The organism is Streptomyces sp. NPDC088707 (assembly GCF_044752725.1).
Taxonomy (GTDB): Bacteria; Actinomycetota; Actinomycetes; order Streptomycetales; family Streptomycetaceae; genus Streptomyces.
Genome location: NZ_JBIVLV010000006.1, coordinates 226411 through 283584, shown reverse-complemented (window position 1 = coordinate 283584; position 57174 = coordinate 226411). Strand labels below are relative to the sequence as shown.

At 71.5% G+C, this 57174-nt stretch carries 49 protein-coding genes and 1 tRNA gene (2 of these 50 cut by a window edge); 32 read left to right on the top strand and 18 right to left on the bottom strand.

The window, feature by feature from the left end; translation table 11 throughout:
* The 4 genes in view from iolC to mmsA are tightly spaced (at most 14 nt apart) and all read left to right on the top strand, a layout consistent with a single transcriptional unit that may run on beyond the window.
* On the top strand, positions 1-878 hold the 3' portion of the coding sequence (iolC, locus tag ACIP84_RS20275; RefSeq protein WP_401799397.1) for a 5-dehydro-2-deoxygluconokinase. Its footprint begins 79 nt before the window's first position; the window shows 878 of its 957 coding nt (coding positions 80-957); its start codon lies off the left edge, out of view; its stop codon occupies positions 876-878.
* A gap of 9 nt (positions 879-887) precedes the next feature.
* A complete protein-coding gene (gene iolB / locus ACIP84_RS20270) occupies positions 888-1712 on the top strand; it encodes a 5-deoxy-glucuronate isomerase (RefSeq protein WP_401799124.1) in 825 nt (274 codons plus the stop codon).
* Positions 1709-3568 (top strand): 3D-(3,5/4)-trihydroxycyclohexane-1,2-dione acylhydrolase (decyclizing), encoded by a 1860-nt coding sequence (gene iolD, locus ACIP84_RS20265; protein ID WP_401799122.1) that lies wholly within the window; start codon positions 1709-1711, stop codon positions 3566-3568. The genes iolB and iolD overlap by 4 nt, the downstream gene beginning before the upstream one ends.
* Positions 3569-3582: 14 nt before the next feature.
* Positions 3583-5094, top strand: coding sequence for a CoA-acylating methylmalonate-semialdehyde dehydrogenase (gene mmsA, locus ACIP84_RS20260; RefSeq protein ID WP_401799121.1), 1512 nt, complete (start codon positions 3583-3585; stop codon positions 5092-5094).
* 97 nt (positions 5095-5191) lie between these two features.
* On the opposite strand, the gene ACIP84_RS20255 is transcribed toward mmsA, so the two are convergent.
* Positions 5192-5608, bottom strand: a complete 417-nt coding sequence (locus tag ACIP84_RS20255; protein ID WP_401799119.1) for a GNAT family N-acetyltransferase — start codon at positions 5606-5608, stop codon at positions 5192-5194.
* Between the two features lie 126 nt (positions 5609-5734).
* On the opposite strand from ACIP84_RS20255, the gene ACIP84_RS20250 reads away from it, so the two are divergent.
* Positions 5735-8497: a CocE/NonD family hydrolase gene (locus ACIP84_RS20250; RefSeq protein ID WP_401799117.1), complete on the top strand. Its 2763-nt coding sequence runs from the start codon at positions 5735-5737 to the stop codon at positions 8495-8497.
* The gene (locus ACIP84_RS20245; protein ID WP_355957886.1) at positions 8494-9393 is read left to right on the top strand and encodes an ABC transporter permease; all 900 of its coding nucleotides are present in this window, start codon (positions 8494-8496) and stop codon (positions 9391-9393) included. The genes ACIP84_RS20250 and ACIP84_RS20245 overlap by 4 nt, the downstream gene beginning before the upstream one ends.
* A gap of 151 nt (positions 9394-9544) precedes the next feature.
* Here the strand turns inward: ACIP84_RS20245 and ACIP84_RS20240 are convergent, their stop codons facing one another.
* Positions 9545-10264: a DNA-binding response regulator gene (locus tag ACIP84_RS20240; protein WP_401799115.1), complete on the bottom strand. Its 720-nt coding sequence runs from the start codon at positions 10262-10264 to the stop codon at positions 9545-9547.
* Between the two features lie 215 nt (positions 10265-10479).
* Here ACIP84_RS20240 and ACIP84_RS20235 point away from each other — a divergent pair, with 215 nt between their 5' ends.
* The 4 genes from ACIP84_RS20235 (at position 10480) to ACIP84_RS20220 (ending at position 16150) form a co-directional block, all read left to right on the top strand.
* Positions 10480-12123 (top strand): von Willebrand factor type A domain-containing protein, encoded by a 1644-nt coding sequence (locus tag ACIP84_RS20235; RefSeq protein ID WP_401799113.1) that lies wholly within the window; start codon positions 10480-10482, stop codon positions 12121-12123.
* Positions 12124-12156: 33 nt separating this feature from the next.
* Positions 12157-12624, top strand: coding sequence for a DUF1772 domain-containing protein (locus ACIP84_RS20230; RefSeq protein ID WP_401799111.1), 468 nt, complete (start codon positions 12157-12159; stop codon positions 12622-12624).
* A gap of 399 nt (positions 12625-13023) precedes the next feature.
* Positions 13024-13905, top strand: a complete 882-nt coding sequence (locus ACIP84_RS20225) for an AfsR/SARP family transcriptional regulator (protein WP_355967198.1) — start codon at positions 13024-13026, stop codon at positions 13903-13905.
* Between the two features lie 214 nt (positions 13906-14119).
* Entirely contained in the window at positions 14120-16150 is a 2031-nt protein-coding gene (locus ACIP84_RS20220) for a helix-turn-helix domain-containing protein (RefSeq protein WP_355967195.1), read from the top strand.
* A 35-nt stretch (positions 16151-16185) separates the two neighbouring features.
* On the opposite strand, the gene ACIP84_RS20215 is transcribed toward ACIP84_RS20220, so the two are convergent.
* Positions 16186-17457, bottom strand: a complete 1272-nt coding sequence (locus tag ACIP84_RS20215; RefSeq protein ID WP_355967192.1) for a transposase — start codon at positions 17455-17457, stop codon at positions 16186-16188.
* 385 nt (positions 17458-17842) lie between these two features.
* On the opposite strand from ACIP84_RS20215, the gene crcB (ACIP84_RS20210) reads away from it, so the two are divergent.
* Together crcB (ACIP84_RS20210) and crcB (ACIP84_RS20205) are read left to right on the top strand one after the other, a co-directional pair.
* Complete coding sequence (gene crcB, locus ACIP84_RS20210) at positions 17843-18286, top strand: fluoride efflux transporter CrcB (protein WP_401799110.1); 444 nt, start codon at positions 17843-17845, stop codon at positions 18284-18286.
* Entirely contained in the window at positions 18283-18636 is a 354-nt protein-coding gene (gene crcB, locus ACIP84_RS20205) for a fluoride efflux transporter CrcB (RefSeq protein WP_401799108.1), read from the top strand. The genes crcB (ACIP84_RS20210) and crcB (ACIP84_RS20205) overlap by 4 nt, the downstream gene beginning before the upstream one ends.
* A gap of 9 nt (positions 18637-18645) precedes the next feature.
* Here the strand turns inward: crcB (ACIP84_RS20205) and pucL are convergent, their stop codons facing one another.
* Positions 18646-19563 carry a factor-independent urate hydroxylase gene (gene pucL, locus ACIP84_RS20200; protein WP_401799106.1) on the bottom strand — a complete coding sequence of 306 codons (918 nt, stop codon included), beginning with the start codon at positions 19561-19563 and terminating at the stop codon, positions 18646-18648.
* Positions 19564-20017: 454 nt separating this feature from the next.
* Here pucL and kdpF point away from each other — a divergent pair, with 454 nt between their 5' ends.
* The 4 genes from kdpF to ACIP84_RS20180 are packed head-to-tail and all read left to right on the top strand — an operon-like array spanning position 20018 to position 24598.
* On the top strand, positions 20018-20107 hold the full coding sequence (gene kdpF / locus ACIP84_RS20195; RefSeq protein WP_150264922.1) for a K(+)-transporting ATPase subunit F: 90 nt from the start codon (positions 20018-20020) through the stop codon (positions 20105-20107).
* An 8-nt stretch (positions 20108-20115) separates the two neighbouring features.
* On the top strand, positions 20116-21819 hold the full coding sequence (kdpA, locus tag ACIP84_RS20190) for a potassium-transporting ATPase subunit KdpA (protein ID WP_401799104.1): 1704 nt from the start codon (positions 20116-20118) through the stop codon (positions 21817-21819).
* Positions 21816-23918, top strand: coding sequence for a potassium-transporting ATPase subunit KdpB (kdpB, locus tag ACIP84_RS20185; protein ID WP_401799103.1), 2103 nt, complete (start codon positions 21816-21818; stop codon positions 23916-23918). Before kdpA ends, kdpB begins: the two co-directional genes overlap by 4 nt.
* Before the next feature lie 5 nt (positions 23919-23923).
* Positions 23924-24598: a potassium-transporting ATPase subunit C gene (locus ACIP84_RS20180; protein WP_355967174.1), complete on the top strand. Its 675-nt coding sequence runs from the start codon at positions 23924-23926 to the stop codon at positions 24596-24598.
* Here ACIP84_RS20180 and ACIP84_RS20175 read toward each other — a convergent pair.
* A complete protein-coding gene (locus ACIP84_RS20175; RefSeq protein ID WP_401799101.1) occupies positions 24570-25745 on the bottom strand; it encodes a winged helix DNA-binding domain-containing protein in 1176 nt (391 codons plus the stop codon). The genes ACIP84_RS20180 and ACIP84_RS20175 overlap by 29 nt on opposite strands.
* A gap of 208 nt (positions 25746-25953) precedes the next feature.
* Between ACIP84_RS20175 and ACIP84_RS20170 the strand changes: the two genes are divergently transcribed.
* Complete coding sequence (locus ACIP84_RS20170) at positions 25954-27291, top strand: esterase-like activity of phytase family protein (RefSeq protein WP_401799099.1); 1338 nt, start codon at positions 25954-25956, stop codon at positions 27289-27291.
* Between the two features lie 33 nt (positions 27292-27324).
* Here ACIP84_RS20170 and ACIP84_RS20165 read toward each other — a convergent pair whose 3' ends face one another.
* The 3 genes from ACIP84_RS20165 to ACIP84_RS20155 form a co-directional block, all read right to left on the bottom strand.
* A complete protein-coding gene (locus ACIP84_RS20165; RefSeq protein ID WP_401799395.1) occupies positions 27325-28119 on the bottom strand; it encodes a class E sortase in 795 nt (264 codons plus the stop codon).
* Positions 28120-28199: 80 nt separating this feature from the next.
* Complete coding sequence (locus tag ACIP84_RS20160; protein ID WP_401799097.1) at positions 28200-29450, bottom strand: MFS transporter; 1251 nt, start codon at positions 29448-29450, stop codon at positions 28200-28202.
* 133 nt (positions 29451-29583) lie between these two features.
* Entirely contained in the window at positions 29584-30195 is a 612-nt protein-coding gene (locus ACIP84_RS20155; protein WP_401799095.1) for a hypothetical protein, read from the bottom strand.
* Positions 30196-30386: 191 nt separating this feature from the next.
* Here ACIP84_RS20155 and ACIP84_RS20150 point away from each other — a divergent pair, with 191 nt between their 5' ends.
* Positions 30387-30518, top strand: a complete 132-nt coding sequence (locus ACIP84_RS20150) for a hypothetical protein (RefSeq protein ID WP_401799093.1) — start codon at positions 30387-30389, stop codon at positions 30516-30518.
* A gap of 72 nt (positions 30519-30590) precedes the next feature.
* Here the strand turns inward: ACIP84_RS20150 and ACIP84_RS20145 are convergent, their stop codons facing one another.
* The 3 genes from ACIP84_RS20145 to ACIP84_RS20135 are packed head-to-tail and all read right to left on the bottom strand — an operon-like array spanning position 30591 to position 32970.
* Positions 30591-31373 carry a VOC family protein gene (locus tag ACIP84_RS20145; protein WP_401799092.1) on the bottom strand — a complete coding sequence of 261 codons (783 nt, stop codon included), beginning with the start codon at positions 31371-31373 and terminating at the stop codon, positions 30591-30593.
* The gene (locus tag ACIP84_RS20140; protein ID WP_355967157.1) at positions 31370-31942 is read right to left on the bottom strand and encodes a dihydrofolate reductase family protein; all 573 of its coding nucleotides are present in this window, start codon (positions 31940-31942) and stop codon (positions 31370-31372) included. The genes ACIP84_RS20145 and ACIP84_RS20140 overlap by 4 nt, the downstream gene beginning before the upstream one ends.
* Positions 31943-31980: 38 nt before the next feature.
* A complete protein-coding gene (locus tag ACIP84_RS20135; protein WP_401799090.1) occupies positions 31981-32970 on the bottom strand; it encodes a GNAT family N-acetyltransferase in 990 nt (329 codons plus the stop codon).
* 186 nt (positions 32971-33156) lie between these two features.
* Here ACIP84_RS20135 and ACIP84_RS20130 point away from each other — a divergent pair, with 186 nt between their 5' ends.
* Positions 33157-36093, top strand: a complete 2937-nt coding sequence (locus ACIP84_RS20130) for a BTAD domain-containing putative transcriptional regulator (protein ID WP_401799088.1) — start codon at positions 33157-33159, stop codon at positions 36091-36093.
* A gap of 410 nt (positions 36094-36503) precedes the next feature.
* Here ACIP84_RS20130 and ACIP84_RS20125 read toward each other — a convergent pair whose 3' ends face one another.
* The 3 genes from ACIP84_RS20125 to ACIP84_RS20115 form a co-directional block, all read right to left on the bottom strand.
* Positions 36504-37343, bottom strand: coding sequence for a hypothetical protein (locus ACIP84_RS20125; RefSeq protein WP_401799086.1), 840 nt, complete (start codon positions 37341-37343; stop codon positions 36504-36506).
* Between the two features lie 294 nt (positions 37344-37637).
* Entirely contained in the window at positions 37638-37889 is a 252-nt protein-coding gene (locus tag ACIP84_RS20120) for a hypothetical protein (RefSeq protein ID WP_401799084.1), read from the bottom strand.
* A 368-nt stretch (positions 37890-38257) separates the two neighbouring features.
* Positions 38258-40105 (bottom strand): TerD family protein, encoded by a 1848-nt coding sequence (locus ACIP84_RS20115; RefSeq protein WP_401799082.1) that lies wholly within the window; start codon positions 40103-40105, stop codon positions 38258-38260.
* A gap of 794 nt (positions 40106-40899) precedes the next feature.
* On the opposite strand from ACIP84_RS20115, the gene ACIP84_RS20110 reads away from it, so the two are divergent.
* The 4 genes from ACIP84_RS20110 to ACIP84_RS20095 all read left to right on the top strand — a co-directional run bounded on the left by ACIP84_RS20110 (position 40900) and on the right by ACIP84_RS20095 (position 44574).
* Positions 40900-41334, top strand: a complete 435-nt coding sequence (locus ACIP84_RS20110; protein WP_401799080.1) for a hypothetical protein — start codon at positions 40900-40902, stop codon at positions 41332-41334.
* 683 nt (positions 41335-42017) lie between these two features.
* Positions 42018-43673, top strand: coding sequence for a tetratricopeptide repeat protein (locus ACIP84_RS20105; RefSeq protein WP_401799078.1), 1656 nt, complete (start codon positions 42018-42020; stop codon positions 43671-43673).
* 329 nt (positions 43674-44002) lie between these two features.
* The gene (locus ACIP84_RS20100; protein WP_401799076.1) at positions 44003-44401 is read left to right on the top strand and encodes a helix-turn-helix domain-containing protein; all 399 of its coding nucleotides are present in this window, start codon (positions 44003-44005) and stop codon (positions 44399-44401) included.
* A complete protein-coding gene (locus ACIP84_RS20095) occupies positions 44332-44574 on the top strand; it encodes a hypothetical protein (RefSeq protein WP_401799415.1) in 243 nt (80 codons plus the stop codon). Before ACIP84_RS20100 ends, ACIP84_RS20095 begins: the two co-directional genes overlap by 70 nt.
* 167 nt (positions 44575-44741) lie before the next feature.
* On the opposite strand, the gene ACIP84_RS20090 is transcribed toward ACIP84_RS20095, so the two are convergent.
* Positions 44742-44814: transfer RNA gene (locus ACIP84_RS20090), tRNA-Arg, on the bottom strand.
* A 302-nt stretch (positions 44815-45116) separates the two neighbouring features.
* On the opposite strand from ACIP84_RS20090, the gene ACIP84_RS20085 reads away from it, so the two are divergent.
* The 9 genes from ACIP84_RS20085 (at position 45117) to ACIP84_RS20045 (ending at position 54706) form a co-directional block, all read left to right on the top strand.
* Positions 45117-46727 (top strand): dynamin family protein, encoded by a 1611-nt coding sequence (locus ACIP84_RS20085; protein WP_355967144.1) that lies wholly within the window; start codon positions 45117-45119, stop codon positions 46725-46727.
* Positions 46728-46737: 10 nt separating this feature from the next.
* Complete coding sequence (locus ACIP84_RS20080) at positions 46738-48765, top strand: GTPase (RefSeq protein ID WP_401799391.1); 2028 nt, start codon at positions 46738-46740, stop codon at positions 48763-48765.
* 222 nt (positions 48766-48987) lie between these two features.
* Entirely contained in the window at positions 48988-49548 is a 561-nt protein-coding gene (locus ACIP84_RS20075) for a single-stranded DNA-binding protein (RefSeq protein WP_401799074.1), read from the top strand.
* A gap of 227 nt (positions 49549-49775) precedes the next feature.
* On the top strand, positions 49776-51230 hold the full coding sequence (locus ACIP84_RS20070; RefSeq protein WP_401799072.1) for a Cys-Gln thioester bond-forming surface protein: 1455 nt from the start codon (positions 49776-49778) through the stop codon (positions 51228-51230).
* A gap of 297 nt (positions 51231-51527) precedes the next feature.
* Complete coding sequence (ettA, locus tag ACIP84_RS20065) at positions 51528-53192, top strand: energy-dependent translational throttle protein EttA (protein WP_355967136.1); 1665 nt, start codon at positions 51528-51530, stop codon at positions 53190-53192.
* Positions 53193-53194: 2 nt separating this feature from the next.
* A complete protein-coding gene (locus ACIP84_RS20060) occupies positions 53195-53617 on the top strand; it encodes a thioesterase family protein (RefSeq protein ID WP_266965987.1) in 423 nt (140 codons plus the stop codon).
* Positions 53614-54288, top strand: a complete 675-nt coding sequence (locus tag ACIP84_RS20055; protein WP_401799070.1) for a hypothetical protein — start codon at positions 53614-53616, stop codon at positions 54286-54288. The genes ACIP84_RS20060 and ACIP84_RS20055 overlap by 4 nt, the downstream gene beginning before the upstream one ends.
* Positions 54285-54452, top strand: a complete 168-nt coding sequence (locus ACIP84_RS20050) for a hypothetical protein (RefSeq protein ID WP_401799068.1) — start codon at positions 54285-54287, stop codon at positions 54450-54452. The genes ACIP84_RS20055 and ACIP84_RS20050 overlap by 4 nt, the downstream gene beginning before the upstream one ends.
* On the top strand, positions 54449-54706 hold the full coding sequence (locus ACIP84_RS20045) for a GNAT family N-acetyltransferase (RefSeq protein ID WP_401799067.1): 258 nt from the start codon (positions 54449-54451) through the stop codon (positions 54704-54706). The genes ACIP84_RS20050 and ACIP84_RS20045 overlap by 4 nt, the downstream gene beginning before the upstream one ends.
* Here the strand turns inward: ACIP84_RS20045 and ACIP84_RS20040 are convergent.
* The 3 genes from ACIP84_RS20040 to ACIP84_RS20030 form a co-directional block, all read right to left on the bottom strand.
* Positions 54669-55235, bottom strand: a complete 567-nt coding sequence (locus ACIP84_RS20040; RefSeq protein WP_401799065.1) for a hypothetical protein — start codon at positions 55233-55235, stop codon at positions 54669-54671. The genes ACIP84_RS20045 and ACIP84_RS20040 overlap by 38 nt on opposite strands.
* 201 nt (positions 55236-55436) lie before the next feature.
* Entirely contained in the window at positions 55437-56423 is a 987-nt protein-coding gene (locus ACIP84_RS20035) for an ABC transporter ATP-binding protein (RefSeq protein ID WP_355967125.1), read from the bottom strand.
* Positions 56420-57174: the 3' end of an FtsX-like permease family protein gene (locus tag ACIP84_RS20030; protein ID WP_401799390.1), read on the bottom strand. It continues 2068 nt past the right edge of the window; 755 of the gene's 2823 nt are visible here — the last part of the coding sequence; its start codon lies off the right edge, out of view — the gene reads right to left on this strand; its stop codon occupies positions 56420-56422. The genes ACIP84_RS20035 and ACIP84_RS20030 overlap by 4 nt, the downstream gene beginning before the upstream one ends.

Sequence of the window (57174 nt, the reverse complement as noted above, 5' to 3'; positions counted from 1 at the left end):
TCGGCGGCTCCCCGGCGAACGTCGCCGTCGCCGCCGCCCGGCTCGGCCTGCGCACCGCACTCGTCTCCCGCACCGGCGCCGACCCCTTCGGGACCTATCTGCGCCGCGAGCTGAAGGACTTCGGGGTCGACGACCGCTGGGTGACCGAGGTCGACGCGTACCCCACCCCCGTCACCTTCTGCGCCCTCTTCCCGCCCGACGACTTCCCGCTCACCTTCTACCGCCGCCCCAAGGCCCCCGACCTGGAGATCCACCCGCACGAGCTGGACCTCGGCGCGATCCGCGCCGCCCGGGTCCTCTGGGCGACCGGCACGGGCCTCTGCGCCGAGCCGAGCCGCACCGCGACCCTGCAGGCGCTCCGGGCCAGGTCCGGGCGGGAGGTGACGGTCCTCGACCTGGACTGGCGGCCGATGTTCTGGACGGACCCGGCGGCTGCCCGCCCGTACTACGCCGAGGCGCTGCGGCACGCGACCGTGGTCGTCGGCAACACCGACGAGTGCGAGGTGGCGACGGGGGAGCGCGAGCCGTACGCGGCCGCCCGCGCGCTGCTCGCCGCCGGAGCGGACACCGGCCTCCGGCTCGCCGTCGTCAAGCGGGGCCCCGAGGGCGTCCTCGCGCTCGCCGCCGACGGGACGAGCGCCGAGGTGCCGCCCCTGCCGGTCGAGGTGGTCAACGGCCTCGGCGCGGGCGACGCGTTCGGCGGGGCGCTCGTCCACGGACTGCTCGCCGGCCGGGACCTGGACACCGTCCTGCGCCACGCCAACGCCGCCGGCGCGATCGTCGCGGGCCGCCTCCCCTGCTCGTCCGCCATGCCGTACGCCGCCGAGATCGCCGAGGCACTCGCGACCGGCTCCGGAACCCTGGCGGAAAACGGGTAGGGGTGAGTCATGAGCACCCGTCACCCCCCGTCCCTCCACCTCCCCGCCGGAACCGCCGCCCACGGCCCGTACGGGCTCGACATCGACCCCGGGCGGGCCGGCTGGACGTACTCCGCCCTCCGGGTCCTCACCCTCGGACCCGGCGGGATCCACTCCTTCGAGAGCGGGGATTCCGAATGGGTCGTGCTTCCCCTCTCCGGTGCCTGTAGCGTGCGCGTCGACGGAGAGAACCTCGAACTCCAGGGCCGCGCGAGCGTGTTCGACGGAGTGACCGACTTCGCCTATGTACCGCGCGACGCCCACGCCCAGATCGCCTCCGGTGCGGGAGGCCGCTTCGCTTTGGCAGGAGCGAAGTGCGAGCGACGACTCCCCGCCCGCTACGGCCCCGCGCCGGAGGTTCCCGTCGAGACCCGGGGCACCGGCAACCGCGCCCGAGAGGTGCGGAACTTCGCCTCGGCCGACGCCTTCGCCTGCGACCGGCTCATCGCCGTCGAGGTCGTCACGCCCGGCGGCAACTGGTCCTCGTACCCGCCGCACAAGCACGACGAGCACCGACCCGGCGCCGAGTCCGTCCTCGAAGAGATCTACTACTACGAGATCGAGGGCCCGGGCGCCCTCGCCTACCAGCGGATCTCCCCCTCCCGGCCCGGCGGCGCCGACCTCCTCACCGAGGTCCGGGACGGTGACGCCGTCCTCGTCCCCGACGGCTGGCACGGCCCGTCCATCGCCCAGCCGGGACACCCGCTGTACTACCTGAACGTCATGGCGGGGCCCGGCCCCGAACGGGAGTGGCGGATCTGCTTCCACCCCGACCACACGGAGGGATACGCATGAGCGTCCGGCTCACCGTCGCCCAGGCCCTGGTGCGTTTCCTCGCCGCGCAGCACACCGAACGCGACGGCGTACGACAACGGCTGATCACCGCGACCTGGGGCATCTTCGGCCACGGCAACGTCGCCGGCATCGGTCAGGCGCTCGTCGAGTACCCCGACCTCATGCCGTACCACCAGGGACGCAACGAACAGGCCATGGTCCACGCGGCCGTCGGCTACGCCCGCCAGTCCAACCGGCTGCGCGCCCACGCCGTCACCACCTCCATCGGCCCCGGCGCCACCAACCTCGTCACCGGCGCCGCCCTCGCCACCGTCAACCGGCTGCCCGTCCTCCTGCTGCCCGGCGACACCTTCGCCACCCGCCCCGCCGACCCGGTCCTGCAACAGCTCGAAGTCCCGTACGCGGGCGAGATGTCCGTCAACGACTGCCTGCGCCCCGTGTCGCGCTACTTCGACCGCGTCACCCGCCCCGAGGCACTGGTCCCGGCCGCCCTCGCCGCCGTACGCGTCCTCACCGACCCCGCCGACACCGGGGCGGTCACGCTCGCCCTGCCGCAGGACGTACAGGCCGAGGCGTACGACTGGCCCGAGGAGTTCCTCGCCGAACGGACCTGGACCGTGCGCCGACCGCGGCCCGACGAGGCCGAACTCGACGCGGCCGTCCAGGCGATCAGGACGGCCCGCCGGCCGATGATCATCGCCGGCGGCGGCGTCAGGTACAGCGCGGCCCAGGACGCCCTGAACGCGCTCGCCCGGTCGGCCGGCCTCCCCGTCGCCACCACCCAGGCCGGCAAGGGCGTCCTGCCCTGGGACCACCCCTGCGACGTCGGCGGCATCGGCCACACCGGCACGCAGACCGCCGACGCCCTCGCCCGCACCAGCGACCTGATCATCGGCGTCGGCACCCGCCTCACCGACTTCACCACCGCCTCCGGCACCCTCTTCCGCCCCGACACGCGGCTCGTCAACCTCAACATCACCGCGTTCGACGCCCACAAGCAGGCCGCGCTGCCACTCGTCGCCGACGCCCGCGCCGGACTGGAGGCCCTCACCGAGGCGCTCGGCGGCCACCGGCAGGACACAGTGCGGTGGGAGTCCTCCAAACGGGAATGGCAGGAGCGGACCGACGCCGCCTACGCCGCACCCGACCCGCGCGCCCGCCCCACCCAGGTCCAGGTCCTCGGCGTACTCGACACTCTGGTCGACGGCAGCGACATCCTGATCAACGCCGCCGGCTCGCTCCCCGGCGACCTGCACAAGCTGTGGCGCGCCCGGTCCGGCGACCAGTACCACGTCGAGTACGGCTACTCCTGCATGGGCTACGAGATCCCCGCCGCCATCGGCGTCGCCCTCGCCGCCCTCGGCCGGCCGGTCTGGGCCCTCGTCGGCGACGGGACGTACCTGATGAATCCCACTGAGATCGTCACCGCCGTCCAGGAACGCCTGCCCATCAAGCTGGTCATCCTCCAGAACCACGGCTACGCCTCCATCGGCGGCCTCTCGGAGGCCGTCGGCGCCGAGCGGTTCGGCACCGACTACCGCCACCGGGACGCGTTCGGCGGCTTCACCGGCCCGCCGCTCCCCGTCGACCTCGGCGCCAACGCCGCCTCCCTCGGCATGCGCGTGCTGCGCCCCCGCACCGTGCGTGACCTGCGGGAAGCCCTCGCCGCCGCACGGACGGCGACGGTCCCCACATGTGTCTACGTCGAGACCGAAACGCCAGACACTGTGTCGGGCCCGCCCCCGGCCCAGGCATGGTGGGATGTGCCCGTGGCCGAGACCTCGACCCGCCCGTCGGCGGTCAAGGCCCGGGAGGAGTACGACCGGCACGTCACCGCCCGACGCCGCCATCTCTGAAGGAGCATTTCGTCATGACGAACACCGTCAAGACCGTCCACCACTGGATCGGTGGCAAGACCGTCGAGGGCACGTCGGGCAACTGGGGCCCGGTCACCGACCCGGCCACCGGCGCCGTGACCACGAAGGTCGCGCTCGCCTCCGTCGAGGAGGTCGACGCCGCCGTCGCCGCCGCCAAGGACGCCTGGGCGACCTGGGGCACCTCCTCGCTCGCCCAGCGCACCACCATCCTCTTCAAGTTCCGCGCGCTCCTCGACGCCAACCGCGACGCCATCGCCGAGCTGATCGTCGCCGAGCACGGCAAGGTCCACTCCGACGCGCTCGGCGAGGTCGCCCGCGGCCTGGAGATCGTCGACCTGGCCTGCGGCATCACCACCCAGCTCAAGGGCGAGCTCTCCACCCAGGTGTCGAACCGGGTGGACGTGGCGTCCATCCGCCAGCCCGTCGGCGTCGTCGCCGGCATCACGCCCTTCAACTTCCCGGCCATGGTGCCGATGTGGATGTTCCCGATCGCCATCGCGACCGGCAACACCTTCATCCTCAAGCCGAGCGAGAAGGACCCCTCGCCGTCCCTCAAGATCGCCGAGCTGCTCGCCGAGGCGGGCCTCCCGGACGGTGTCTTCAACGTCCTGCACGGCGACAAGGTGGCCGTGGACCGCCTCCTGGAGCACCCGGACGTCTCCGCGATCTCCTTCGTCGGGTCCACCCCGATCGCCCGGTACATCCACACCACCGCCTCCGCCAACGGCAAGCGCGTCCAGGCGCTCGGCGGCGCGAAGAACCACATGCTGGTCCTCCCGGACGCCGACCTCGACGCGGCGGCCGACGCGGCCGTCTCCGCGGCCTACGGCTCCGCCGGCGAGCGCTGCATGGCCATCTCGGCCGTCGTGGCCGTCGGCTCCATCGGCGACGAGCTGGTCCAGAAGATCCGCGAGCGCGCCGAGAAGATCAAGATCGGCCCCGGCACCGACCCGACCTCCGAGATGGGCCCGCTCATCACGGCCGTCCACCGCGACAAGGTCGCCTCCTACGTCCACGGCGCCGCGGACGAGGGCTGCGAGGTCGTCCTCGACGGCACCGGATACACCGTCGAGGGCCACGAGGAGGGCCACTGGATCGGCCTCTCCCTCCTGGACCACGTGCCGACCACCGCCAAGGCCTACCAGGACGAGATCTTCGGCCCGGTGCTCTGCGTGCTGCGCACCGAGACGTACGAGGAGGGCCTCGCCCTCATCAACGCCTCGCCGTTCGGCAACGGCACCGCGATCTTCACCCGCGACGGCGGCGCCGCGCGCCGCTTCCAGCTGGAGGTCGAGGCCGGCATGGTCGGCGTGAACGTGCCGATCCCGGTGCCGGTCGGCTACCACTCCTTCGGCGGCTGGAAGGACTCGCTCTTCGGCGACCACCACATCTACGGCAACGACGGCGTGCACTTCTACACCCGCGGCAAGGTCGTCACCACCCGCTGGCCGGACCCGTCGGACGCCCCGGCGGGCGTGGACCTGGGCTTCCCGCGCAACCACTGACGCGGGCGGTTCACACCGACGGCCCCCGGGGTGCTGACAGCACACCCCGGGGGCCGTCGGCCTTCCCCGGCCTCAGCGGTCCTCAGCGGTTCTCGGCTTACTCGGCGAAGATCCAGCCGCGCATCGAGAACACCCCTTCGTCCGCCGCTCCCGCCGACCGGTACGTCGCGAGCGCGGGATCGTTGTCCGTGTCCACACCCACCCACACGCCCCGGCAGCCCCGCCCCCGCGCCTCCGCGAGGAGTGCCTCCGTCAGGGCCCGCCCCACCCCGCGGCGCCGATGGCCCTCGTCCACGGACAGCTCGTAGAGGCACATCTCCGCCCCCTTGTCGGGGTGCAGCATCTCGATCCCGGAGACGAACCCGGCCGGGAAACCGTCCTCGGCGTACGCGATCAGCATCAGGTGGCCCGGTGCCGCCAGGAAGCGCTCCGCCCAGTCCTCCCGGGGCGGGTCGTCGTACAGGTGTCCCGCGTGCAGCAGCTCCGCCACCGTCGCCGCCCGCCGGATCTCCATGCCGTCTCCCCGTGTCCGCGTACCGCGCCTGCTGTACGCGGACGGTACTGCGTACGACCGGAGGAGGTGCGGCACTTCCGTCTTCGGACAGCCGTGGCGCACAGGCGGCGCGCTTAGGCTCGAACCATGCGACTCCGACTTCCCCGGTGGGCCGCGGTCACCGCCGTCCTCGCCGTCATCGCGGGTGCCGGCACCTGGACCGCCGTCGCCTCGGACGATCCGCCGCCCGTGCACCGGGCGGACCGGATGCTCGACCTCGACGGCACCCGAATCGACACCTCCTACTTCACCGGCGACGCCGACGGACGCCGGCCGGCCGTTCTCCTCGGCCACGGCTTCGGCGGCTCCAAGGACGACGTCCGCGCCCAGGCCGAGCAACTGGCCCGGGACGGCTACGCCGTCCTCACCTGGTCCGCGCGCGGCTTCGGCGCCTCCACCGGCGAGATCGCGCTCAACGACCCCGACCACGAGGTCCAGGACGCCCGGAAGCTGATCGACTGGCTCGCCGCCCGGCCCGAGGTCCTCCTCGACAAGCCGGGCGACCCGCGCGTCGGCGTCACGGGCGCCTCCTACGGCGGCGCGATCTCCCTGCTCGCCGCCGGACACGACAGCCGCGTCGACGCCATCGCCCCGCAGATCACCTACTGGAACCTCGCCGACGCCCTCTTCCCGGACGGTGTCTTCAAGAAGCTCTGGGCCGGGATCTTCTTCTCCGCGGGGAACCAGCCCGGCGCGCCTTCCACGGCCGCACCGGGGGAGGTCCCCCCGGGGGAGGTCTCCACCGGGAATCCCCCCACGGGTAAGGCCCCCACGGAGCAGGACTCCGCGGGGAAGGACTCCGCGGGGAAGGACTCTGCGGGGAAGTCGGCCGCCTGCGGCCGGTTCACTCCCGAGCTCTGCTCCCTCTACGAGCGCGTCGCCGTCTCCGGGAAGCCAGACGCCGCCGCCCGGGCCCTCCTCGAAGCCCGCAGCCCCTCCGCCGTCGGCTCCAAGGTCAAGGTGCCCGCGCTGCTCGTCCAGGGACAGTCCGACTCGCTCTTCACCCTGGCCCAGTCCGACGCCATGGCCCGCACCCTCACCGCCAACGGCGCCCCCGTCGCCGTCGACTGGATCTCCGGCGGCCACGACGGCGGCGACCGCGAGACCGAGCGCGTCGAGCGGCGGATCAGCACCTGGTTCGACCGCTGGCTGAAGAAGGACGCCTCCGTCGACACCGGTCCCGCCTTCCGCGTCAGCCGGACCGGCGGCGTCGACTCCACCGACGGGCAGGCAACCCTGCGCGCCGCCACCGCCGACCGCTACCCGGGTCTCACCGCCGGTGCCACGCGCGTCCCGCTCGCCGGACCGGCGCAGACCTTCGCGAACCCCGCCGGCGCCGCGCCTCCCGCCGTCTCGGCCGTCCCCGGCCTCGGCGGCGGAGTCGCCGGACTCTCCTCCCTCGGCGTCGGGCTCTCCCTCGACTTCCCCGGCCAGCACGCCCGGTACGATGCGAAGCCGCAGGACGAACCGCTCCGGATCACCGGCACCCCGACCGTCCGCGTCAAGGTCACCTCCACCGCCACCGACGGTTCCGCCGTCCTCTTCGCCAAGGTGTACGACGTCGGGCCCGACGGCCGGCAGCAGGTGCTGCCCGCCCAGCTCGTCGCCCCGGTCCGCGTCGACGGCGCCCGGGCCGGCAAGCGCGTCACCCTCACCCTGCCCGCCATCGACCACGAGGTGGAGTCCGGACACCGGCTCCGGCTGGTCGTCGCCGCCACCGACCTCGGCTACGCCTCCCCGACCGTCCCCGCCGACTACACCGTCGCCGTCGAGGGCCCGCTCACCGTCCCCACCGCCGCCGGCCTCGACACCCAGGCCGCCGCCCTGCCCTGGTGGGTCTGGGGCCTGCCCCTCCTCGGCCTCGCCGGCGCCGCCGCGCTGCTGCTCACGGCCCGCCGCCGCACCGCCGCCCCCGCGCCCGACCCCGGACTGGCCGCCGTACCGCTCCAGATCACCGGGCTCTCCAAGAAGTACAAGGGCGGCGACCGGTACAGCGTCAAGGACCTCACCTTCCGCGTCGAGCAGGGCCAGGTCCTCGGCCTCCTCGGGCCCAACGGCGCCGGAAAGACCACCACCCTGCGGATGCTGATGGGCTTGATCACCCCCGACGAGGGCGAGATCCGGGTCTTCGGCCAGGCCATCCGGCCCGGCGCCCCCGTCCTCTCCCGCGTCGGCTCCTTCGTCGAGGGCGCCGGCTTCCTGCCGCACCTCAACGGCCGGGAGAACCTGGACCTGTACTGGAAGGCCACCGGCCGTCCCGCCGAGGACGCCCATGCCGACGAGGCCCTGCGCATCGCCAACCTGGGCAACGCCCTCGACCGGGCCGTCCGCACCTACTCGCAGGGCATGCGCCAGCGCCTCGCCCTCGCCCAGGCCATGCTCGGCCTGCCGGACCTGCTGATCCTGGACGAGCCCACCAACGGACTCGACCCGCCGCAGATCCGCGAGATGCGCGAGGTGATGATCCGGTACGCGGCCGGCGGCCGTACCGTCATCGTCTCCAGCCACCTCCTCGCCGAGGTCGAGCAGTCCTGCACCCACCTCGTCGTCATGGACAGGGGACAGCTCGTGCAGGCCGGACCGGTCGCCGAGATCACCGGATCCGGCGACACCCTGCTCGTCACCCTCGCGGAGGCCGTCCCCGACGCGCTCGTCGAGAAGGTCGGCGCCCTCCCGGGCGTCGCCACGGCCACCCGGACCGACGGCGGCATCCTCGTCCGCCTCGACACCCTCGACCCGACGGCCCTCATCGGCGAACTCGTCGGCCTGGACGTACCGCTGACCGGCGTCGGACCGCACCGGCGCCTCGAAGACGCGTTCCTGACCCTGATCGGAGGAGGAGCCGCATGAGCCCGCTGCCCGACACCCCCACGGCTCCCGAGGCCGCCGTGGCACCCGCGGAGTCCGCCGCCCCCGGCTACCGCGCCGGACGCACCCTGCCCCTGCGCGTCGAGGCCCTGCGCCAGTGGAAGCGCCGCCGCACCCTGATCATGGGCGGCATCCTGGTCGCCCTGCCGTTCGTCCTGCTGATCGCCTTCGCGATCGGCGGCGACCAGGACCGCGGCGGCAACGGCCGCATCACCCTGATGGACACGGCGACCGCGTCCGGTGCCAACTTCGCCGCGACCAGCCTCTTCGTCTCGGCCGGGTTCCTCCTCGTCGTCCCGGTCGCGCTGTTCTGCGGGGACACCGTCGCCTCCGAGGCGAGCTGGTCCTCCCTGCGCTACCTTCTGGCCGCGCCGGTGCCCCGGTCCCGGCTCCTCGCCTCCAAGCTGACGGTCGCCCTCGCCTACAGCGCGGCCGCGATGGTCCTGCTGCCGCTCGTCGCCCTCGCCGTGGGCACGGTCGCGTACGGCTGGGGCCCGCTCCAGCTGCCCACCGGCGGCGCGGTGCCCGCCGGGGACGCGGTGCTCCGCATCGGTATCGCCGTCGCCTTCGTCTTCGCCTCCCAACTGGTCACCGCGGGCCTCGCCTTCTGGCTCTCCACCCGCACCGACGCCCCGCTCGGCGCGGTCGGCGGAGCCGTCGGCCTGACGATCGTCGGCAACGTCCTGGACGCCGTCACGGCGCTCGGCGACTGGCGCGACTACCTGCCCGCGCACTGGCAGTTCGCCTGGATCGACGCGCTCCAGCCGCAGCTGGAGTGGGGCGGCATGGTGAAGGGCACGGCGATCTCTCTCACGTACGCCCTCGTCCTCTTCGCGCTCGCCTTCCGCGGCTTCGCCCGCAAGGACATCGTGTCGTAGGCCCCGACCGGCGACTTCCGACCGGCACGGCCCACCGGCGCTCCCGCACGAGAGTCCCGCACGGCGGTCCGGCCGGGGCCGCCAGGCCCTGTCGTCGAACTCCCGTCTGCCCCGCGACGGGAGTTCGACGACAGGGCCTAGGGTCTTCTGCTCACAGCCACCCCCTTCGAGCCGCTTCCGCGCCCGCGCGGAAGCGGCTCGTCGTGCCGAGGGCGGCCATCAGCTCGCCCACCCGCCGGCTGTACGTCCGCGCGGACATGCCGAGCCGGGCCGCCGCCGTCTCGTCCGTGACCCCCGACAGCAGGGCGTCGAGCACCGGACGCAGCTGCGGCGGCAGATCGCTCGGCGGCCGCGGGCGCGGCGGCGTGTACGTCAGCTCCTCGGCCGTCGCCCAGCAGGCGTGGTGCGCCCGGGCGAGGGCCTGCACCACCACCGGGTCGCGGATCAGCAACAGCCCGTTGTAGAGGAGCTCCAGGTCGAGCGGGACCGCGGCCACCGTCCGGTCGACGACGATCATCTTGAACGGGATGGCCTCCGCGAGCCGTGCCTGGCCGGGAATCCGGAGCCCGCCCTGCAGGCGCGGCAGCGCGTGCCGCGGCACGATCCGCCGGACCTCCCCGGCCCGCTCCACCGCCGCCCGCATGCACGCCTCCGCCAGCTCCAGGAACGGCTCGGGGATCGCGCAGCCCGCCGACGCGACCGGGTCGTCGAAGGTCAGCAACTCGTACCGTGTGGAAGCGGCCAGCCCGGCGAGCGCCGCGCTGATGCGCCGCGCACCCCGGACCGGGCGCCCCGCGGGCCGCTGTCCCTCGGTCGCGGCCCGGTTCATCGCCGAACGGGCGAGCATCACGGAGCCCGCGCTCTCTGCCACCGCTGACCACCCCCGCCCGATCGATGTCCACTCCATGTACGCATGCGACTGCACACGGTGACAACCCCTGTTGAGAAGGATGGCGAATCCATGCCACAGGTTGTCCGCCCGGCCGCCGTTGCCGCATCGAGATCCATCCGCAACTCCTTCGACTGCTCCCAGCGGCCCTCTCGCTCGTCACATTCACAAGTGGCTCACCAAGAGGGGGAGATGACATGGCACGACAGGACAAGGGGTCGGCCGGACGCCGCCGGGCCCGGTTCTCGGCCACCGTCGCGGCTCTGCTGGCGGCCGGACTGGCCGCCGGCGGCTGCGGCGCCGGCGGCTGCGGCGCCGGCGGCGAAGGCGGCAGCGCCGACCGGGCGAAGGGGGAGGGCGGCCGGACCGCCCCGGCGGCCCCCGACGGGGGAGCGGGCACCGTGCACCCCGAGGGCACCGCGAAGCCCGACGGAGCCGACGGCGCCGCCGAGGACCGGCTGCCGTCCTCCCGGCCCGCTCCCGACTACCTCTCCACGTTCGCCCTGGACGTGGACACCGCCTCGTACGGCTACGCCCGCCGCACCCTCGCCGAGGGGAGGCTGCCCGACCCGGCGACCGTGCGCCCCGAGGAGTTCGTCAACAGCTTCCGCCCCGACTACCCGCGCCCGGAGGACAACGGTTTCAGCGTGACCCTCGACGGGGCCCGCGCCGGGCAGGACGGCTGGTCCCTGGTCCGGGTCGGCCTCGCCACGCGCGCGGCGGACCGGAGCGGCGCACGCCCGCCCGCCGCCCTCACCTTCGTCGTCGACGTCTCCGGCTCGATGGCCGAGCCGGGCCGGCTCGACCTGGTCAAGGAATCGCTCGGGCTCCTCGCCGACGAGCTCCGCGACGACGACTCGATCGGCCTCGTCACCTTCAGCGACCGGGCCGAGACCCGGCTGCCGCCGACCCGGGTGGGCGACGCCCGCGGCCGGATCCGCGAGGTCGTGGACTCCCTCGCGACGAGCTCCTCCACCAATGTCGAGGCCGGCGTCCGCACCGGCTACGACGTGGCCGTCGAGGGCCACCGCGAAGGCGCCACCAACCGGGTCGTGCTGCTCTCCGACGCGCTCGCCAACACCGGTGCCACCGGGGCCGGGACGATCCTGGAGCGCATCGACGCGGAGCGGAAGCGGTACGGGATCACCCTCTTCGGCGTCGGCGTGGGCAGCGACTACGGCGACGCGTTCATGGAGCAGCTCGCCGACCGGGGCGACGGCCAGACCACCTACGTCTCCGACTCCGCGCAGGCCCGCAAGGTCTTCGTCGACCAGCTGCCCGCCCATGTCGAACTGCGCGCGCGGGACGCCAAGGCGCAGGTCTCCTTCGACCGGCGGACCGTCGAGAGGTTCCGGCTGATCGGCTACGAGAACCGCGAGGTCGCCGACGAGGACTTCCGGAACGACCGGGTCGACGGCGGGGAGGTCGGTGCCGGTCACACGGTGACCGCGCTGTACGCGGTCAGGACCAGGTCCGGGGCGACCGGCCCGGTGGCCACCGCCACCGTCCGCTGGCTCGACCCGGCCACGCGCGCGCCCCACGAGCGTTCCGGCTCGGTCGGCACGGCCGCCCTCGCCGGTGACGTCTGGGGCGGCGGGCACGACAGTCTGCAACTGACGGCGATCACCGCCTACTTCGCCGACGCCCTGCGGGGCGGCGACCTGCCGGGAGCGCCGGGTCTGCCGGCGCTCGCGGAGCGCGCCGAGTCGATCGCCGGCCGGTCGGGTTCGGCGGTGGTGCGGGAGCTGGCCGAGGCCGTACGGCAGGCCGACCGGCTCCGCGGGCCGACCGAAGAGCCCACCCGTGAGGGCGAGTTGAGGTCGGGTGACCCGTACAGCTGACGTCGGGGGCGGGCAGCGGGTGAGAATGGCCGCATGGCTTCCCTGCTGCTCGCCCTCGCCATCGGATCCACCGGCCTGTACGCCGGTTTCATGCTGATCTTCCAGACCGGAATCATGCCCGCGCTCGCCCGTCTGACGGACGCCGAGTTCGTCACGGCGATGCGCCGGATCAACGAAGCCGTCCCGAGGGGCGTGTTCCTGATCGTCTTCCTCGGGGTGGTCGCCTTCCCCGTCGCCGCGTTCCTCGTCCCCGTCGACGGCCGGACGGACATCCAGAAGTGGCTGGTGCTCGCGGGGCTGGTGTGCGCGGTCCTCAACCACGCGGTCACCATCGGCGGCAACATCCCGCTCAACAACGCGCTGGCCGCGTCGCAGGCCACGGGTGACGAGCCGTCGGCCGTCCGGGCCGCCTTCGAGAAGCGCTGGAACGGCTTCCACCGTGTCCGTACGCCCCTGGTCGTCGTCGCGTTCGGCCTGCTGACCGCCGCCGCCGTCGTCTAGGGCTGCCCGTTCCGCGCCGTTCCGCCCCTTCCACCTCCGGCCCGTCGGGCATGCCCCGGCGGGCCGCTCGGCTGCCCGCCGTCAGGGCCCCGCGGTCGTGGAACCGTACCCGGTGGACGGTTTCTGGCGTGAACTCGTGCGTGTCGGCCTCTTCGCGCTCCACGAGGGTCCCGCGAAAGCGTACCTACGAGTCCGGAAACAGTCTTCGGGCATGTATCGGTCTGCGCCAGTGACGAAAATCCTACGTCCTTATAGCACCCCAAAGGGGGTGAATCACCCCGATATCCCGGGTTGGGTTTCCATACCCTCCGGTTTCTTATTGACATGCCTACGGGGGTCTTTTCTAATCATCGAGAGTCATCCCGCGCGCTGACACCGCACAGGCATGGAGGGGGCAAGGTGGACGTCCGGATTCTGGGGGGACTGTCGGTACGTGAGCACGGGGTGTCGATCACGCCGACAGCCGCCGCGCCACGGCAGCTCCTCGCCCTGCTCACGGCCAGTGCCGACCAGGTCGTCCCCGTGACGGTGCTCACCGAGGAACTGTGGCCGTCCGGCGCGCCGCGCGGCGCACGCGCCGAACTCCAGGCCCACATAGCCGAGTTGCGCACCCTCATCACCGGCGCGCTGCGCGGCGCCCCGTCGGCGGAGCCCGGGCCCGGCTGGTCCGACCGGCGCACCGCCGACGCGATCCTCGTCTCCCAGCCCGGCGGCTACCGGCTCGACACCGGCGGCGGCACCAACGACGTCCGGCAGTTCGAGCGCGCGGCCGGCGCCGGATACCGCGCCATGGAGGCCGGCGACCTCGACCGCGCCGCGCTCCGCCTCGGCGAGGCCCTCGCCCTGTGGCGCGGCGAACCCTACGCCGGCGTCGCCGCGGGACCCCGCCTCCGCCGAGAGGTCGAGCGCCTCGAAACCTCCCGCCTGAGCGTCCTCGACCAGTGGGTGGAAGCCCAGTTGGGCCTCGGCCGGCACGCCGAACTCGTCCCCGAACTGTCCGGCCTCGTCGCCCGCTACCGCACCAACGAGCCCCTCCACGCCCACTACATGGTGGCCCTGCTGCGCTGCGGCCAGCACGACGAGGCCCTCACCGTGTACGAGCGGCTGCGCGTGGCCCTCAAGGGGGAGAGCGGCATGGAGCCCTCGGCGCGGCTGCGCCGCCTCCAGCGCTCGGTCCTCGCCGTACGGACCACCGAGGTCCGCCCGCTCTACGCGCCCCGCGTCCCGTCCCAGTTCAGCCCCGCGCGGGCCCGGCTCGTACCGGCGGGATCCGTGGGCTGACCCCCCGACGCGGCCCGCGGCACGGCCGCCCGATCGCCATCACAGCCCCTTGAGGACAGCCGGTCTGACCAGCCGGACGCCTCCCGGGGGCCTTCACCGGGAATGAAGTGCGGGAACTCACCGTTGACCGACTCCCGAAGCCGAATTAGTTTCGGCGAGCAGTACGGGTTTCCTCCCAGGTGCCCGATTTCGCTCGACTACGGGGGACGGGGCCATGACCTTGCACGGCGCGGACGGAGCCGGTGGTGCCGACGCGCTGCTCACGGTCCTCGAACTACTGGCCCGGCAGGCCCCGCCCGCCCACTACGACACCCTCCTCGACGAGGCCCGGCTGGCCGGAACCCGCGGAGCGGAACTCGACCGCATCGAACGGGCCGTCGCACTCGCCGGCGAGGTGAACGCCGCGCGCGAGCGGGACGCGCGCCGCGAAGCAGGACTCGCCACCCTCACCGACACCGCCCGCGATCTCACCCGGTCGTACGACCTCGACAGCCTGCTGCGCGTGATCACCCGCCGGGCCCGCCGGCTCCTCGGCCTCGACCTGGCGTACGTGACCCTGCGCGGCCCGCAGGGAACCTGCTACGTCCACACCGCCGAGGGCTCCCGCACCGGACAGGCCGGCGGCCCGAGGATCGCCCCCGGCCTGCGGATCGCCGAGGGGTACGGACTCGGCGGCGCCGTCCAGACGCACGGCGAGGCCGTGTGGACCGCCGACCGCCTCGCCGACGAACGCTTCGCCTCCTTCGACTCCCTCGACGCCGGCGTCCCCGCGCCCGCCTTCGACGAGGTCGCCGAAACGGCCCTGCGCGCCGAGGAACTGCACGCGATCATGGCCGCGCCGCTGCGCAGCGGCGACACCGTGATCGGTGTCCTGCACGGCGCCGACCGGCGGGTCCGCCACCACACCGGCGAGGAGATCGGGCTGCTCACCGCGCTCGCCGACCTCGCCGCACTCGCCGTCGAGAAGGCCGGACTCCTCGACAGGACCCGGGCCGAGGTCTCCGAACTCGAACGGGACAGCTCCCGGGTCCGCACCAGCCTCACCCGGATGCGGCACGTCAGCGAGGCCCACGGCCGGATCATGAACCTCGTGCTCGCCGGCGGGGACCTGGGCAGTGTCGCCAAGGCCGCCGCCGACGCCCTCGACGCGACGGTGATGATCCGCGACCAGGGGGGCCGCTGCCTGGCCACCGCGGGAGACATACCCGGCCTCGTCGAGGAGGCCGTCGCCAAGGCCTCGCTCGACGCGCACGCCCGCCGCCGCCCGGTCCTCGCCGACGACGACACCTGGGTCGCCCCCGTCATCGCCGGCTCCGAAGACCTCGGCGGCCTCGTCATCCGCGCCGCCGGCGGCCTCACCGGCGAGGACGAGCGGCTCCTCGAACTCGCCGCCCAGTCCGTCGCCTTCCTCCTCCTCATGCGGCGCTCCACCGCCGTCGCCGAGGGACCCGTCCGCGACGAACTCCTCGACGACCTCATCGCCGACCCGCCGCACGCGCCCCAGCAGATCGCCCAGCGCGCCCGCCGCCTCGGCGTCGACCTGCGTAAACCGCACGTCCTCGTGCTCGCCCGGCCGGAGGGCGGCGAACAGGGCAGGGCCGTGGTGTGGGCGTCCTCGTACGCGTACCGCCTCAGTGGTCTGAAGACCGTGCAGGGCGGCTGCATCGTGCTGCTGCTCCCCGGTATCGACGCCTCGGCAGCCGCCAGGGCCGTCGCCGACGAACTGTCCCCGCTGCTCGGCCACCCCGTCTCCGTGGCCGCCGCCGGACCCGGCCAGAGCCCCGACGGCGTCGCCCGGATGCACCAGGAGGCCGGGCGCTGCCTGGACGCGATGAGCGCCCTCGGCGGCACCGGCTCGGCGGCGTCCGTGCAGGACCTGGGCTTCCTCGGGCTGCTGCTCTCCGACGACAACGACGTCGACGGCTTCGTCGAGGCGGCGATCGGACCCGTACTCGACTACGACGCCGAGCGGTTCACCGACCTCACCCACACCCTGGAGGCGTACTTCGCCTCCGGCGGCAGCCCGACCAACGCGGCCGAGGCGCTCCACGTCCACCCCAACACCGTCTCGCGCCGGCTGGAACGGATCGGTGAACTCCTCGGCCCCGAGTGGCAGAAGCCCGGCCAGGTCCTGGAGGTCCAGCTTGCGCTGCGCCTCCAGCGCACCCGGGAGGTCCTGGCCAGGGGCCGCGCCACCGCGGACCCGGGCCGACCGGCGCCCGGCCCGCCGGAGCGGAGCGTCTGACCCCCGCACCCGGGCCGACCGGCCGCCCGCGCGGCTCAGCTCGCCGTACGGGTCGTACGGCCTGATCCGTAGCCGGAGCCGTAGGACGCCTCCCAGTCGGTGGCGGCCATGACCGTCGCCGCGTGAGCCGCCGACGCCAGCGTGATGTGCCGGTGCCAGCCGCGGAACGAGCGGCCCACGAAGTCCCGCAGTCCCGCCCCCTCGCCGACCTCCGTGAAGTCCCGCTCCACCCGGCGGGCCAGCTTCGTCAGCCGCAGCAGCGAGCCGACCGGCGAACCGGTCAGATCGCTGATCCACACCCGCGCCGGGGGCCGCCGCGGGTCGTCCCACTCACCGAGCAGCACCAGCGGACGCATCCGCTCGCCGCCCGGCGTGGGCAGCGCCACCCGCACCGCCGTCGCCAGCGAGGTGCGCGAGGTCCGCGCGCCGGCCACCGTGTCCACCCAACTCACCGGCCTGCGCAACCCCTTGAGCGACTCCAGGATCTGGACCGCCGACAGCGGACCGGCCCCGAAACCGGGCAGCGAACGGTCGGCGATCGCCAGCCGGGAACCCGGACCGATCCGGGCCACGACCGGCACCCCCGCACCGGCGAGCCGGGTCAGGGCCGCCCGCCCCGCGCCGCCCCGGATGTCGAGCAGCACCGGCTTGCGGGTCACGTCCGACCAGCGGGCCGTGTCGAGCGCCGCCGCGACGGCGCACTCCTCCAGGGTCTCCTCGCCGGCCTCCTGGGGAACCTCCGCGCGGTCGCGCCGCGTGCGGTCGTTCACCCACGGGTCCGGCAGGAACAGACGCCAGTTGACGGGCACGCTCAGCTCGTCGCTCGCGAACCACACCCCGAACGCCTGCTGGCCGTGGAAGACCTGCCCGCGCTCCGGGTCGAACCGCCGGTCCACACCCACCGAGTGCTCACCGGCCTTCGGTATCGGCATCGGCCGCACCACCCAGGCCTGCGGGCAGCTGTTGCGCTCCAGGTACCGGGCGAGCGCCGCCCGCATCGGCTGCCAGTCCCAGGTGGAACTGGACACGAAGTGGTGCAGGCTCTGCTCGGCGGCGGGACCGCCTATCTGCGCGGCGATGTTACGGATGGACTTGCGGCCCTGCGCGGTGAGCAGGCCGTGCAGATACTGCTCGGCCTTCAGGCGCTGGTCCCGGCGCGGGAAGCCGGAGAACAGCGCGGCACACAGCTCGGCGTAGACGTCCTCGCGCGAGCCGGGCGCGCCGACGGACCTGACGACGTCCAGGGGAACGGCCGGCGGAACGGACCCGGTCACGGCCCTGCGCTTGGTTGCGACGGATGTACTCACGACACTCCTGCCCGAAGGTTGCGCAGCTCCCTCCCGCTGCCCCATCACCGTCGCCCGAAGTGCCCTCCGGCGACGAGGTGTACCCGGCACCCGAATCGGCCGCCGGATGGTGACCGGACCACCCCCCGACGTGTCGTCGCAGGTCAGGGAGGTGCCCATGGGCCTCTCGCGGCCCATTGTCAGAGGCCCGTCCGCCCCCCGCCACGGCCCTCAGGGATACCCCGTGGGGGATCTGACAGACTCGCCGGCCCGGCTTTGACCCGTCGCAGGGCGTGGCCGGACCATCGCAGAGCGAGGCTGCACGGGCCGGACCCCGGTTAATGCCCCAGGCCGGGGGCCGTGCCTGTGCGCCTCGCCTTGACCCGTCCCTCGTAGGCTTGCGGCCATGGGACTGCGCGCGGAACTGCCGGTCGTCGGGGTGGTGGCCGCCGGAGGCGCCCTCGGCGCATCCGCCCGCTACGGCGCGGGACTCGTCTGGCCGACCCCCGCGCACGCCTTCCCGTGGACCACGTTCACGGTGAACGCGATCGGGTGCGCGCTCCTCGGCACCCTGATGGTCCTGCTGACGGAGCGGCCGACCGAGTGGTCGACGGCGCCCCCGCACCCGCTCCTGCGGCCCTTCCTCGGCACCGGATTCTGCGGCGGGTTCACCACCTTCTCGACGTACAGCCTCGAAACCGAGCGGCTGCTGAGCGCCGGGGACCCGACGCGCGGTCTGCTCTACCTGGGCGGCACCCTGGTCACCGCGCTCGCCGCTGTCTGCGCCGGTGCCGCCGGCGCCAGGGCCGTCCGCGCCAGGGCGGGACAGGGCGGGGCGGGGCGCGCGTGAACTGGCTGCCGGTCGTCGCGGGCGCCGCCGTCGGCGCGCCCCTGCGCTACCTCACGGACCGTGCGGCGCGCGCCCGCTTCGGCCCCGGCTTCCCCTGGGGCACGTTCACGGTGAACGTCGTCGGCTCGTTCCTCCTCGGACTGCTCACCGGGGTGACGTCGGCCCAGGTCCATCTGCTGCTCGGCACGGGCCTGTGCGGGGCGCTCACGACGTACTCGACCTTCTCGTACGAGACGCTGAAGCTGTACGAGGACGGGGCGAAGGGGTACGCGGCGCTCAACGTCGCCGCGAGCCTGGCCGCCGGACTCGGAGCCGTATGGCTGGGAGTGGAGACGGCCAGGCTGTGGTGATCCGGCGGTTCAGGCGGTGATCCAGTCGCTGGTCGCGATCACCGGCTGCACCCCGTCACGGTGGATGGTGCCCTCGATGAGGCCGTACATCCGGTCCGCCGCGAAGTAGACCTCGTTGTCGTTCTTGAGGCCGAAGGGCTCCAGGTCCACCAGGAAGTGGTGCTTGTTCGGCAGGTTGAGCCGGACCTCGTTGACCGTGGAGACGTTGTCGAGGACCCGGTCGGCCATCGCGTGCAGCGTCTGCTGGAGCGAGTAGCTGTACGTGTCCGCGAACGCCTCCAGCATGTGGCGGCGCACCTTCTGGTACGAGCGGTCCCAGTCGTGCTCCTCGTCCGCGGCCGCCGGGGCCGAGTTCGCCCAGCGGGCCGTGACCTTGGTGGCCAGGATCCGGTCGTACGCCTCCTGGAGCGTCGTGTACCTGTCCTTGATGAAGCCGTGGAACTCGGAGTTCGTCGAGTTCATGACGGTGAGGTCCTTGAGACCCGAGAGGACCTGGAGCCCGGTGTTCGCCGAGTAGGTGATCTGCGCGGTGCGGACCTCCTGGCCCTTGCGGACGAAGGAGTGCTGCTCCTTGCGGGTGGGGACGGAGATCCGCTCCCAGGCGTACTCCTCCACCCGGATCTGCGCCTCGTGGATCACCGCCTGCGAGGTCACGAAGTGCTTGGCCAGGAGGATGCCGAACGCCTCGGGGGAGGCCACGCCGTGCTCCTTGGCGAAGGCGTACACCGTGTTCTTGGTCGTGTCGGTCGGCAGGCAGTTGCCGTTGTCGCCGGTCAGATGGACCTCGCGGTACTCACCGCGCAGCGCCACCGACACGTTCAGGTCGCGGATCTCGTGCCATGCGCCCTCGTCGCCCCTGCGGGTCACGGCGACGATGCGGTTCTCGGCCTTGCCGTACTGGTTCTGCGCCAGGACGTGCTTGCTCATGCTGCTCAGCTCCTGCGGGTACGTGGATACGGATATCCCGTACGCCCGGCGTCCAGCGTCCCCCGTCGTCCCCGAGGGTGCCGCTCCCCGCCGTCCGACCCGTGAACGGCGGGCCGCCCCGGGACTGACGAGCATCCCGGTCCGTAGGTTTCGCTCGAAGATATGTCCCCTTCCGGCCACTGGCAATGGGTGAGCACCGAACCGGGCGGGGTCCGGAACCCGTGGGCCAGGTCACCCGTACGTACGGGACGCGTCAAGACGGGCATGGACGGCGTTAGGGGCACGTCAACGGAGGCGGCGAGGCAGCCGGGGAGAGGTTTCCTCGTCTCGTCCGAGAATCCGTTCTTCCTTCTTCCTGCATCCGGGAGCTCACGATGGCCGACGTGGCCTTCGTCGTCACCACGATCGCGGTCTTCGCGCTGGTGGCCTTCATCGCCAAGGGGGTGGCCAAGCTGTGAGTGCCGAGAACATCGTCGGTCTGCTCGTGGCCGCCGCCCTGCTGGTCTATCTCGTCCTCGCCCTCGTCAAGCCGGAGAGGTTCTGAGTACGGATATGAGTCCCGTTCTTGCTGGAGTCCTCCAGCTCCTTGCCCTCCTGGTCGCGCTGGGTCTGTCGTACCGGCCGCTGGGTGACCACATGGCTCGGGTCTACTCCTCCGACAAGCACCTCCGGGGGGAGAAGTGGATCTACAAGGCCATCGGCGCCAACCCGTCGGCGGAGATGCGCTGGCCCGCCTACCTGCGCGGTGTGCTGGCGTTCTCCGCGGTGAGCGTCCTGTTCCTGTATCTGCTGCAGCGCGTGCAGGGTTCGCTGCCCGGCTCGCTCGGCTTCGTGTCGATCGACCCGGACCAGGCGTTCAACACGGCGGCGTCGTTCGTGGCGAACACGAACTGGCAGTCGTACTACGGCGAGCAGGCCATGGGCCACGTCGTGCAGACCGGCGGCCTCGCGGTGCAGAACTTCGTGTCGGCGGCCGTGGGCATGGCCGTGGCGGTCGCGCTGGTGCGCGGCTTCGCCCTCACCCGAGCTCTCGGCTCCGCTCGAGCAGGGGGGACCCCCGTCCGCACCGGTGAGCTGGGCAACTTCTGGTCCGACCTGGTCCGGGGCACGGTCCGCATCCTGCTGCCGATCTCGGTGGTCGGCGCGCTGGTGCTGGTGGCGTGCGGTGCGATCCAGAACTTCGACGGCATCCACGAGGTCGGCCAGTTCATGGGCGGCACGCAGCAGTGGAACGGCGGGGCGGTGGCCTCGCAGGAGGTCATCAAGGAGCTGGGCACGAACGGCGGCGGTTACTTCAACGCCAACTCGTCCCACCCCTTCGAGAACCCCGACGGTCTGTCGAACCTCTTCGAGATCTACCTGATCCTGGTGATCCCGTTCGCCCTGACGCGGACGTTCGGCCGGATGGTCGGCTCGCTGAAGCAGGGGTACGCGATCCTCGGCACGATGGCCGCGATCTGGCTCGGGTTCACGGCGCTGATGATGTGGACCGAGTTCGCGCACAACGGCCCGGCGTTCGACCTGGCGGGCGGGGCGATGGAGGGCAAGGAGACCCGGTTCGGGATCGCCGGGTCGTCGATCTTCGCGGTCGCCACCACGCTCACCTCCACCGGCGCGGTGAACTCCTTCCACTCCTCGTACACCGGCTTCGGCGGCGGGATCACGATGCTGGGCATGCAGCTCGGCGAGATCGCGCCCGGCGGTGTCGGCTCCGGCCTGTACGGCATGCTGATCATGGCGATCATCGCGGTGTTCATCGCGGGCCTGATGGTCGGCCGCACCCCGGAGTACCTGGGCAAGAAGATCGGCACCCGCGAGATCAAGTTCGCGGCCTGCTACATCCTGATCACCCCGGCCCTCGTGCTCGGCTTCACGGCGGCCTCGTTCGTCCTGGACACGCCGTCGCACTCGATGACGAACTCCGGCGCGCACGGCTTCTCCGAGATCCTCTACGCCTACACGTCCGGTGCGAACAACAACGGCTCGGCGTTCGCGGGTCTGAACGCGGACACCCAGTGGTTCAACACCACGATCGGTATCGCGATGCTGCTCGGCCGGTTCCTGCCGATGGTCTTCGTGCTCGCGCTGGCGGGTTCGCTGGCCGAGCAGAAGCCCGTGCCGGAGACGGCGGGCACCCTGCGGACCGAGAAGCCGCTGTTCACCGGCCTGCTGGTCGGCACGATCCTCATCATCACCGGTCTCACCTACTTCCCGGCCCTGGCGCTGGGACCGCTCGCCGAAGGGCTCGCAGCATGAGCACCATCACTCCCACCCGGCCGCCGCGGTCCGGGGAGCCCATCGGCCGGCCGGCCGAGGCCGGCCGCGTCGGCGGCGGACTGTTCGACCCGAAGCAACTGGTCACGTCCTTCCCGGACGCGATCAGGAAGCTCGACCCGCGGGTCATGGTCAAGTCCCCCGTCATGTTCGTGGTGCTGATCGGCTCGGTCGTGACCACGGTGCTCGCGGTGAGGAACCCGGGGGACTGGTTCGGCTGGGCGATCACCGCCTGGCTGTGGCTGACCACGGTCTTCGCCAACCTGGCGGAGGCGGTCGCCGAAGGCCGCGGCAAGGCGCAGGCGGACACCCTGCGCAAGGCCAAGACCGACACCGTCGCCCGCCGCCTCGTCGGCGGGGACGAGGAGCGGGTCCCGGGAACGGAGCTGCGCATCGGTGACCTGGTGGTCTGCGAGGCCGGAGACGTCATCCCCGGCGACGGTGACGTCGTCGAGGGCGTCGCGTCGGTCGACGAGTCCGCCATCACGGGCGAGTCGGCCCCGGTCATCCGCGAGTCCGGCGGCGACCGCTGCGCCGTCACCGGCGGCACCAAGGTGCTGTCGGACCGCGTCGTCGTCAAGATCACGACGAGGCCCGGCGAGACGTTCATCGACCGGATGATCAACCTGGTCGAGGGCGCGTCCCGGCAGAAGACGCCGAACGAGATCGCCCTCAACATCCTGCTCGCGTCGCTGACGATCGTCTTCCTGCTGGCCGTGGTCACGCTGAAGCCGTTCGCGATCTACGCGGGCGCCGACACGCAGACCTCCCTCATCGTCCTCACGGCCCTGCTCGTCTGCCTGATCCCGACGACGATCGGCGCGCTGCTCTCCGCGATCGGCATCGCCGGCATGGACCGGCTGGTGCAGCGCAACGTCCTCGCGATGTCGGGCCGCGCGGTCGAGGCCGCCGGTGACGTGTCGACGCTCCTGCTCGACAAGACCGGCACCATCACCCTCGGCAATCGCCAGGCCTCCGAGTTCGCCCCGGTGGCCGGGACGACGGAGGCCGAACTCGCCCACGCCGCCCGGCTCTCCTCCCTCGCGGACGAGACGCCCGAGGGCCGCTCGATCGTGGTCCTGGCGAAGGAGAGGTACGGCCTTCGCGAGCCCCAGGGTGCGCCGGCCGGTGCCGAGTGGATCGAGTTCACCGCCCAGACCCGCATGTCGGGTGTCGACGTCGACGGACGCAAGGTGCGCAAGGGCGCGACCGGTTCGGTGGCGGCGTGGGTGAAGGAGCGGGGCGGCAGCGTCTCCGAGGACGCGCAGGCGCTCACGGACCGGATCTCCCAGGCCGGCGGCACGCCGCTGCTGGTGGCTCTGGAGGACGACAAGGGCGCGCGTGTCCTCGGTGTCGTCCACCTGAAGGACGTGGTGAAGGAGGGCATGCGGGAGCGGTTCGACGAACTGCGCCGCATGGGCATCCGTACGGTCATGATCACGGGTGACAACCCGCTGACCGCGAAGGCGATCGCCGAGGAGGCCGGTGTCGACGACTTCCTCGCCGAGGCCACCCCCGAGGACAAGATGGCCCTCATCAAGCGGGAGCAGGCGGGCGGGAAACTCGTCGCGATGACCGGTGACGGCACCAACGACGCCCCCGCGCTCGCGCAGGCCGACGTCGGTGTGGCGATGAACACGGGCACGTCGGCCGCGAAGGAGGCCGGCAACATGGTCGACCTCGACTCCGACCCGACCAAGCTCATCGAGATCGTCGAGATCGGCAAGCAACTCCTCATCACCCGGGGCGCGTTGACGACTTTCTCGATCGCCAACGACGTGGCGAAGTACTTCGCGATCATCCCCGCGATGTTCGCCGTCGCCTACCCGAGCCTGGACAGGCTCAACATCATGGGCCTGACCTCGCCCGAGTCCGCGATCCTCTCCGCGGTCGTCTTCAACGCGCTGATCATCATCGCGCTGGTCCCGCTCGCCCTCAGGGGCGTCCGCTACCGGCCGTCCAGCGCCGACTCGATGCTCCGGCGCAACCTCGGGATCTACGGACTCGGCGGCCTGATCGCCCCGTTCATCGGCATCAAGATCATCGACCTCCTCATCTCCCTCATCCCCGGAATCGGCTGACCACGATGAACAACTCCGCAGGAAACACGGGCCGCGTGCTCTGGGCGGGCCTGCGTGCCCTCCTCGTCCTCACCGTCGTGTGCGGTGTCCTCTACCCGCTGGCCGTCACCGGCATCGCCCAAGTGGCCTTCCCCGGCAAGGCGAACGGCTCCGAGGTCACCGACGCGAGCGGCAAGGTCGTCGGCTCGGAACTGATCGGCCAGACCTACGACCTCCCGCTCGAGGAGGGCGAGGAGACGGCCGCCCCGGACCTCACGTGGTTCCAGCCGCGCCCGTCCAACGGCCTGGGCTCCAACAGCGTCAACACCCGGTACTCGATCATCCTCTCCGGAGCCACCAACCGCTCGGGCGACAACGAGGACCTGATCACCTGGGTCAAGGACGCCAAGGCCGCCGTCGTCAAGGACAACTCCACGGCCGACCACACCGTCAAGCCCTCCGACGTGCCCGCCGACGCGGTCACCTCCTCCGGCTCCGGCCTCGACCCGCACATCTCCCCGGAGTACGCCAGGCTCCAGGTCCACCGGGTCGCGGAGAAGAACCACCTCACCGTCGCCCAGGTCGACGAGCTCGTCGCCGCCCACACCGACGGCCGCATCCTCGGCTTCATAGGCGAGCCCCGCGTCAACGTCCTCCAGCTCAACATCGCCCTCAAGCAGCTGAGGGCCGCGAAGGACTGAGCCCCGGCAGCACCCGGGTCTCCACCGTGGGCAGCCCCTTGACCCACCAGTGGTCGTAACGGCTGTAGACACGACGGTCACGGGCGGCGAGGAAGCCGTCGAGCGCCTCGGCCTCCTCCGCCAGCTCCGCCCAGACCCGGGCGGGCAGCGGGTGGAAGGCCGAGGCCTCGATGCCTCCCTCGACGGGGCGCCAGACCCCGGCCACGTACCCGTCGACCAGCAGCGTCGGCAGCGTGTCGCCGTTCACCCGGATCACGTGCTTGCGGTACTCGGCCGGAATCACGCGGCTGCGGTCCGCGTAGGCCAGCAGGATGCTGTCCCACATCGCGAGGAGCCGGGGCGGCGCCGGGACGTCCGCGTCGGGCCGAAGCGCCCCCGGTACGTCGTACAGGAGGGTCCCGCCGGGCCCCTCCCACTGCTCCAGCTCGCCCTCGACGAGCCGTACGGCCTCGCGCACCTTCCCCCGCGGCGCCATCGTGAACTGCGCCATGTCGGGTACGGACGCCGGCCCGAAGCCCTCCAGATAGCGCCGGATCAGGACGGCGAGCCCCGCCGTCGCCGCCTCCGGATCAGCGAGCACGGGCAGCGGCGCACTCGCCGTCACGAACGACTGCGCCGCCCCGAACGACCACGGCGGCCCCGTCGGCGCGTGCCACAACGGCGCGTACTGCCGCATCATCCGCCACACCACGGCCTCCACCGGCCCGCCCCGCGCCGCCTCCAGGCGCTCCCGCATCTGGGCCCCGCTCCGGGCCTCCCCGGCGAAGTCGAGGAGAGCGGGCAGCAGCGCGTCGGCGTCGTCGGCCGTGAACCCGGCCGCCTTGTACCGGGGGTCGTGGAGCCGCGAACCGCGCAGGGTCGGCTCCATGGCCTCGCGGAAGGCCCGGTAGTCCTCGGCGTGCACCAGGTGCAGCGTGAGCCGCATCAGGGTCGACCTGACCAGCTCGAAACCCTCCACGGCCTGGTCGAGCCGCGCGGGATCGAAGCCGGCGACGCGGTTCCACAACGCCACGTAGGGCGAGCCCGGTTGCTGCGCCTGCAGTGCCACCACCCGGCGCACGGCGTCCCCGACACCGATCGGCACCCGGTCCAGGAGGAGCTGCCGGGCGAGAGTGGAGCGGTTGAGGGCGCGCGCGGTGATCACCATGGCGCGATTGTCCTCCCCGGCACTGACACCCGAGGGCTGGAGCCGTGCGGTCACCGGGGGCCGGAGCCGTGCGTTCACCGGGGGCTGAAGCCGTGCGTTCACCGAGGGCTCGCCCCGATGTCGCACACCCGACGCCCACCGTTGTGGCCGGAACTGGACCATGAGGCCGCCTCCATGGCGACATTCCATGTGTTCAGAGGGAGTTCAGATGAATCCGCGCCTCATGCGCCGACCCGCCGTCGTGGTCCTTCCGCTGTCCGCCGCGCTCGCGCTGACGGTGGTCATGGGTACGGCCGAGGCGGAGCCGGCGCGGCACGGTTCCGCCGCCCGGGTCGTCTCCACCTCGACCCTGCCGGACATCCCGCTGGCCGCCTTCAGCAACGGCCTGCTGCCCGGCAGCGTCGACGACGACCGGGACGTCGACCTGGGCGGCATCGGCAGCGACCTGTACCCGGCCGAGCGGCGCGGCGAGTACTGGACGGTCACCGACCGGGGACCCAACGGCCAGATAGCGGTCGGCAGGGACAAGCGGCGCACCTTCCCGGTGCCCGGCTTCGACCCGGCGATCGTGAAGGTCCGGGCGACCGGTGGCCGGATCCAGGTGCTGAAGTCCCTCCCGCTCACCACCGCCTCCGGCGCGCCCGTCACCGGCCTGCCCAACCAGCCGGGCCGCGACGAGGCCCCGTACGACTACAACGCCACGACCCCGCTCGCGTACAACGCGAACGGCCTCGACACCGAGGGGCTCGTCAGGGACCGGGACGGCAGCTTCTGGCTGGTGGACGAGTACGGCCCGTCCCTGGTGCACGTCTCCGCCAAGGGCCGGGTCCTCGCCCGCCACGTCCCCAAGGGGCTCGGACTGACCGGCGCCGACTACCCGGTGATCGAGTCGCTCCCGTCGATCCTCCTCAAGCGCAAGATCAACCGCGGCTTCGAGGGCCTTGCGCTGCTGCCCGACGGCGACCTGGTGATGGCGCTGCAGAGCCCGCTGCTCAACCCGGACAAGGCCGCCGGGGAGGACTCCCGCAACACCCGCCTGCTGCGCTTCTCGACCCGCAAGAACCGGGTCACGGCGGAGTACGCGTACCGCTTCGACCCGGTGGGCGTCGTCGAGCCCGGCCAGACGAAGACGTCGGAGCTGAAGATCTCCTCGATCGTGGCCCTGGGCGGCGACCGCGTGCTGGTCCAGGAGCGCACGGACAAGGCCTCCCGCGTCTACGAGGTACGGCTCCGCCGCGGCGACGACATCCTCGGCTCCCCGTGGGACACGACGGCGAGCCCGGCCCTGGAGCAGCTCGACGACGAGGCCTCAGCCGACGCCCCGGTCCTGGCGAAGCGCCTGGTGGTCGACCTCGCCACGGTCGAGGGCGTCCCCGGCAAGATCGAGGGCATCGCGGTGGAGGGCTCCTCGACCCTGGTCCTCCTCAACGACAACGACTTCGGCATGACGGACGGCCCGGAGGCCTTCGACGCGAACGGGCGCCTGGTCGACAGCGACGTGGACACGACACTGGTCCGCGTCCGCCTGCCGCACCGCCTGCGCTGAGGCGGCGCCTGTGCGTGCCGACGTGCCGGGAGGCTAGGCGGGCCGCGTGGACGTGAGGACGCCGACCTTGTCGATGCGGTGCTCGGGGTTGTGCTGGGCGTCCCGCCAGAAGTTGCCCGCGGCGTTGTCCTCGGGGGTCGCGCAGGTGGAGAGCGTGATCATGGCCCGGGTGGGCTTCTCGCCCGGCTCGCCCGGCACGGCGGCCCGCTGCTCGGCGAGCGAGCGGGCCGAGCGGAAGGACGTGGTCCGGGTCTCGACGATCTCGTACGTGTAGACGGTGCCGTCGGCGGTGACGTGCACCTGGTCCCCCACCTCCATGGAGGGCAGGTCACGCAGGGGCCCGCCGGCGGAGAGCCGGTGGGCGGTCACCAGGTAGTTGCCCACCTCACCGGGCCCCACCCCACCGCGCGCGCCATGGGGGCTCGCGGCGACGCCACGGTCCTGGATACGGGTGCCCGCGCGGTCGTCGGTCGTCCCCTCGTACGGCAGGACGTCGAGGTCCTCGACACCGATCGAGGGTATGGACATCTCGGCGGCGACCGGCCCACGGGGCGAGGGAGCCGGGGATGTGGAGAGGGTGGGGGTAGGCGTGGGGGAAGGGGCGGCGACCGGGGGAGCGAGCGACACGGGCCCGGGCGCGCCGACGGACGTACTGACACGGTGATCGCCAGTGGCACCGGTACTGACACCGGTAGTCACACCGGCACCGGTACCGGTACCGGCGCCGTCGCTGCCTGCGCAACCGGCCGACGCGGTGAAGCCCACGACGAGGGCGGCGGCCACGCCGACCAGAGCCGAGCGCGACCCTCGGCCACGACTCCGCCCCATCACCCCGGACCCATCACGTACGGCACCCATATCCCAAGAATGACCCACCTCCCGGGCGGGGGCACCCACGGCGGCAGGGGTCACGCGGGCGCGACGGCCTGCCGCGGCCGGGTTCGGACTCCCCAACGGGCCAGCGCGGGCCCGGCTGCCCCCAGGGCCGCGAAGAACGCCGCGAGGAGCAGCCACCCCGCCGTGCCGAGGCCGAGCACCACCGTGGTCAGGATCGCCGGGGCCAGGGCCTGGCCCGCGCTGAAGCCGAGGCCGAGGAGGCCCTGGTACTGGCCCTGGGCGTGGTCGGGCGCGAGGCCGAAGCCCAGGGCGAACCCCGCCGAGGACTCCCAGATCTCCCCGAGGCTGTGGACGAAGATCGCCGCGACGAGCAGCCCCGCCGCCGCCCAGACCGGCGTGTACGCCGCCAGCGCCATCATCGGGCAGCTGACGAGGAAGAGCAGACCGGCGTTGCGGAACGCCCGGCCGCCGTCGTACGGCGTTTCGATACGGGAGCCGATCCTGGTCTGCAGGAGGACGCAGAAGGCCGCGTTGACGGCGAACACCGCCGCCACCGTCCAGCGCGGCGCCTCGGTGTGCTGGGAGATCCAGATCGGCAGGAGCAGGGACACCACCGAGTACTGCAGCCCCATGGCCCCGTACAGGGCGGTGAACGTCAGGTACGGGCGGTCCGAGAAGGCCGGCCGGCGGCGCTCCCGCGGCGGTGCCGGCAGCGCCGGGTAGTGCGGCAGCAGGAACAGGAGCAGCGCGCACAGGGCGAAGCTCGCCGCGTTGCCGAGGATCAGCGCGACGTAGGCGCCGCGGGTGTCCGCCGCCACCGCCAGCCCCGAACCCACGGTTCCGAAGATGACGCCCAGATTGACGAAGGTGCGCAGCTTCGCCCGGAACAGCGCCGGGCGTTCGGTCCCGACCCGGGCCACCAGAGCGCCCCAGGCCGCCCCGCCGGCCGCCGCGGCGATCTGGTCGACCGTCGCGAGGACGGTCAGCGCGGTCCAGCTCTCGACGAGCACGAGAGCCGACATCGACACCGCCTGGACCGCGAGGGCCAGCATCATGATCGTGCGGGCGCCGCGCCGGTCGGCGAGATGGCCCCCGGGGATCCCCGCGAACAGGCCGATCAGTCCGGCGATGGTGAGCGCGGCCCCGACCTGCGCCGCCGGCAGGCCGACGATCAGGGTGAAATAGAGTGCCGACGCCGCGTTGAACAGGCCGTTCCCGACCCTGTTGACGAAGCTGGCGGCGATCAGCACGCGCTCCGGCCCGCTGGCTCCCGCCACGCGGGCCAGGCGGGCTATTCGGCCGTCCGGGCTGCCCTTGATCATGAGCCGCAGGCTAGCAGCGGCCGCGGAGGCGGCCCCGGCCGCGCGGAGCCGCTGTACGGAGTCCGCGCCCGGGGGACCGGTCGAGGCCGCCTCTGCGTCCCGCCGTCCCGCCGCCCGGACCCGGTCCACATCGTCAGACGGGCTGCGCGGCGGCGCCCCCCAGCCTCCCGACGCGATCGGCCAGGTCCTCCCACGGACGCGGAGCGACGACCGGCACACCGGCCTTGCGCGCCCGCGCGGCGAGCCATCGGCCGTAGAGCACGCTCACGCGGGCGCGATGGCGCTGCGGCCCGGCCTCCGGCTCCCGGCGCAGGTAGTTGGCCGTCACCTGCGCCTCGTCGTCCTCGTGGAGGAAGACGCCACGGACCGGGCCGCCGGGCGTCACCACGCGGGGCAGGAGGTAGTCGCCCTCCAGGACCACCGGGGTGTCGGTGCCCACGTGGTTGGCCACGACCGCCTCGACCGCCGGGACCAGCGCCTCGGCGATCGCGATCTGCCGCTCGACCACCGACTCGGGCGCCCGACGGGCGGCCTCCGGGTGCGTGCGCCAGTAGTGGACCTCCGGCAGGTGCTCGGGCAGCGTCACCGCGAGCAGCGCCTCCACGATGTCGTCGACCTCCACGACGGGCACGTCGTACCGCCGCGCCAGTGCCCGCGCGACACCGGTCTTCCCCATCCCCGACGCGCCCCCGACGACGAACACCCGCCAGCCGGGAGGCCCGGGCACCTCACCCGTACCACTCATGGGCCCTCCTCTTCGGTCGCCGACGCAGACGCCGACACCGACGCCGTCACCGACACCGGCACCGACGTGGAAAAACACGATGGCCCGAGCGCACGCGGTGGCACAGGCTGGGCCGATCACCGGAGCGGCTCCACCGAGCCGCTCCCGGCCCCCGCGCAGGCGACAGAGTCATCCTCACCGAGGAGTCACCCATGATCAACTCCGTTCCCCTCGCCCGGTTATCGCCCGAGGACGCCACCGTCTGGCACGCGGTCGTGTCGGCCTCGCTCGCCGTCGATCTGCCCGAGGAGCCCAGGCCCACGGTCGAGCAGATCCACGCCTGACTCTCCGTCACCGGGCGGCACAACCGCCGGCTGCTGTGACTGGCCACCGACCCCGGACCGCGGCGGTGGTGGTCAGCGGGCCCAGGGCAGTTCACGGGCGCCGTCGGTACCGGGGACGGAGGCCACTCCGTCGGCGGGCATCGAGACGTGGGCCTCGGCTTGTTCCGGGGCGTGGATCCGGCGGACCAGGTTCGGCGGCAGGATCAGGGTCTGCCCGGCCGTGACCTTCTCGCTCCGGCCACCGCAGGTCACCTCCAGGGCCCCTGCGGTGACCGTCCAGACCTGTTCACGGCTGATCGAGTGTGCGGGGCCGGTGGCGCCGGCGTTCATCGTGACGGTCCACGTGCTGAGCGCGGTGCTGCCGCGGCTGGGAGCCGCCAGACCCGCCATGGTCGCGTTCGGGGAGACGGTGACGTGGTCCGATGAGGGGGTGATCACCGTCATGGCGGCGCTCTCGTCGTGGTCGGCCGGATCGGCGGCGGCCGTCCATTCGACGAGCTGGACGACGACACCGTTCGGGTCGGTCATCTGGAGCAGCCGTTCGCCCCACGGCTCCTCGCGCAGCGGCATCGTGAGGGGAGCACCCGCCGCGCGCAGCCGGGCCTCCTCCGCCGCGAGGTCGGTGACGGTGAGCGCCAGGATCAGGCCGGCCGCCCGTTGGGCGCACTGCTCGGGCGCGAGGATGTCCGCGCCTTCGCGGAGCAGGATGACGTCGACGGCGGCGTCCCCGCGTGTCAGGGCCGCGAAGCCCTCGTCGGCCGTGGTCACCGCGTAACCGAGGTGGGTGCAGAGGAAGTCGCGGGAGGCGTCCACATCGGCCACGGTCAGGGAGAGGGCGGAGCCGGAGACGTTCATGACCGCACCTTCGCGAAGCGGGTGATGGCGAACCCGGAGTCGAAGGACCGCGTGCTGACGGGAGCGAAGCGCGTCGGAGCGAAGGGGCCGTCGAACAGGGGGATCCCGGATCCGATGACAAGGGGTTGGCGCTTGATGATCAGTTCGTCGATCTCGTCGCGCAGTACGGCCGCCAGCTTGCCTCCGCCGCACAGCCAGATGTCCATGCCGTCCTGTTCCTTGAGCTCGCGGACGAGCGTGACGGGGTCGTCCACGACGGTCACCGCCGGATCCGGGCTGACGAGCGTGCGGGAGACGACGTACTGGTTCAGGTGGGCGTACGGGCTGGTGAGCCCGGCCTTGAGGCCCGGGTCGTAGGTCGCGCGGCCCATGATGACCGTGTCGAAGCGCTGAGCGGCCCGGTCGGCGACGCCGAACGGCTCGCGGGCGGGGGTGGGCATGGTCTCGGGGAAGTCCGCCAGGATCGCGGCGGCCTCCTCCCCTTCGAAGGGGAGGAAGTCGTACTGGCCCTCGGGCCCGGCGATGAAGCCGTCGAGGGTGGCGGAGACGTAGTAGGTCAGCTTGCGCAAGGGCTTCTCGCTTCTTCGGTGGAGGGGGTGTACGGGGATCAGGACGCGGGCACGTCGAGCTGAAGCTCGTGCGTGCGCCGGTAGGAGCGGAACCCCAGTCGGTGGTTGACGGCCAGCATGTGGCTGTTGTCGTCGGCGTTGTCCGTCTCGATCTCGACGACGTCGGGGTGCTCGGCGCGCAGCCGCCGCACCATGGCGGCCTTGACCCACAGCCCGAGACCGTGGCCGCGGTGTGCCGGCACGACCGCCGTGTCGTACTGCTGGGCGCGCGGACCCGCGCCCTGAGGGAGAAGGATCTCGGTGTAGCCGGCCATGGTGCCGTCGTCGTGGACGGCGGCGATGGTCAGCAGGGTGTCCCCACGCTCGGCGACCACGCGGCCCATGGCGCGGACGCGGTCGGCGTCCCACGCCACGCTGCCGTAGTCCAGGTCTCCTACGGGCATGTCGTTCATCGCGTTCTTGGCCGCGGCGAAGGCGTCGGCGAGGCCGTCGGGAACGGTTCCGGTCCAGCTGGTCAGCCGGTAGCCGGGGTGCTCGGCATCGGCTGTCCGCAGGACGTCGGACCCGTCTGCCTCGTCGAGGCGCAGGATGAGGTGATCCAGGGTGAGCGCCCGCCGGAAGCCGTGGCGTTCGCTGAAGGCCTCGCCGGGACCGCCGGCCGCGACCGTGGTGATCAGGCTGCGCCGGTTCTCGGCGCGGCAGGCCGCCACCGCCGCCGACAGCAGGAGGGTGCCGATGCCCAGGCGGCGGTGGGCGGGGTCGAGGTGGAGTTCCAGTTCGGCCAGGTGCTCCTGTCCTCCGGAGGTGAACAACCGCAGGCCGGCGACTCCGACCGGGGTGCCGTCGGCACCGGTGGCCAGCCAGGAAAGCCGGCGACTGCCCAGGGCGGGCTTGGTGAGCTGGGCGTGGATCTGCTCCGGGCCGGGCGGCGGTACGTCCGGCAGGTCGTGGGCCATCGAGGCGGCGACGACCTGATGCCACGCGTCGACCTCGAAGGGCGAGACGGTCTGGAGCGGGTGTACGTGCACGGGTGTCGGCAAAGTGGTGACTTTCGTGATCGAGCAGCACTTCAGGCTGGTGTGAACGTGTGCGCCCTCGTCGGCGGGGCTCCGCGACTGAGGGCGTGGAGGGGCATGCCGAGTACCTTGCCGGTGGATCTTGATAGATTCCCGATGCTTCTTCTACGCACGTGCTGGCGACCCCGGAGTGACGGAATGCGGTTCACGATCCTCGGCCCGGTGGAGGTCGTGGTTCCCGGCTCCGACGTGCCCGGCCTGGCACCTCGCCATCGCGCGGTGCTCGCCTACCTGTTGCTGCACGCCGGGGCGGCGGTCAGCACGGATCGCCTGGTCGACGCGATGTGGGGGCCGCTGCCGCCGGACTCGGCCCGCGCGCAGATCCAGACCACGATCGCCGCGATCCGGCGGATGCTCCGGGCTTCGGGAAACGACCGGATGCTGGTCACCCGGCCCGCCGGATACGTGATCACCCCCGAGCCGGGACAGCTCGACCTGGACGAGTTCACCGGCCTGATCGCCACATCGTCGGCCGCCCCGGAGGACCCGGTGGCCACCGTGGACCGGATACGTACGGCGTTGGCGCTGTGGCGGGGAGAGCCGCTGGCCGACATCACGGCTCACTACGTCCAGGGCGCCAGAGGACGCCTGAACGGGCAGCGTCTCACGGCGGTCGAGCGTCTGGCCGAGCTGGAGCTGTCCCTGGGCCGTCATGACGACCTCATCGACGAGCTGTCCGTCCACGTGGCGGCCCACCCCCTGCGGGAGCGGCTGTGCTGCCGGCTGATGCTCGCCCTGCACCGTGCCGGACGCCAGACCGACGCGCTGGACGTGGCGAGGACCTTCCGTTCGAACCTGGCCGAAGAACAGGGACTCGACCCGGGGCACGCGTTCAACAAGCTGGAACAGGACATCCTCCGGGACGCCCCCGATCTGCGGCCGCCACCGGCCGCGGCGCAGGAGAAGCCGCGGGGAGGCAACTTCCTGCCGTTCGACGTCCCGGACTTCACCGGACGCGACGGCGAACTCGACGGGCTGACCCGCCAGTGGGCGGGCAACAGCGGCGCCGTCGTGACGATTTCGGCGATCGACGGGATGGCCGGGGTCGGCAAGACGACGCTCGCGGTCCACGCGGGGCACCGACTCGCCGACCGGTTCCCCGACGGGCAGCTCTTCGTGGACCTCCAGGCCCACACCGCCGGTCAGGTGCCGCTCGACTCCGGCGCCGCGCTGGAGGTCCTCCTCGGACAACTCGGTGTGCCCGCGCAGCAGATGCCGGCGTCGGTCGCCGATCGCGCCGCGCTGTGGCGCTCCGAGCTCGCCGGCCGCCGGGTGCTGGCCGTACTGGACAACGCCCTCGGCACCGAGCAGATACGTCCCTTGCTGCCGGGCGCCTCCTCCCGCGCCCTCCTCCTGATCACGAGCCGCCGGCGGCTGACCGACCTGGACGGGGCGCACGCCCTGTCCATGGACGTGCTGCCCGCAGCCGACGCTGTCGAACTCTTCACGGCGATCGTGGGCGAGCGGGCGGCCGCCGAGCCCCTGGCCGTCCTCGACGTCCTGCAGCTGTGCGGCTTCCTGCCGCTGGCCGTCCGCATCGCCGCCGCCCGCCTTCACCACCGACCCCGCTGGACCGTCGCTCACCTGGCCGACCGGCTAGGCGACCAGCGCCGACGCCTCGCCGAACTGGCCACCTCCGAGCGGGGGGTGGCGGCGGCGTTCACGCTGTCCTACCAGCAGCTGACGCCGGACCAGCAGCGCATGTTCCGGCTGCTGGGGCTGCAGCCGGGCCGTGACATCGGGCCCGAGGCGGCCGCCGCGCTGGCCGGCCTCCCGCTCGACGAGGCCGAGGCACTCCTCGAAGACCTCCTGGACGCCCACGTCCTGTCCCAGCACCAGCTCGGCCGCTACACCTTTCACGACCTGCTGCGCGAACACGCCCTGGCCACCGCCGCCCAGGAACCCTCCGAGGCCCAGAGCGAGGCACTCGGCCGACTGTTCCACCACTATCTCCACACCGCGAGCATCGCCATCGACCATCTCTACCCCGAGGGCAAGAACCGCAGGCCACGCATCCCCGCACCGGACACCCCCTCCTGGCCCCCGCGGGACGAGGCCGAGGCGATCACCTGGCTGGACTGCGAACGCGCGAACCTCATGGCGACAGGCCAGTACGCGGCCGAGCACGACTGGCACTCCCACACCAGCCGACTGGCCGCCACCCTGCACCGATACCTGCTGGGCCACGGCCACCAGGCCGACGCGCTGGCCCTCAACGGCCTGGCACTGCGAGCCGCCCGCCTGAGCGGCGACACGGCGGCCGAGACACGCACGCTCATCGACCGCGGCCAGGTGTACTTCTGGTGGCATGGCGCCTTCGAGCAAGCGGCCGAGCACTTCCGGAACGCCCTGGACCTCGCGCGCGAGACCGGCGACCAGGGCGCGATGGCCAGCGCACTGGCCGCCCTCGGCACCGTCTTCACGCGGCGGCGCGCATACGACCGGGCCCACGACCACTGCGTGCGGGCCCTCGCGCTCTTCCAGGAGCTCGGCGACCGTGGTGGCGAAGCGAGATGCCTGACCGACCTCGGCATCGTCCACGAACGCCAAGGACGCCACGAGGACGCCCACGAGCACCACCGACAAGCGCTGCACGTGTACCGCGAGACGGGATCCCGCATCGGCGAGACCGTCGTGTTGAACAACATCGGACTGCTGTACCAACAGCAGGGCCGCTACGACGAGGCCCGGCGTCATCACGACGAAGCCCTCGACCTGAGCCGCCGGTTCGACTTCCCCGGGGACGAGGCCGAGTCCCTCAACGCCCTCGCGGAAGCCTCCCGGTCCCTGGGCGACCTCGACCGGGCGGCGACCGAGTTCGACTCCGCGCTGACCCTCGCCCGGGAGTGCAGCTACCTCCCCGAACAGGCACGCGCCCACAACGGCCTCGCGCATGTCCACCGCGACCTCGGCCGCGTCCCCCTCGCCCACGACCACGCCCGACAGGCCCTCGACCTCTACACGGCCCTCGCGGTCCCCGAGGCCGAGGAGATCCGCACCTTCCTCACCGAGCTGCCGCCGACAGCGACGGACCCCACATCCCCGGAAACCTCCACTGCCCACCAGCCGTCCTGAACACGGGGAGCACCGGGAACGCCGGGAACGCCGGGAACGCCGGGAACACCGGGAACGCCGGGAACGCCGGGCGGAAGGGATCAGGCGTCTTCCGGCTCCGGCGATCCCGCAGGTCGATTCCACACAGGCCGGCCACCTCACATGCTGCTCCGGCCAGTGGGCCCCGCAGATCGACCAGCTGCGCGCGCATGTCGCCGGACCTCGGCCAGAGTCGTTCGTGCTCGATGGCGCTGCGGCCCGACGGGCAGTCGCCCTCGTACGCGCGCGGCGCCGGGTGTCATCGGGACACGAAGGGATCGCCCTGAGCACCTTCGACGGCCGCCGCTTCGCGGGTGGCTGGATGGGATCGGCCCAGGCGGTCGAACGGCTGGCGCGGATGCCCGCCGAGGCCGGTCTGCTGAATACGCGGGTCAGAGGGCGGCGAGGTACTCCTCACCCTTCTCCGTGATCCGCATGGCGTTGTCGATCACTGATCGATTGGCGAGGCCGTCGCGATGCAGGCCCCTGAAGTGAGCCGAGATGTCACGGGAGAGGATGGCGTCGCCGAGCTTGTCGGTCAGCCAGGTGACGTCGTTGGACTTCAACGCCGGTACACCCAGTTCCTTCGCCAGCCTGATCGCCCAGAGGAGCCGGTCGCGCTTGAGCTTGACCTGCTGGTAGGGCGGCACGCCGTCGATGGACGCCGGGATGTGGTCGATCTCGGAGAAGTCGTCGGGGACGGTGAGTGCGCGTGGTTTCCGCCGTGCGTTCGCGCGGGCGGTGGTCGTGGATGCCGAAGACGTACGGGTGCGTTTGCTCCGGTGGCTCTCGTAGCCGTCTTCGAGGAGATCCAGCAGGGAGTCCGAGAGGTAGTAGGAGCCCCTCTCCGTTCCCTCGTGGATCCAGCCGGCCCGCACGGCCTTGTCGAACTCCCGCGAGAAGTGCGTGGGGATGCGCTCACGCGCCCGCTCGAAGAGTCTTCGAAGATCCTGGTGGCCGAATGTCTCACGGCCCTCCACCAGTGTCAGGTAGGCGGCGAAGGCGGTGATCTTCTCCGGGACGGTCTTGGCACCAGAGGCGTCGAGCGCGCGACGAGGACTCTCCGGCAGTGACTGCCGCGCCGACCGGCCACGGGAAGGCAGCTCTCGGACGCCCTCTTCCCTCGTCAGGGCGAGCTCGGGGGGCGAACCGGGCGGCTCGGGGCCGGGAGTGGCATGGATCAGACCCGCGGGGGCCTGAATGATGGCGATTACCTGTGCGCCCTGGGCCACATTGATGTCCTGCTCGAACGAGATGCGACCGCCAAATGGACTTCATTGCTCATTTCGGTCATGTAGAAAGGGTATCTCGCAGGGCGCGTCTGGCACAGGTCTGCCCAGAGCCGTGCGACGGGGGCTCCCGGTGACCTGCGAGCGCGGTCCCTGTGTGTAGCCCGCTGTGCTCGACGGGTGGCCGTCGACAGGGGGTGTCCGTCAGGAGAACGCGGGAACCAAGGTGCACTTCAACGGGACCCCTGTCCTGTCGTACGGCATGACACTTTCCTGGCGTCTGGCGCCGTCCTTGCGTTACTCGTAGTTCGTGGCCGCGCGGAGAGCACGGGCCAGGAAGGTCCAGTTCCCACCGGAAGGGACCGTCTCGGCGGCGTTCCGGTATGCGCCTGGAGAATCGTCCACCCAGGCGGCGAGCGCCTCCAGGAAAGCCTCCAAGGTGTTGTTCTCCCACTCGTGACCGCCGGCGTGGAACTCCTGATGCAGGTCCTGGAGGAAGACGACCAGTTGTTCTCGGCTGTGTATCTCGGCGTCCGGTCCAAAGAGCATGGCGGCACCGTAGCCGGTGGACCGAGGTGGTGGGTTGATCCGCAGGGACAGCGGAGGAGCACCTGTTCCACTGTGGCGAGGTCGGCGGCATCCAGCGCGTCCTTCTCACGGGCTTCGTCCGTGCCGAGGAAAGCGCCCGGATTGTCGGCGCAGACGTCGGCGAGGGAGCCGTACCTGCTCACGCAGACCACGATCCGTGTTCCGCAGATCGTCGCGTCCCCGGGCACGCGGATGCGGCCGTACTCACTGGAACGACTGCCCAGAACCCCGACCTCGGGGAGGAGCCCTGTACGGGCAGGGCAACCACGAGCCCTCGCTCTCGGCCCCGAGGGGCTGGGGAACCTTCGCCATCTGGCAGGCGACGAGGGTTACTCCAGGTCGACGCCGTATCCACGTACGAGGGTCTCCAGGCCATGGTCGTAGCCCTGGCCGACGGCGCGGAAGCGCCACCGCGGGCCCCGGCGGTAGATCTCGGCGAGGAGCAGGGTGCGTTCGCTGGTGGCGGCGTCCAAAGTGGCCTGGGCCGTGGCCGGAGCGTCGACGCCCGGTGCGAGGGTCATCTGGACAGCTCCGACGTCCCCGAAGGTGGCGGCACCGTCGATGGCGGCGGCGATCGCGATCCTGTGGGCGGCAGGAGGCAGTGCCGCGAGGTCGACGGCGATGGTCTGCTCGGTCGGGCCGTCGCAGAGGAGACGAATGGCTCCGTCAGGGCTCTCCGACGCGCTGTAGAAGACGAAGTCCCCGTCGCAGGAGACCTGCTCGTCCTCGTCGAGGACGAAGGCGACGACGTCGATCTCGCAGTTCGTCTGCTGCGCCCAGGAGGCACTCACGTGCCACTGGCCGGCGGTGGCACGTGTGGGGAGATCGATGACCCCGCCGCGCGGCAGGACCTCGGTCATCTCATGGTCCTGGGCGGGGACGTCGGCCGACTCGGAGGTGGGGGATCCGAGCCATCCGTGCGCGTGGACCGGAAGCTCCAACGCGGTGATGCGGGTCATGCGGCGGTCGAGTTCTCCCCCGGGGAAGAGGACGACGTCGGTGACGCTCGCCGAGAGGTTGATCGCGGCGGCCCCGCCCAGCTCGACGACCCTGGCCCGGGCAGCGGATGCCTCCTCGTGGGTGCCGCCCAGAATCAGGATCCGCCGACGGCCGAACGGCTTGGCGGAATGCGCGGGCTCGGGTCGCCTGGGCGCCGGCACGTCCGCGACGGCTGCGGCCGCAGCGGGGGACGGCGTCGGCGTCGTAGGCGGAGCGGCCGGGGAAGTCGCTTCCGGGGTCTTCTTCTGCGTCTGGCTCTCGTGCGGCGTTCCGGGACTCACCTCTCCCAACAGCTTGAGGAACTCGTGCTCGTCGATGACCGTGACGCCTTCGGCGATCGCGCGCCGTGCCTTCGCAGAGCCCGAGGCCGCGTCGTTGGTGACGAGAGCGCTGGTGTGCCGGCTGACCGACGACATGATGTTCAGGCCGACGGCGACGGACCGGGCCACCAGTTCGGACCGGGAGGTCGCTGTCTCGCCCGTGATGGCGATCTTCATGCCTTGGACGAGCGGACCGCCGGGTGTCAGGCGGCCCGGGTTCCGGTAGGCGCACGGGGCCTTCGGTGGATTCGGTGCGAACTGCGGATCCTGCCGAGGAGGGCAGGGCACCAGCGGCAGCGGGACGTCCAGCCGCGCGGCTTCGGAGAGGGAAGACCGGAAGATTCCCGCGAGGACGCGCGTATCGTCCAGCGCGTCATGGGCGAGGGTCTGCGGCACGCCGTAGTGAGCGGCCAGCGACGCCAGGCTGAGGTCGGCGGAGGGCGGCTCCACACGCCGATTCAACGCAAGGGTGCACAGGCGCTGGGTGACGGGGAGATAGAGCCGGGCGCGGGCGAACTCATGGGCCAGGAAGTCGTAGTCGAACTGTGCGTTGTGGGCCACCATGACGCGGTCCTGCAGGAGCGCCCCGATCCGTCCGGCCACGTGCCCGAAGGTCGGGGCGCCGCTCAGCCGCTCCGCGGTCAGGCCGTGGATGTGCACGGGGCCTGGATCGCAGCCGGGGTTCAGCAGGGTGGAGTACTCGTCGGTCTGGGTCCCGTCCGGCCCGAAGGTCAGCACCGCGATCGAGAGGATCCGGTCACGCCGGGCGATCAGGCCGGATGTCTCTACGTCGACCAGAGCCCAGTCGTACGCGTAGTCGGCCAGGTGTGACACGTCGAGTGCGGCGGCGAGAGACATGACGGTAAGGATGATCCGGGCGCGATCGCAGCTTCAACCCGAATGCCGATTTGTCCCCTCGGCCCCGCCGAGAGACCGCCCCGAAACTTCGGCCGTTTTCGGGCCGGACGGCCCGCCGAAGGTTGCTTCTGGCCGGTTCCAGCCGGACAGAACGAGCCATCCGAGGCCGCCTGCCTGCCGCCCCCGCCACCGACGGAGAACAACCTTTGACCAGCAAAAAGACCCTCCCGAAGGAGGGTCTTACGCGGAGCGCCCCCGGCAGGACTCGAACCTGCGGCCAAGTGCTTAGAAGGGACTTGGCCGCAGCAGCGCCCCTAGGACCCTGACCAGCCACTTCGATGCCCTCCGATGCGCACTCGCAGAGCCTTCCCCGCGCATCATCCGGAGGGCCTGACTCCGGGTGCTTGGTAGAGCATGTTCCATCTAGTTTCTGAAATATCGCGACTCAAGCGACTCATCGCGTCTCAGCGCAGGTCAGGAGGGGGTGCACGCGAGACAAACATTGCGACTCATCGCGTCTCAGGTCGCGACTCAGCCTGCAGACGTAGAGCGAGGCCACCCCCAGCGGCGGGTTGGTGGCCCTCACGAACGACGGCGCCCTGACCGTGATTGAGAGAGACCAGGGCCCGCAGATTGTTGCTTCCGTCCCCCGGCACCTGGAGCAGGAGCGTGCGACTGATGCGCGTCCGTCTGGACCTGAAGTGCCGGAGAGGGAGGTTGGTAGTTCGGCTGATCGAGCGGGGAGTCTCGTCCTACGCTGGGCTTCTTGTCCATTGCTCTGTGGAGGTGTCGTCGTGTTGGTCGAGGGTCTGATTGCAGTGGCTGCGGCTGGTGGCGGGGCGATCGTGCAGGCGGCGGCGACCGATGCCTGGGCCGGGATGCGTAGCGGTGTGGCACGCATCCTCGGTCGCGGCGACACGGGTCGTGAGCAGGCGGAGTTGGAGCGGCTGGATCAGACGCGGGCCGAGTTGGAGTCGGCAGGCGACGGCACTGGGTCGGAGCGGGTGCAGACGGTTCTGGTGACGCGCTGGCAGACCCGTCTGGAGATGCTCCTGGAGCAACTTCCTGAGGGGGAGCAACAGCAAGTGGTCGCTGAGCTGCAAGCTTTGATTGAGCAGGCGCGATCCCAGGCGCCGGCACAGAGCACACACAACGACTTCAGTAACGCGACCTTCACCGACAGTCAAGTTCTCGGCAGCGGCACGCAGAACAACACGATCAATCGGTAGCGAGGCGGGCGGAAGGCGTGGGGGCAAAGAAGAAGTCCGGGAAGCGCAAGAGCGGCGGGGCGAAAGACAGGTCCCCGAGGCAAGGGCAGCGGACCGGGGGTAACTTCGCGGGGGCGTCGTTCGAGCGTAGTCAGGTGCTCGGTAGTGGGACGCAAACTACGAATACCTATGTTCAGCAATACGCGCCGGTTCCCACTGCACTGGACGCATTGCCGCAGTTGCCGCCAGGATTCACTGGTCGTGATGACGATCTTGATTTCGTTATGGGCGTAATGGATCCCGATCGCGCTAGCGGGCCCGCGGTAATCGTCCTATCAGGGTGGGGCGGGGTCGGAAAGACTACTCTGGCCTATGCGGCTGGACACAGGGTGCAGAAGCAAGGTTGGTACACTGGCGTTCTGCTGGTCGATCTACGTGGATATGACCCAAGCCCAACCCAAGCGGATGACGCTCTCGAAGCACTCCTGCGATCGCTCGGAGTGCAGCTTGAGCATCTTCCGCCGCCCGGGATAGGGCGGGAAGCCTTGTATCGGTCGCAGTTGAATGCGCGGCAAGAGGCAGGCGAGCGTTTGCTGGTTGTGGCTGACAATGCGTCCGCCGTTACTCAGGTGCAGCCGTTGCTGCCGCCAGGGCATCATGGGATGCTTATCACTTCGCGACATCGGCTCACAGGGCTAGGCCGCATGCGGATCATTCATCAACTCCAGCCAGAGGATGCCGTTGCCCTGCTGGATTCGGCGCTGAAAACCAATGACCCTGCCGATGAGAGGATAGAGCAGGAGCCGGAAGCGGCTGAGCGAGTAGCTTTGTCTTGTGGATATTTGCCGCTGGCTCTACAGATCACTGCAGCGCTTTTGGCTCAGGATCCCAGTCAGCCACTGTCAGAGCGGGCTGAGGCGCTTTCTCAGCCTGAGGCTGCCCTCAACGGTCTGGACGACGGCGAACGGAGCCTGCGCACTACTTTTGCTCAGTCTCTAGAGCGCCTCTCTCCACAAGAGCAAGACCTTTTCCGCCTGTTGTCACTTAATCCGGGCCCTGATATCGCAACTGCCGCAGCCATGGTGCTGGTCGACGAGTCCCAGTCGGTTACTGAACGACTTCTAGGGAGGCTAGCCGCCAGTCATCTAATTGAACGAAATCCCGCCAACCGCAACCGGTGGCAAATGCACGACCTCCTGCGAGCCTATGCCCTCGAGCAAGCTGAATTGATTACGAATAGCGGGCGCTCTCCGCGCCGCCGCTATGAGCAGGCACGGAATCGGCTAGTCGAATACTACGTAGAGCATGCCCGAGCCGCGGATAGCCATTTCGTTTTTGGCAGGCCTCCCTCCTCGCGGTTCGCAGACTTCGAAAAGGCGGCAGATTGGTTCGACGCTGAACGTGAGAACCTGGTTTCCGCCGCCCACATCAGCCTTGAAGCAAGCCGCGACCTGAGCGTTGCTATGCACTACCACTTGCGCTGGCGACGGCACCTCAAAGACCTGCTCGCTGTCAGCTCCCTCGCCCTTGACGCTTGCCTTGCTCTCAAAGATTCTGTAGGTCAAGTTAACGCTTGGAGCAACCTCGGTCACGCCCTTGGTGAATTGCGTCGATTTGATGAATCCCTTCAAGCTCACGAAACCGCCCTGCGCCTATTTAAGAAATTTGGGATTGCCAGGCATGAAGGTGCCATCTGGAATAATCTTGGTATTACGCTTCAAAAGTTGCGCCGCCCAGATGAAGCCCTTGATGCACATCAAACTGCCCTCCGTCTGTTTCGGCAGTCTGGCAATATCAACGGTGAAGGTATGGCCTGGAACAGTCTTGGTCTCGCTCTCAAGGAACTAGGTCGCTTCGATCAAGCCTTCCATGCCCATCAAACGGCCCTTCGTCTTCACCGGCAGGCTGGCGACCAACGAGATGAGGCCGGTGCCTTGCATAATCTCGGTCTCGCGCTTAAGGAACTGCGCCGCTTCGATGAAGCCCTGCAGGCTCACCAGACGGCCCTTGAGTTGCACCAGCGGTCCCAAGATGTCCATAACGAAGCCGCTGCCTGGAACAATCTCGGTACCACCCTTCGGGAATTGCGTCGATTTGAGGAAGCTGCCATCGCAGGCAGGCGGGCTGCTGCGATTTTTGCTGAGGTTCAGGACTGGTTCCTAAGTGGTGAGGCTTGGGCGGAGTTGGCCGTCACTCTAGGTGCATCGGGAGCCGAGCAGTCTCAGATCCGAGAGGTGTGGGAAATGTCTTCTATGGCCTATGCCCGTGGTGGTGATCGAGAAGCAGCAGAAGAGTCTCGCGCGAAGGCCGAGAGCTGTGATAGTCCAGGCGACAAACTCCTGCCGGAGCGCCGAATTTGAGATCGGCCGCACCGCGCTGCGCCAAGTGCTCGACTGCTTGTCGGACGAGCACTTTATCAAAGCTCACGGCCGGAGTCCTACCGCGTTGTAGGCGCCCAGCGTCGCACCCTCTATGAGGTACCGCGGGCGCCTTTTTGCTAAGCCATGCGTCAGCGGGTCAACTGGGGCGCCATCCCGGATTGCTGCTCCCGAAAGCCCGGGCATTCTGTCCGGGCTTTCGCCTGCCCTACCACCCATGCTTTCCGTCGTCGTGGGTGGTCACCTACCCATCCGTGTCTGCGTCGGTACCGTGAGAGACGCCCCTACTCAGCAGCGGGAGGCAACACCCCATGCGTGGTCTTGGAGATCACCTCAGCATCGGCGAACGAATCGCGTGCTACCGGAAGCGCCGCGGCTACACGCAAGAGGTCCTGGCCGGGTTGGTCGGCCGTAGCACCGACTGGCTGGCGAAGGCCGAGTCCGGTCGTCGCAAGCCGCCCCGGGTCGACATGCTCGCGGAGCTGGCGCGCATCCTGCGGGTTCCGCTCGGGGATCTGCTGGGGCAGTCCATCCTCGTAGAGGACGAGAAGCAGCAAGACGACGTGCCGGCGGTGCGTGACGCGCTCATGAGTCCGCGGCGGCTCTCCCGACTGCTGTTCGGGCCGGAGGTGGATGCTCAGTGCTCACCTCGTACGAATTCGGGACCCCGCTTGGCCGCCGCGTGTACGACCTCCGGCACACCTGCCTGACGAACTGGCTCAACGCCGGCGTACCGCCCGCGACCGTGGCCGAGTGGGCGGGCAACAGCGTCCCCGTCCTCCTCGCCACCTACGCACGGTGCATCGACGGCCAGCTCGACGACCTGAAGCAGCGGATCGAGGGAGCGGGGGAGCTGCCCGACCCCGCCACGGCGAGAGTCTGAAAACTCCACCGCGTATTCACCGAGGCCACCCGCAGAAACGCGGGATGAGCCGGAGCCAGCCGGACACGTCCGCTGCCCGCCAAGGGGCGTATCCGGCTCCGCCCAACTCTCCGGAAACCTGCTCTGACCAGGAAAAAGGCCCCTCCCGAAGGAGGGGCCTCGCTGTGCGCCCCCGGCAGGACTCGAACCTGCGGCCAAGTGCTTAGAAGGCACCTGCTCTATCCACTGAGCTACGGGGGCCGGGTGGTGGCCGTGTGGCCAGGAGCCCCTTGTGGGTGGGGTGTGGCCTGCCGGGACAAGGATAGGGCTCCGATCGCCTTGGCCCGGTTGCTTCACCTGCGTGGCACGATGTGGAGGTTCGGTGAAGCGGAACGATAATCGCAGGCAGGTGCGATTCGCGCAGCGCTTTTCGCGCCACTCGGGGCGGGTGTTGTGCACTCGTTATGCCTGAGGTTCCGGTCACCACCCCTCACTTCGGCGCGCAGGGCCGCAATAGGCTTCAAAAACACTCATAAATTGGGCATTCTTCGCATGTGGTGACCTTGGACGAACGGCCTCAGCTGATCGACGCACTCTCCGCCCTGCGCGACCGTGTCGCCGCCGTGCGCCTTCCCCTCCCCCTCCCCGACACACCACGCGCCCGGCAGACCCGGGCCGAGCTGCTCGCTCAGCTCGACGACTATCTGGTGCCCCGGCTCAAAGATCCCGACGCCCCGCTGCTCGCCGTCGTCGGCGGGTCCACCGGGGCCGGCAAGTCCACGCTCGTCAACTCCCTTGTCGGGCGGCGCGTCAGCGAGTCCGGTGTGCTCCGGCCCACCACCCGCACCCCCGTGCTCGTCTGCCACCCCGAGGACCACCACTGGTTCGCCGGGATGCGGGTCCTCCCGCAGCTCACCCGCGTCTGGCTGCCGCAGGTCGACGACGACCACGCCGACGACGCCCCGCCCCCCGAGGAGAACGCGCTCCGCGTCGAGACCGCCGCCTCCATGCCCCGCGGCCTCGCCCTCCTCGACGCGCCCGACATCGACTCCCTCGTCGTCGAGAACCGGCTCCTCGCCGCCGAGTTGATCTGCGCCGCCGACATCTGGGTGATGGTCACCACCGCCTCGCGGTACGCCGACGCGGTGCCCTGGCACCTCCTCCGTACCGCCAAGGAGTACGACGCCACGCTCGTCACCGTCCTCGACCGCGTCCCCCACCAGGTCATCGGCGAGGTCTCCCGCCAGTACGAGGCCCTCCTCGACAAGGCCGGTCTCGGCGACGTGCCCCGCTTCACCATCCCCGAGCTCCCCGAGTCCGCCGACGGCGGCAGCGGCCTCCTCCCCGACTCCGCCGTCGCCGCCCTGCGCGGCTGGCTCGCCCACCGCGCCCAGGACCCCGCCGCCCGCCAGCAGGCCGCCGACCGGACCGCCACCGGCGTCATCGACTCCCTCGACGCCCGCCTCCCCGGGCTGGCCGGCGCCGTCGCCGCGCAGTACGCCGCCTCCGTCCGCCTCGGCGGCGCCGTCGAAGCCGCCTACGGCGAACAGGCCAAGCGGGTGCGCGAACAGCTCGGCCGCGGCGCCGTCCTCGCCGGCGACGCCCGCACCCGCTGGCGCGCCTACCCCCGCGACAGCACCGCCGACGAGCTCCTCGACGCCCTCACCGAGTCCCTCGCCGCCCTCCTCCACTGCGCCGTCTCCGCCGCCGAGGAACGCGTCCGCGACGCCTGGCGCCGCGAACCCGCCGCCGACGCCCTCGGCCCCGCCCGGACCGGCTGCGACCGCGACACGGCCGAGCGGATCGGTGTGGAGGTACGGCGCTGGCGCCGCGTCCTGGAGGAGGTCGCCGAGGAAGAGGTGCGCACCGTCGAGCGCCCCTCCGCCCCCCGTACGGCCGCCCCCGAGGCCGACACCGTCGCCGCCCTCCTCGCCGCCTCCCTCCTCGGCGGCCGCCGCACCCGGGCCGCGGGCGAACGCCTCGCCGAACTCCTCGGCGCCCAGGCCGCCCTGCGCCTGCGCGACAAGGGCGGCGAACTCGTCCTCTCGTACGTCGACCGTGTCCTGCACGCCGAACGCGACCGGCGCCTCGCGCCCCTCGCGGCGCTCGACGTGACCCCCGAGCCGCAGGCGGAGCTGATCGCCGCGCTCTCCGTACTGCAGAAGGAGAAGTGACGTGAGTGATGTGGTGGACGACGACGCATCGCGCGGCCGCGGCGGAGCCCGTGCCGACGGGGGAGGGAGCGGCGGGGGCGATCGGGCCGGTGACCGGGCCGGTGGCCGGGATGGTGACCGGGCCGGAGACCGGGTCGGTGCCTCTACTGGGGGCGGCCGCGGCGACAGTCCCCGCGACCGCGACCGCGACCGCGACCGTGACCGCGACCGTGACCGCGACCGCGACCGCGACCGTGACCGCGACCGCGACCGCGAGCAGCCCGGTCGCTGGGACGACGGGCTGATCGCGCGGCGCGCCGCCGAGCGGAGTGCCGCCGTCGCCGACGTGCCTCCCGGCGCGGACGACACCCAGGAGCCCGACACCCTGCCGCCCCTCGGCGGGAGTTACGGCGGGCCCCTCCGAGCCCGCCTCGACGCGCTCCACGAACTCGTCGGGCTCTCCCGCACCCGGGTCGAGAGCGAGGCCCTCGCCGAGGCCGGGCGGGTGCTCGACGAGGCGGCAGCACGGCAGCGGCTCTCCTCCCGGCACACCGTGATCGCGATCGCCGGCGCCACCGGCAGCGGCAAGTCCACGCTCTTCAACGCCCTCGCCGGCGTCCCCGTGTCCGAGACCGGACTCCGCCGCCCCACCACCTCCGCGCCCATCGCGCTCTCGTGGTCCGAGGGCGCCGCCGGGCTGCTCGACCGGCTCGCCGTCCCCAGCCGGCTGCGCCGCCGGCCGCTCGCGGGCGGCGCCGTCGACACCGGGCTCCAGGGGCTCGTCCTCATCGACCTCCCCGACCACGACTCGGCGGTCACCGCCCACCGCGACCAGGTCGACCGGGTCCTCGGTCTCGTCGACGCCGTCATCTGGGTCGTCGACCCCGAGAAGTACGCCGACGCCGCCCTCCACGAGCGCTACCTCCGGCCGCTCGCCGGGCATGCCGAGGTCACCTTCGTCGTCCTCAACCAGATCGACCGGCTCGGTACGGAGGCCGCCGACCTGGTCCTCGACGACCTGCGCCGCCTCCTCGACGAGGACGGCGTCGCACTCGGCGAGCACGGCGAACCCGGCGCCACCGTCCTCGCCGTCTCCGCCCTGACCGGCGAGGGCGTACCCGAACTGCGTGACATGGTGGCCGGATTCGTCCAGGAACGCACCGCCCCCGAGCGCCGGCTCGCCGCCGATGTCGACGCCGCCGCGGCCCGGCTGCGGCCCGCCTACCTCGGCGAGGGCCGGTCGGGGCTCGACGAGCGCGCCCGCGAGGCCTTCAACGACCGGCTCGCCGCCGCCGTCGGCGCCCACGCCGCCGGCGAGGCCGCCGAACGGGTCTGGCGCCGCGGCGCCATCCGCGCCTGCGGCACCCCTTGGCTGCGCCTCTACCGCTGGTACGAGCGGATTCGCGAGCACGGCTCCACCGACCCGCACCTCGCCACCCCGGTCGAGGACGAACTGACGGCCCGCCAACGCGTGGAGCAGGCGGTACGGGTCGTCGCCGACGAGGCCTCCCGCGGCCTCCCGACCCCCTGGGCGCAGGCCGTGCGCGAGGCGGCGGCGCGCGGGGCGGAAGGGCTGCCCGAGGCACTGGACGAGCTCACGGTCACCATCGGCGACGCGGCGGCCCGGCCGCCCCGGCCCGCCTGGTGGCCCGCGGCCGTCCTCGCCCAGGCCGTGATGACGCTCCTGCAGATCTTCGGCGCGCTGTGGCTGGTGGGGCAGATCATCGGCGTCGTCGAGCCGGGTCTGCTCCCGCCGGTCCTCGTCATGCTCGGCGGCATCATCGGCGGACCGCTGGTCGAATGGGCCTGCGAGGGAGCCGTCAAGGGCCCCGCGCGACGGTACGGGCAGGAGGCCGAACGCCGCCTGCGCGAGGCGGCGGCGGCCTGCGGCCGGGCCCGGGTGCTCGATCCGGTCGCGGCGGAGCTGATGCGCTACCGCGAGGTGCGCGAGCAGTACGCGACGGTGGTGGGCACGCGTCCGTCGGCACGGATCGTCGGCGGAATCCGCGGCGGTACGGGGCGGCTGGGCGCGACCCGGACGGGGGTACGGGGGAGGTAGCGGCGTACGAGGGGGGGAGGGCTGCCCGGCGCCCTCTTCCGGAGCCTCCCTCTCCCTCTGCGGCCTCCCTCTGCGGCCTTTCCGATACACCCTTACAGGTGGGGAAGTTGTCCACATTCCCGCCCCTGTCCACAGCCCCCGGCGGCATCTTCTCCGCGGCCTCACGATGGTGTCCGACCGGTGAAGAGACAGCAGCGTGAACGCAGGGTGGGGGAACGGACCATGAACGACACGACCGTGACGCTCGTCGGCAACGTGGCGACGGCGGTGGAGTACCGGGACACGGCGACGGGTGGGGTCGCCAGGTTCCGCTTCGCGGTGACGGCACGCCGCTGGGACCGCGAGAAGGGGCTCTGGTCCGACGGGCCCACCAGCTTCTACACGGTGTCCGCATGGCGCTCCCTCGGGGCCAATCTGGCGGCCTCGGTGTCCGTCGGGGAACCGCTCGTGGTGCACGGCAGGCTGAGGGTGCGTGAGGACGAGCGGGACGGGCAGCGCAAGACCTTCGTGGACGTGGCGGCGCTGGCCGTGGGGCACGATCTGAGCCGGGGGACGGCGGCTTTCCGGCGGGTGGCACGGCCGCTCAGGACCGAGGCGGAGCCGGGGGTTTGGCCAGGGGCAGGGCCAGGCGTCGAGCCCGGGGGCGGGCCGCGGACGGAACCGCAGGTGGGGGCGGTGGAGAGGGCTCCGGTTCTCGGTCCGGCGCCGGACCGGGACCCGTGGGCGGTGGCGGCGGAGGAGGCCGCGGGGGAGTCGGCGACGCGGTTGGTGACCGTTCCCTGACCTTGTGTTGTGGCGATTTGTCGACCAACTCGCCCTGCGTGATAACGATTCCGATTCGGAATGGTTATCTGACCGTATGGCCGGGCACCGAGGGGTTCCGCATCCCTAGGATTCCCGGGTACTCATGTGGCACGTGAGCCCATCGGGTCTGTGATCTGCTGGCGTGCGCTCCCCCCACGCGAAACCAGTCCATGGTTCGTGGAGCGACTCGCCCGGAGGGGAAAGCAATGTATTCAGTACGTGGCCGAGGCGCTGCTCGCCTCGCTGCCGCCGCCCTCGTCTCCGGCCTCGTCATGGCCGGTGCGATAGCGACCGCCGGTCCGGCGCTGGCCGAGGACGGTGCCCCGGGCACCGGAGGCGTGACGGCGAAGCTCGGCGGGATGACCGACCGGGACGCCGTCGAGATCGCCGAGAAGAACGGCGAGAAGTGGGCCGTCCAGGGCGGCCTCTTCAAGATGCAGGTCGAGGGCGGGGGAACTCTCCAGACCTACTGCATCGACCTCCGGACGCCGGCCAAGCACGACTTCGACTACAAGGAAGTCGGCTGGGACGAGTCCTCCCTGCACAACAACGACAACGCCGGAAAGATCCTCTGGATCCTCGAGAACGGCTACCCGAAGCTCTCCGCCGAGGAACTCGGCAAGAAGCTCGACGTCGACCTGTCCAAGGACGAGGCCGCCGCGGCCACCCAGGCCGCCATCTGGACCCTGTCCGACGACGTGACGGCGACGCCGAAGAGCCCCGACGCCCGGAAGCTCACCGACCAGCTCCTGAAGGACGCGGTCAAGCTCGAGGAGCCGAAGGCCTCCCTCTCGCTCTCCCCGTCCTCGGTCGCGGGCAAGGCCGGTGACCGGCTCGGCCCGATCACCGTCTCCACCAACGCCCAGATCGCCAAGCTGGCGACCGCCCCGGGCACCCCGGACGGCGTCAAGATCGTGGACAAGGACGGCAAGCCCGTCACCGACGCCAAGAACGGCGACCAGGTCTTCTTCGACGTTCCCGCCGGCACCGCCGACGGCACCGCCGGTCTGACTGCCGAGGCCTCCACCAAGGTCTCCCTGGGCCGCGCGTTCGTCTCCATCGACGGCCCGTCCCAGACCCTGATCCTGGCCGGCTCCAGCGAGTCGACCGTCACCGCCCAGGCCTCGGCCACGTGGGCGAAGAAGGGTGCCGTCCCGGCCGTCACGGTCGCCAAGGACTGCGCCAAGGGCGGCCTCGAGGTCATCGCGTCCAACGAGGGTGACGAGCCCTGGACCTTCGACCTGAAGGGCACCTCGTACACCGTCGCCGCCGGTGAGACGAAGACCATCCCGGTCCCGCTCGCCGAGGACGAGGCCTACAAGTTCACCATCACCGGCCCGAACGGCTTCGAGGAGACCTTCGAGGGCGTCCTGGACTGCAAGACGGCCACCCCCGGCCCGAAGCCGTCCGAGACCCCCACCACGGAGCCCTCGACCGAGCCGCCGACCGAGCCCTCCCCGTCGACCACCGCTCCCACGACCGGTGACACCACGGGCGGCACCACCGGCACCACCGGCTCCACCACGACCGGTGGCGGCGACCTCGCCGAGACCGGCAGCTCCAACGCCACCCCGATGATCGCCGGCATCGCCGCCGCGCTCGTCGTGATCGGCGGCGGCGCGGTGTTCTTCCTCCGCAAGAAGAAGACCGCCGGCGCCTGATCCCAGGCCCCCGGGTGCCGGCCCCGTCGGCACCGGGAAGCCGCCCGGTCCCGTGGAGTGATCTGCGTCACATCATGATCGCCCCGTGATCACCGCACGACCCCGGAACGCGTCAGCGTCCGGGGTCGTCGCACGTCCGGGCTCCGTTTCCGCCCGCTACCGCCCGGTACGGCTCCGCCGCGGCGCCGCGGAGCCCCTCCGCCGGGCCCCGCTCCCGCCTTACCGGTTTCCGCCCGGGGGTTCCGGTCAGGCAAGATGGGTGTATCTGCCCACTCACTCTTTGCCGGACGGTTTCTCTTGGCTGAGTACATCTACACGATGCGCAAGGCGCGCAAGGCGCACGGCGACAAGGTCATCCTCGATGACGTGACGCTGAGCTTCCTGCCGGGCGCGAAGATCGGTGTGGTCGGCCCGAACGGTGCCGGTAAGTCCACCGTTCTGAAGATCATGGCGGGCCTCGAGCAGCCGTCCAACGGTGACGCGTTCCTGTCGCCCGGCTTCACCGTCGGCATGCTCCTCCAGGAGCCGCCGCTCGACGAGTCGAAGACCGTCCTGGAGAACGTGCAGGACGGCGCCGCCGAGATCATGGGGAAGCTCAAGCGCTTCAACGAGGTCGCGGAGCTCATGGCGACCGACTACTCGGACGCGCTGATGGACGAGATGGGCAAGCTCCAGGAGGACCTGGACCACGCCAACGCCTGGGACCTCGACGCGCAGCTCGAGCAGGCCATGGACGCCCTCGGCTGCCCGCCCAGCGACTGGCCGGTCACCAACCTCTCCGGTGGCGAGAAGCGCCGCGTCGCGCTCTGCAAGCTCCTCATCGAGGCGCCCGACCTGCTCCTCCTCGACGAGCCCACCAACCACCTCGACGCCGAGTCGGTGAACTGGCTGGAGCAGCACCTCGCCAAGTACCCCGGCACCGTCGTCGCCGTCACCCACGACCGGTACTTCCTCGACAACGTGGCCGAGTGGATCCTCGAGCTCGACCGCGGTCGCGCCCACCCGTACGAGGGCAACTACTCCACCTACCTCGAGAACAAGGCGACCCGCCTGAAGGTCGAGGGCCAGAAGGACGCCAAGCGTGCGAAGCGTCTGAAGGAGGAGCTCGAGTGGGTGCGGTCGAACGCCAAGGGGCGTCAGGCCAAGTCCAAGGCCCGTCTCGCGCGCTACGAGGAGATGGCGGCCGAGGCCGACAAGATGCGGAAGCTGGACTTCGAGGAGATCCAGATCCCGCCGGGCCCGCGTCTGGGCTCCATCGTCGTCGAGGTCGAGAACCTCTCGAAGGCCTTCGGCGACAAGGTCCTCATCGACGACCTGAGCTTCACCCTGCCGCGTAACGGCATCGTCGGTGTCATCGGCCCGAACGGCGCCGGCAAGACCACGCTCTTCAAGATGCTCCAGGGTCTGGAGACCCCGGACTCCGGCACCGTCAAGGTCGGCGAGACCGTCAAGATCTCGTACGTCGACCAGAGCCGCGCCAACATCGACCCCAAGAAGACGCTGTGGGCCGTCGTCTCCGACGAGCTCGACTACATCAACGTCGGCCACGTCGAGATGCCCTCCCGCGCCTACGTCTCCGCGTTCGGCTTCAAGGGGCCGGACCAGCAGAAGCCGGCCGGCGTGCTCTCCGGTGGTGAGCGCAACCGCCTGAACCTCGCGCTGACCCTCAAGCAGGGCGGCAACCTGCTGCTCCTCGACGAGCCGACCAACGACCTCGACGTCGAGACCCTGGGCTCCCTGGAGAACGCCCTCCTCGAGTTCCCGGGTGCGGCCGTGGTCATCTCCCACGACCGCTGGTTCCTGGACCGGGTGGCCACGCACATCCTCGCGTACGAGGGCGATTCGAAGTGGTACTGGTTCGAGGGCAACTTCGAGTCGTACGAGAAGAACAAGGTCGAGCGTCTCGGCCCGGACGCGGCCCGCCCGCACCGTGCCACGTACAAGAAGCTGACCCGAGGCTGAGCGTGCGCCACATCTACAGCTGTCCCCTGCGCTGGTCGGACATGGACGCCTTCGGGCACGTCAACAACGTCGTCTTCCTGCGGTACCTGGAAGAGGCGCGGATCGACTTCATGTTCCGGCTGGCGCCGGGGGACGGCTCCCCCTCGTTCTCCGGCGGGTCCGTCGTGGCCCGGCACGAGATCGACTACGTGCGACCGCTGGTCCACCGGCACCAGCCGGTGACCATCGAGTCCTGGGTGACGAAGATAGGCGCGGCGTCGCTGACGATCGCGTACGAGATCAAGGACCCCGAGGTCACCTACGTACGGGCGTCCACGGTCGTCGTGCCCTTCGACCTGGAGGCGCAGCGGCCGCGCAGGATCTCCGCGGAGGAGCGCGCGTTCCTCCAGGAGTACGTCGACGACGGGATGACGTCCGCAGCATGACCGTGCTCGCGCCGCTGCACTTCGCCGACGCCAGGGAGGCGGCGGCACTCGCCGCCTTCCTGACCCGGCTCGTCCACTACGACCGGGCCGCCGCCGTCCGCCTCCAGGCCGGCGGCGGGGCGCTGGCCGTCTTCGGCCGTCCGGCGTCCTTCGAGGTGCTCGCGATCCGTACGGCCCGGCTGGTCGACGCCGTCGACCTCGACGTCACCGTCTCCGCCGGTGAACTCCTCGAAGGCATCGAGGAGTCGGCGGGCAAGGCGGTCGTGCCGGACTCCGTCACCGGGCCCCCGTGGACCGGTGTCCTCCCGCCCCGGGCCGGCTGGCGGCCGGTCGCCGGGCTGCCCGACGCCGCCGAGATGCGCGGCGCGGTCGCCGCGGCCGTCGCCGAATTCCGGTCGCGGGACGAGGAGTTGCCCGAGGAGCGGCGCACCACGGCCGAGCGCGACCGGATCGGCCGGGAGATCTGGTCGCGGACCCTCGGGCCCACCGGACTCCCGCTGCGGGCCGTGCACGCCGCGCAGTCGCTGGGCTTCCTGCCGCCCGCGGACACCGAGGCCCCGGTCGCGCTCTTCGCCTCCGGTCCCTGGCTGCGGCTCCGCACCCCGTACGGCTCGATCGCCGTCCGTACGGTGTCCATGTCGCTGACCGTCACCCCGGGCGGCCCCGCGTGACGGACCTCGTCGTCGAGGTCGGCGCGGAGGTCACAAGCGACGAGCTCAACGTCCTCTTCCGCGCCGCCTGGCCCGGGCACCGGGACACCGACTTCGGTCCCGTCCTGTCCCGCAGCCTCCTCCGGGTCACGCCCGCCGCGCCGGGAGGCTCGTCGGGTACGTGAACGCCGTCGGCGACGGCGGCGTGCACGCCTTCCTCCTCGACACCACCGTCCACCCCGACGAGCGCCGGCGGGGGCTCGGCGCCACCCTCGTCCGGACTGCCGCCGAGGCCGCCCGGCAGCACGGCGCGCACTGGCTGCACGTGGACTTCGAGCCGCACCTCACCGCCTTCCACGAGCGCTGCGGCTTCCGGCCGACGGCGGCCGGCCTGATGGACCTCAGCGGGCCTCCCGCTCCCGTCGGCCCGCGCGGCTGAACTTCCGCGCCGCCGCCGTCGCGGCCGCGAGCAGCAGGACGGCGAAGACCGCCTGGCCCCAGGGCGGGGACGAGCCCTCCACCGCCGGTGCCACCCGCCGGCGCGGATCGTAGGCGATCCGTACCTCCCCGCCGTCCGGGGCGATCCGGTGGTTCTCCGCCAGGGCCGACGGGTAGCCGCCGGGGCAGCGCAGGGTGTGGCGGTACGCGGTCCGCTCGCCGCCGCCCTCGCCGACCGACACGTGCTTCTCCTCGTGGACCTTCACCACGACACAGTCCGCGACCGCCCCGCGCGAGGCCCACTGGTCGGCGGTGGCCACCGTGAGCAGCAGTGCGGCGACCAGGGCCAGCGCGCCCCAGATGCCCGCCACCCCGTCGACGAGCAGGGAGTAGGCCACGGCCGCGGCGAGGACCGCCGCCCCGCCGACCGACACGGCGACCGTGGTGGACGGCGCCGACGCGCTTCCGAAGGACCAGGCCGCCCAGGCGTGGACGGCCACCGCGGAGAACGCGGGCAGGAGCGTGGCCACCCAGGTTCCCGCGCCGGCCGGACTCTGTGCCCCTGCGGGGTTCCCCGGCCCTGCGGGGCTCCCCGGCCCTGCGGGGCTCCCCGGCCCTGCCGCGCTCCCCGCCCCTGCCGGGCTCTCAGCGCCCGACGGACCGCCCGTACCCGTTGATGACATGGACATCACCCCCGCAGGGTGGGACGTCCGGTGGCGCCTTCCGGTTGCTCAGCCCTCCGCGTCGTCCGGCCACACCCCGATGTGGTCCTGTTCGAGCTCCAGGGCCACCCGGTGCTCCATCCCGAGCGCCTGCGTGTAGTCCGCCGGGAGCTGGAGCCGGCCTGCGCGGTCGAGCATCGCGTACTCCCGCGCCACCAGGGACTCCTTGCCCTGCTCGTCGACCTCGGTGCGGCGCAGGACCTCCGAGGAGGTGCGGCCGTCGCGGATGGCGACCGTGCGGCGGACCTCGGAGGCGACCGCCTGGTCGTGGGTGACGATCACGATCGTCGTGCCCAGTTCCTCGTTGGCGCGGCGGAAGGCCGCGAAGACCTGCTCGCCGGTGGCCGAGTCCAGCTCACCCGTCGGCTCGTCGGCGAGGAGCACGGCCGGGTTGTTGGCCAGCGCGACCGCGATCGCCACCCGCTGCTGCTGGCCGCCGGAGAGCTGGTGCGGCCGCCGGTCGCGGGCGTCCGCGATGCCCAGCAGGGCGAGGAGCTCCTCGGCACGCTCCGCCTTCTGCTTCGACCGGCCCTTCAACTGCATCGGCAGCGCCACGTTCTGAGCTGCCGTCAGATAAGGCAGCAGGTTGCGGGCGGTCTGCTGCCAGACGAAGCCGACGACCTCGCGGCGGTAGCGCAGCCGCGCCTTGCCGTCCATCGAGAGGAGGTCGGCCCCGGCGACCCGGGCCGCGCCCGCGGTCGGCACGTCCAGGCCGGCGAGGATGTTCATGAGCGTCGACTTGCCGGAGCCCGAGGCGCCGACCAGAGCCATCAACTCGCCCTCCTTCACGAGGAGGTCGAGCCCCTGGAGGGCCTGCACCTCCACCCCGTCCGTGGTGAAGATCCGGACGAGACGGTCGCAGGCGATGAGCGCGTCATGGCCGTACGAGGGCCGGTCGCGCCGGGCGGTCGCCTTCCGCTCCAGCTCCTCCAGGGTGGTGGGGTCGGAGGCGGACCCGGCCGCACCGGCCCGGATCGACGTGTCGGTCTTCGTCATCGTGCGTCTCCTGCCCTGAGTTCCTTGATCGAGCCCTTGCGTCCCGCCCACCAGGCCTGTCCGGCCGCCGCCACCGCCGTGATCAGGACGACCGCGACCGCCGGCACCACCAGCGACCACGGGTCCGCCCGCAGCGGCGCGCTGTCCAGCGGGGCGAATCCCGGTGTCGTCGCGAGCGCGAGCCGGAACAGGTCGATGCCGGGCGCGAGCAGCGGCACCGTCGCCCAGCCGACCAGCGTGCCGCCGACCGCCGCGAGGACCGCCTGCGGCAGTGCCTCGAGACCGAGCAGCCGCCGTCCCTGCCTGCGGGTCAGGCCCATCGTCCGCAGCCGGGCGAGGAGCGTGGTCCGCTCCGGCGCGCTCTGCATCAGCGAGAGCAGCACGGCCACCACGGCGAACCCGGCGCCCGCGCCGATCGCGCCCAGGTACATCCGCTCGGCGCCCGACTGGAGCGGCGAGTCCACATAGCCGGCCCGCTCCTCGGTCCGCATCGACACCAGGAGCGCGTCGGACGTCGCCTTCACCACGTCCCGCAGCGCGGCCCCGTCGTCCGGGCCCGTGACGAGCAGGGCCGTGTTCGACCGGTGGGTGAGGTCGGCGGCGTTGACCACGAGGAAGTCGGCGCCCTGCAGGGCCGGGGTGTTCGGCCGGACCGCGACGACCTTCACCCGGAACACCCCGGCCGCCGACACGATCTCCTGCGGCGTGCCGCCGAGCCGCTGGGCGACCGACGGCGAGGCGATCGCGGGCA

What these genes read in the sequence shown, in the direction of transcription:
- iolB (WP_401799124.1), top strand. Translation starts at nt 888, where the DNA reads ATGAGCACCCGTCACCCCCCGTCCCTCCACCTCCCCGCCGGAACCGCC.
- iolD (WP_401799122.1), top strand. Translation starts at nt 1,709, where the DNA reads ATGAGCGTCCGGCTCACCGTCGCCCAGGCCCTGGTGCGTTTCCTCGCC.
- mmsA (WP_401799121.1), top strand. Translation starts at nt 3,583, where the DNA reads ATGACGAACACCGTCAAGACCGTCCACCACTGGATCGGTGGCAAGACC.
- ACIP84_RS20255 (WP_401799119.1), bottom strand. Translation starts at nt 5,608, where the DNA reads ATGGAGATCCGGCGGGCGGCGACGGTGGCGGAGCTGCTGCACGCGGGA.
- ACIP84_RS20250 (WP_401799117.1), top strand. Translation starts at nt 5,735, where the DNA reads ATGCGACTCCGACTTCCCCGGTGGGCCGCGGTCACCGCCGTCCTCGCC.
- ACIP84_RS20245 (WP_355957886.1), top strand. Translation starts at nt 8,494, where the DNA reads ATGAGCCCGCTGCCCGACACCCCCACGGCTCCCGAGGCCGCCGTGGCA.
- ACIP84_RS20235 (WP_401799113.1), top strand. Translation starts at nt 10,480, where the DNA reads ATGGCACGACAGGACAAGGGGTCGGCCGGACGCCGCCGGGCCCGGTTC.
- ACIP84_RS20230 (WP_401799111.1), top strand. Translation starts at nt 12,157, where the DNA reads ATGGCTTCCCTGCTGCTCGCCCTCGCCATCGGATCCACCGGCCTGTAC.
- ACIP84_RS20220 (WP_355967195.1), top strand. Translation starts at nt 14,120, where the DNA reads ATGACCTTGCACGGCGCGGACGGAGCCGGTGGTGCCGACGCGCTGCTC.
- crcB (WP_401799110.1), top strand. Translation starts at nt 17,843, where the DNA reads ATGGGACTGCGCGCGGAACTGCCGGTCGTCGGGGTGGTGGCCGCCGGA.
- pucL (WP_401799106.1), bottom strand. Translation starts at nt 19,563, where the DNA reads ATGAGCAAGCACGTCCTGGCGCAGAACCAGTACGGCAAGGCCGAGAAC.
- kdpA (WP_401799104.1), top strand. Translation starts at nt 20,116, where the DNA reads ATGAGTCCCGTTCTTGCTGGAGTCCTCCAGCTCCTTGCCCTCCTGGTC.
- kdpB (WP_401799103.1), top strand. Translation starts at nt 21,816, where the DNA reads ATGAGCACCATCACTCCCACCCGGCCGCCGCGGTCCGGGGAGCCCATC.
- ACIP84_RS20180 (WP_355967174.1), top strand. Translation starts at nt 23,924, where the DNA reads ATGAACAACTCCGCAGGAAACACGGGCCGCGTGCTCTGGGCGGGCCTG.
- ACIP84_RS20175 (WP_401799101.1), bottom strand. Translation starts at nt 25,745, where the DNA reads ATGGTGATCACCGCGCGCGCCCTCAACCGCTCCACTCTCGCCCGGCAG.
- ACIP84_RS20170 (WP_401799099.1), top strand. Translation starts at nt 25,954, where the DNA reads ATGAATCCGCGCCTCATGCGCCGACCCGCCGTCGTGGTCCTTCCGCTG.
- ACIP84_RS20165 (WP_401799395.1), bottom strand. Translation starts at nt 28,119, where the DNA reads ATGGGGCGGAGTCGTGGCCGAGGGTCGCGCTCGGCTCTGGTCGGCGTG.
- ACIP84_RS20160 (WP_401799097.1), bottom strand. Translation starts at nt 29,450, where the DNA reads ATGATCAAGGGCAGCCCGGACGGCCGAATAGCCCGCCTGGCCCGCGTG.
- ACIP84_RS20155 (WP_401799095.1), bottom strand. Translation starts at nt 30,195, where the DNA reads ATGAGTGGTACGGGTGAGGTGCCCGGGCCTCCCGGCTGGCGGGTGTTC.
- ACIP84_RS20150 (WP_401799093.1), top strand. Translation starts at nt 30,387, where the DNA reads ATGATCAACTCCGTTCCCCTCGCCCGGTTATCGCCCGAGGACGCCACC.
- ACIP84_RS20145 (WP_401799092.1), bottom strand. Translation starts at nt 31,373, where the DNA reads ATGAACGTCTCCGGCTCCGCCCTCTCCCTGACCGTGGCCGATGTGGAC.
- ACIP84_RS20130 (WP_401799088.1), top strand. Translation starts at nt 33,157, where the DNA reads ATGCGGTTCACGATCCTCGGCCCGGTGGAGGTCGTGGTTCCCGGCTCC.
- ACIP84_RS20120 (WP_401799084.1), bottom strand. Translation starts at nt 37,889, where the DNA reads ATGCTCTTTGGACCGGACGCCGAGATACACAGCCGAGAACAACTGGTC.
- ACIP84_RS20115 (WP_401799082.1), bottom strand. Translation starts at nt 40,105, where the DNA reads ATGTCTCTCGCCGCCGCACTCGACGTGTCACACCTGGCCGACTACGCG.
- ACIP84_RS20105 (WP_401799078.1), top strand. Translation starts at nt 42,018, where the DNA reads ATGCGGATCATTCATCAACTCCAGCCAGAGGATGCCGTTGCCCTGCTG.
- ACIP84_RS20100 (WP_401799076.1), top strand. Translation starts at nt 44,003, where the DNA reads ATGCGTGGTCTTGGAGATCACCTCAGCATCGGCGAACGAATCGCGTGC.
- ACIP84_RS20075 (WP_401799074.1), top strand. Translation starts at nt 48,988, where the DNA reads ATGAACGACACGACCGTGACGCTCGTCGGCAACGTGGCGACGGCGGTG.
- ACIP84_RS20070 (WP_401799072.1), top strand. Translation starts at nt 49,776, where the DNA reads ATGTATTCAGTACGTGGCCGAGGCGCTGCTCGCCTCGCTGCCGCCGCC.
- ACIP84_RS20055 (WP_401799070.1), top strand. Translation starts at nt 53,614, where the DNA reads ATGACCGTGCTCGCGCCGCTGCACTTCGCCGACGCCAGGGAGGCGGCG.
- ACIP84_RS20035 (WP_355967125.1), bottom strand. Translation starts at nt 56,423, where the DNA reads ATGACGAAGACCGACACGTCGATCCGGGCCGGTGCGGCCGGGTCCGCC.